The organism is Anabaena azotica FACHB-119 (genome assembly GCF_014697625.1).
Taxonomy (GTDB): Bacteria; Cyanobacteriota; Cyanobacteriia; order Cyanobacteriales; family Nostocaceae; genus Trichormus; species Trichormus azoticus_A.
In genome coordinates this window covers 1-40,628 of the sequence record NZ_JACJSG010000064.1, presented here as the reverse complement: position 1 = coordinate 40,628, position 40,628 = coordinate 1, and the positions used below count along the sequence as shown (strand labels likewise).

General features: G+C 42.8%; 30 protein-coding genes and 3 pseudogenes. 23 read left to right on the top strand and 10 right to left on the bottom strand.

Features of this window, described 5'->3' with window-relative positions; all coding sequences use genetic code 11:
• Both H6G83_RS30925 and H6G83_RS30920 read right to left on the bottom strand, forming a co-directional pair.
• Positions 1–194: pseudogene (locus tag H6G83_RS30925) on the bottom strand (hypothetical protein); the annotation flags it as partial.
• 65 nt (positions 195–259) lie between these two features.
• Positions 260–1,432 carry a DUF4336 domain-containing protein gene (locus H6G83_RS30920; RefSeq protein ID WP_190479288.1) on the bottom strand — a complete coding sequence of 391 codons (1,173 nt, stop codon included), beginning with the start codon at positions 1,430–1,432 and terminating at the stop codon, positions 260–262.
• 177 nt (positions 1,433–1,609) lie between these two features.
• Here H6G83_RS30920 and H6G83_RS30915 point away from each other — a divergent pair, with 177 nt between their 5' ends.
• The 9 genes and pseudogenes from H6G83_RS30915 (at position 1,610) to H6G83_RS30870 (ending at position 13,660) form a co-directional block, all read left to right on the top strand.
• Complete coding sequence (locus H6G83_RS30915; RefSeq protein ID WP_190479286.1) at positions 1,610–2,296, top strand: ATP-dependent Zn protease; 687 nt, start codon at positions 1,610–1,612, stop codon at positions 2,294–2,296.
• Positions 2,297–3,050: 754 nt separating this feature from the next.
• Positions 3,051–4,214, top strand: coding sequence for a GuaB3 family IMP dehydrogenase-related protein (locus H6G83_RS30910; protein WP_190479301.1), 1,164 nt, complete (start codon positions 3,051–3,053; stop codon positions 4,212–4,214).
• 702 nt (positions 4,215–4,916) lie between these two features.
• Positions 4,917–5,264, top strand: a pseudogene (gene trxA, locus H6G83_RS30905) (thioredoxin); the annotation flags it as partial.
• Between the two features lie 565 nt (positions 5,265–5,829).
• Positions 5,830–6,900, top strand: coding sequence for an LOG family protein (locus H6G83_RS30900; protein WP_190479281.1), 1,071 nt, complete (start codon positions 5,830–5,832; stop codon positions 6,898–6,900).
• 305 nt (positions 6,901–7,205) lie between these two features.
• The gene (locus tag H6G83_RS30895) at positions 7,206–8,525 is read left to right on the top strand and encodes a D-alanyl-D-alanine carboxypeptidase/D-alanyl-D-alanine-endopeptidase (RefSeq protein ID WP_190479279.1); all 1,320 of its coding nucleotides are present in this window, start codon (positions 7,206–7,208) and stop codon (positions 8,523–8,525) included.
• Positions 8,526–8,673: 148 nt separating this feature from the next.
• Entirely contained in the window at positions 8,674–10,281 is a 1,608-nt protein-coding gene (locus H6G83_RS30890; protein WP_190479277.1) for an AAA-like domain-containing protein, read from the top strand.
• 268 nt (positions 10,282–10,549) lie between these two features.
• Positions 10,550–11,182 carry a type I restriction enzyme HsdR N-terminal domain-containing protein gene (locus H6G83_RS30885; RefSeq protein WP_190479275.1) on the top strand — a complete coding sequence of 211 codons (633 nt, stop codon included), beginning with the start codon at positions 10,550–10,552 and terminating at the stop codon, positions 11,180–11,182.
• Positions 11,183–11,641: 459 nt separating this feature from the next.
• Positions 11,642–13,190, top strand: a pseudogene (locus H6G83_RS34880) (AAA-like domain-containing protein).
• Positions 13,191–13,462: 272 nt separating this feature from the next.
• Positions 13,463–13,660: a hypothetical protein gene (locus H6G83_RS30870; protein WP_190479273.1), complete on the top strand. Its 198-nt coding sequence runs from the start codon at positions 13,463–13,465 to the stop codon at positions 13,658–13,660.
• Positions 13,661–13,691: 31 nt separating this feature from the next.
• Here H6G83_RS30870 and lptC read toward each other — a convergent pair whose 3' ends face one another.
• The 3 genes from lptC to metG form a co-directional block, all read right to left on the bottom strand.
• Complete coding sequence (gene lptC, locus H6G83_RS30865; RefSeq protein WP_190479271.1) at positions 13,692–14,849, bottom strand: LPS export ABC transporter periplasmic protein LptC; 1,158 nt, start codon at positions 14,847–14,849, stop codon at positions 13,692–13,694.
• Between the two features lie 267 nt (positions 14,850–15,116).
• Entirely contained in the window at positions 15,117–15,743 is a 627-nt protein-coding gene (locus H6G83_RS30860; RefSeq protein WP_067767452.1) for a LabA-like NYN domain-containing protein, read from the bottom strand.
• Positions 15,744–15,916: 173 nt separating this feature from the next.
• A complete protein-coding gene (metG, locus tag H6G83_RS30855; protein ID WP_190479269.1) occupies positions 15,917–17,509 on the bottom strand; it encodes a methionine--tRNA ligase in 1,593 nt (530 codons plus the stop codon).
• Between the two features lie 379 nt (positions 17,510–17,888).
• Here metG and H6G83_RS30850 point away from each other — a divergent pair, with 379 nt between their 5' ends.
• The 3 genes from H6G83_RS30850 to H6G83_RS30840 all read left to right on the top strand — a co-directional run bounded on the left by H6G83_RS30850 (position 17,889) and on the right by H6G83_RS30840 (position 21,021).
• Positions 17,889–18,614, top strand: a complete 726-nt coding sequence (locus H6G83_RS30850) for a lysophospholipid acyltransferase family protein (protein ID WP_190479266.1) — start codon at positions 17,889–17,891, stop codon at positions 18,612–18,614.
• 391 nt (positions 18,615–19,005) lie between these two features.
• Positions 19,006–19,836: an alpha/beta fold hydrolase gene (locus tag H6G83_RS30845; protein ID WP_190479264.1), complete on the top strand. Its 831-nt coding sequence runs from the start codon at positions 19,006–19,008 to the stop codon at positions 19,834–19,836.
• 138 nt (positions 19,837–19,974) lie between these two features.
• Positions 19,975–21,021 carry a hypothetical protein gene (locus tag H6G83_RS30840; RefSeq protein ID WP_190479262.1) on the top strand — a complete coding sequence of 349 codons (1,047 nt, stop codon included), beginning with the start codon at positions 19,975–19,977 and terminating at the stop codon, positions 21,019–21,021.
• A gap of 21 nt (positions 21,022–21,042) precedes the next feature.
• Here H6G83_RS30840 and H6G83_RS30835 read toward each other — a convergent pair whose 3' ends face one another.
• Positions 21,043–21,741 (bottom strand): Uma2 family endonuclease, encoded by a 699-nt coding sequence (locus tag H6G83_RS30835; RefSeq protein WP_190479260.1) that lies wholly within the window; start codon positions 21,739–21,741, stop codon positions 21,043–21,045.
• A gap of 207 nt (positions 21,742–21,948) precedes the next feature.
• Here H6G83_RS30835 and H6G83_RS30830 point away from each other — a divergent pair, with 207 nt between their 5' ends.
• Positions 21,949–23,421: a leucyl aminopeptidase gene (locus H6G83_RS30830; RefSeq protein WP_190479257.1), complete on the top strand. Its 1,473-nt coding sequence runs from the start codon at positions 21,949–21,951 to the stop codon at positions 23,419–23,421.
• A gap of 241 nt (positions 23,422–23,662) precedes the next feature.
• On the opposite strand, the gene H6G83_RS30825 is transcribed toward H6G83_RS30830, so the two are convergent.
• The gene (locus tag H6G83_RS30825) at positions 23,663–23,809 is read right to left on the bottom strand and encodes a hypothetical protein (RefSeq protein ID WP_190479255.1); all 147 of its coding nucleotides are present in this window, start codon (positions 23,807–23,809) and stop codon (positions 23,663–23,665) included.
• 201 nt (positions 23,810–24,010) lie between these two features.
• Here H6G83_RS30825 and plsX point away from each other — a divergent pair, with 201 nt between their 5' ends.
• From plsX to rd, 5 genes are all read left to right on the top strand, one after another.
• Positions 24,011–25,036, top strand: coding sequence for a phosphate acyltransferase PlsX (gene plsX / locus H6G83_RS30820; RefSeq protein ID WP_190479253.1), 1,026 nt, complete (start codon positions 24,011–24,013; stop codon positions 25,034–25,036).
• An 81-nt stretch (positions 25,037–25,117) separates the two neighbouring features.
• Positions 25,118–26,110, top strand: coding sequence for a beta-ketoacyl-ACP synthase 3 (locus H6G83_RS30815; RefSeq protein WP_190479251.1), 993 nt, complete (start codon positions 25,118–25,120; stop codon positions 26,108–26,110).
• Between the two features lie 290 nt (positions 26,111–26,400).
• On the top strand, positions 26,401–27,282 hold the full coding sequence (gene fabD / locus H6G83_RS30810; protein ID WP_190479249.1) for an ACP S-malonyltransferase: 882 nt from the start codon (positions 26,401–26,403) through the stop codon (positions 27,280–27,282).
• Between the two features lie 109 nt (positions 27,283–27,391).
• A complete protein-coding gene (locus H6G83_RS30805; RefSeq protein ID WP_190479247.1) occupies positions 27,392–28,030 on the top strand; it encodes a lysophospholipid acyltransferase family protein in 639 nt (212 codons plus the stop codon).
• 489 nt (positions 28,031–28,519) lie between these two features.
• A complete protein-coding gene (rd, locus tag H6G83_RS30800; protein WP_190479245.1) occupies positions 28,520–29,233 on the top strand; it encodes a rubredoxin in 714 nt (237 codons plus the stop codon).
• Positions 29,234–29,566: 333 nt separating this feature from the next.
• Here rd and H6G83_RS30795 read toward each other — a convergent pair whose 3' ends face one another.
• Entirely contained in the window at positions 29,567–32,314 is a 2,748-nt protein-coding gene (locus H6G83_RS30795) for a cation-translocating P-type ATPase (protein ID WP_190479243.1), read from the bottom strand.
• A gap of 172 nt (positions 32,315–32,486) precedes the next feature.
• Here H6G83_RS30795 and H6G83_RS30790 point away from each other — a divergent pair, with 172 nt between their 5' ends.
• On the top strand, positions 32,487–33,569 hold the full coding sequence (locus tag H6G83_RS30790; RefSeq protein ID WP_190479241.1) for an ATP-binding protein: 1,083 nt from the start codon (positions 32,487–32,489) through the stop codon (positions 33,567–33,569).
• Positions 33,570–33,689: 120 nt separating this feature from the next.
• Here H6G83_RS30790 and nifV read toward each other — a convergent pair whose 3' ends face one another.
• Entirely contained in the window at positions 33,690–34,820 is a 1,131-nt protein-coding gene (nifV, locus tag H6G83_RS30785) for a homocitrate synthase (RefSeq protein WP_190479239.1), read from the bottom strand.
• Between the two features lie 473 nt (positions 34,821–35,293).
• A complete protein-coding gene (locus H6G83_RS30780) occupies positions 35,294–35,797 on the bottom strand; it encodes a phosphate-starvation-inducible PsiE family protein (protein WP_190479237.1) in 504 nt (167 codons plus the stop codon).
• 339 nt (positions 35,798–36,136) lie between these two features.
• On the opposite strand from H6G83_RS30780, the gene H6G83_RS30775 reads away from it, so the two are divergent.
• From H6G83_RS30775 to H6G83_RS30760, 4 genes are all read left to right on the top strand, one after another.
• Positions 36,137–37,108: a CobW family GTP-binding protein gene (locus H6G83_RS30775; protein ID WP_190479235.1), complete on the top strand. Its 972-nt coding sequence runs from the start codon at positions 36,137–36,139 to the stop codon at positions 37,106–37,108.
• A 205-nt stretch (positions 37,109–37,313) separates the two neighbouring features.
• Positions 37,314–38,348, top strand: a complete 1,035-nt coding sequence (locus tag H6G83_RS30770) for a WD40 repeat domain-containing protein (RefSeq protein WP_190479233.1) — start codon at positions 37,314–37,316, stop codon at positions 38,346–38,348.
• Between the two features lie 266 nt (positions 38,349–38,614).
• On the top strand, positions 38,615–39,589 hold the full coding sequence (locus H6G83_RS30765) for a metal ABC transporter solute-binding protein, Zn/Mn family (protein ID WP_313937497.1): 975 nt from the start codon (positions 38,615–38,617) through the stop codon (positions 39,587–39,589).
• Between the two features lie 403 nt (positions 39,590–39,992).
• The gene (locus tag H6G83_RS30760) at positions 39,993–40,493 is read left to right on the top strand and encodes an acyl-CoA thioesterase (protein ID WP_190479231.1); all 501 of its coding nucleotides are present in this window, start codon (positions 39,993–39,995) and stop codon (positions 40,491–40,493) included.
• Positions 40,494–40,628: the final 135 nt, after the last annotated feature.

Sequence of the window (40,628 nt, the reverse complement as noted above, 5' to 3'; positions counted from 1 at the left end):
TTCAAAGCTTTCACAAAAGAAAACTCATGTCTGAGAACCTTGCTAAGACGATATAAGTCTTTCTGCCCTACACCTCGGTTATCCATCCAAAAACGAATAGCTTTGTTGCGAACGAATTGACAGGTTCTCATCGCCTCATCAATGGCTGCATATTGAGTTGTTTTCCCTTTAGCTTTAAACTCTAAAACAATCATTTTATGTGGAAAACTCCTACGCAAATATTCTACCATAATCAAAGCCGTCCAAGAAGGACGGGGCTTTAGACCCAGTTTTTTGGTAAATCTGCTTCCAGTTCTTGAATAAATTTTAAATCTTCTGCTAACAGCGTTTGATGATTGTTGTTAGCATTCTCATCTAAAAAGTTGAAGGCTTGGCGGAATTGTTCGGGACTAGCGGCAAATGGTGCATCAAAGTGACAGGCGATAATCTGTTGAAAATCCCATTTCGCTACCGTATCAGCCCAGTTGCGGACTTGTGTTGGGGCTTGGGGCAGAATTAATATTTGTAAAATGGGGGCGACAAAGGGTCGTCCATTGGCGGATAAGGCAGTAAATGATTGTTGCCAATTTTCTCGCCAGCGAAAGGGGAAAAAACCAAAGTATGCTTTTGGTGAATGATCTGGGGCTTTGAGGGCTTCGCGCCACATCTGGACAAACCCAGATAATTCTATGGCGCTGGGACGAAAGTAAAGGGCAAATAGGGCAATACGTTGCCATCCTTGGCGACGGTTAGCTGGGGTATCTTCAATAGCTTGGGAGGCGTTGTCCCTGGCGTGAAATAATAGGGGATAAGGTTCTAGTTGGAGGATAGTCGGTGGTTGGGCTGATACGGATAGCACAGAATCAGTCACCAATAGAGTATGCGATCGCCTGTGTAAAAATGCTACCTCAACAAAAGCACCCCGCCCTAAATTAATATCTAACACTGCATAATCAAACTCATCAGCAAACGGAGTTTGACGGGAATCTTCTGGTAAAGTTTGAGTACGTTTTTGGGGAAAACCCAGCCAACTTAAGGGCAAGTTAAACGGAAAACTCCACTGATGAGGGGCAACAAATACCTGTGCTTGAGGAAACTTTCTGGCGAAGGGGCCGACGAATATTTTATGCTCAAGTCCAGAACTGGTAGGGAGAATTATATACTTAACTTCGCCGTACTTGGCGACTAACTCATTTACTAGTCGCACACATTCCTTAGTTGGTGCAACCGGTGCATAAACTAGTAAACCACCCGCATTCAGCCTAATTACTGACATCCTAATCGGTACTACTGTATACAGAATGCCTTGAACTTGGTCGAATGTCCAGATAGTATCTTTAACTATCTCCCGGCAAACTGTGCGCCTTCTGCCGTAAGGATAAAGCGGTAAAGCCGGCCAGAACGGCCAAGACCAATCTTGAGGATTATTTTGTGACTGTATTTGTGAATTCATCATTATTTGCCCATTTCCATCTGCTGATCAATTTCTAGCATTAGGCAGGTTGAGAGGGTCGGGCGTATTGATTAATAATTAAGGTAGGGAGATGAGGAAGTAACCCACCCCTACCCCTCCCTGGAGGGGAACAAGAAGTGGGGGAGACTAATGACTAATGACTAATAACTAACAATTATGAATCAAACTGCCTTAAATCTAGCGGCAATAGCTGTTTTTCTGATGACTTTATCGGCTCTTTTGGGGCCGTTAATTAATTTATCACCAACAATTCCGGCGATCGCTACCTTCACAATTCTGGGCATAGCAACTTTTGATAGTTTTAGCTTGCAAGGTAAGGGTGGTACTATCTTTTTGGATTGGGTATCAGGGTTTTCACCACAATACCGCGATCGCATTATTCACCACGAAGCCGGACACTTTTTGGTAGCTCACTTGTTGGGTATTCCCGTTACAGGTTACACTCTCAGCGCTTGGGAAGCTTGGCGAAAAGGTCAAGCTGGCCAAGGTAATATTTCCTTTGAGGATGGCGAATTAGCCGCTCAATTAGAACAGGGTAAAATCAGCAATCAGACATTGGAGCGCTACTGTACTATTTTGATGGCAGGAATTGCTGCGGAGACTTTAGTTTTTGAAGATGTTGAAGGTGGAACTGACGATAGAAGAAAACTAGCAAATATTTTCAAAATTTTGGGTTTTTCTGAGTCAGTTTGTCAGCAAAAACAACGGTTTCACATTCTCCAAGCAAAAACTCTCATCCAAGACAACTGGGTGAGTTATCAAGCCTTAGCCCAAGCCATACGCCAAAGGGCGGCGATCGCAGACTGCCAAAAAGCGATCGTCGATGCTCAAGCTAGGGAGTAGGGAGGGGAGGAAATGTGGTTCTCTGCGTTCACTACGGGACGCTACGCGAACGCGATAGCGTGTCGTAGACAGACGCTCCGCGAACGACTGCGCGGTAATCGAGCGTTCGCGTAGCGTAACTGGAGCGTCGTGGCGAAACACCTTTTACATCAATTAGGAAACTTTATTATTCAATATTCATACTTCTGGAGGATTGACTGACAGTACAACAGATAACTCAAAAGCAGGAAAAGTATAACGTTATTTTAGATATAAATATTTACAAGCGCATCTGGATATATCCATATGGGTAATGGGTAGCAGTTCGGCTTTGCAAAACATTGATTGGTGGGCAGTGCATCCTGACTTTTCACGTTATAGCAGGGGACAGGTGATAGGGGACTCTTGACAGGTTTAAAACCTGCTTACTATAAAGATTTTGTGATTCTTCAATGTCCTAACCTATGTGGCTACTGCTATATGTGGAAAAGTTAACAGCAGACCTAACCCCCCAGCCCCCTTCCCTTCAAGGGAAGGGGGAGAAATCAAAGCCTCTGGACTTGTAGGAGAGAGGTCTTTCAGATTCCGTGAAAAGTCAGAGTGCATCGGCCTAAAAATACTATCCCCAGTCCCCAGTCACGCCAGTTCGCTCAACGGAGGGAACCTCCGCACGCGACTGGCTCCCCAGTCCCCAATACCTACATTAAAAAAAACGCTGCAAATTGTCTCACAATTTGATACCCTAGCAAGAACAGATTTGAGAAAATTTAACAGCGTGGAAATTCAACTTGGGCGGGGGAAGACAGCTCGTAGAGCCTACGGCATTGATGAAATTGCTTTAGTCCCCGGTAACAGAACACTCGATCCGAGTTTAGCCGATACTCGGTGGAAAATTGGCAACATTGAACGCGAAATCCCCATTATCGCCAGTGCGATGGATGGCGTTGTTGATGTGAAGATGGCTGTGCGGTTATCACAGCTAGGTGCATTAGGCGTTCTCAACTTGGAAGGCATTCAAACTCGCTATGCTGACCCAGAACCGATCTTAGATCGGATTGCGTCAGTAGGGAAGGATGAATTTGTCTCCTTGATGCAGGAACTATATGCTGAACCCATCAAGCCTGAATTAATCACCAAGCGTATCCAAGAAATTAAAGAACAAGGTGGAATTGCGGCTGTTAGTGCCACGCCTCTAGGCGCAAGTAGATACGGTGAGGTAGTAGCCCAAGCTGGGGCTGATTTATTCTTCATCCAAGCTACAGTAGTTTCTACCGCCCACCTGTCACCAGAGTCAGTAACGCCGCTAGATTTGGCTGAATTTTGCCGTTCTATGCCCATCCCGGTGGTGTTGGGTAACTGTGTGACTTACGATGTCACCTTAAACTTGATGAAAGCAGGCGCAGCCGCCGTATTAGTGGGAATTGGCCCTGGTGCGGCTTGTACTTCTCGCGGGGTGTTGGGTGTAGGCGTACCCCAAGCAACGGCGATCGCAGACTGTGCCGCCGCACGCGATGATTATTATCAAGAAACTGGGAAATACGTCCCCGTTATCGCTGATGGTGGTTTAATCACAGGTGGCGACATCTGTAAATGTATCGCTTGTGGTGCTGACGGCGTAATGATTGGTTCCCCCTTCGCTAGAGCCGCCCAGGCCCCAGGAAGAGGCTACCATTGGGGTATGGCCACACCCAGCCCAGTATTACCCCGTGGAACCCGCATTCGTGTCGGGACTACAGGTACTCTCGAACAAATCTTAACAGGGCCAGCCGGGCTAGATGACGGTACTCATAACCTCTTAGGAGCGTTAAAAACTAGCATGGGTACACTGGGAGCCAAAGATATTAAAGAAATGCAGCAAGTTGAAGTGGTGATTGCTCCCTCATTGTTAACTGAAGGCAAAGTATATCAGAAAGCTCAACAATTAGGCATGGGTAAATAAACAGCTTTTTGTCAGTTGTCAGTAGCTAGTAGTCAGTCTGACTTTTCACGGGCTGAAAAACCCCACTTCCATTCCTCTCACGCCAGTTTGCTCAAGTCGGGAAACCCCTTCGGGTTCGCCAGTTGCCTGCGGTTCGCGTAAGCGTCTGTCTACGACACGCTCCGCGAACGGAGAGAGGGAAACCCTCCCGCAGCACTGGACTCACCGCCCACGCAACTGGCTCCCCTACAAGTCCAGAGGCTTTAATTGCTCCCCCTTCCCTTGTAGGGGGCTGGAGGGTTAGGTAGGAGCGTTAACTTTTCCACATGACGTGAAAAGTCAGTTAGTCAGTAGCTGGCGATATGTAAAGCTAGCTCCCAAAGACATGAGTATGAGATTGGCACAAAACAACTGTCAACTGTCAACACTTCCGTGAGCTTCAGTGCAGCGCTGTCAACTGTCAACTGTCAACTGCCAACTTTAAATTATTCAGAAATTTTTTCCAGAGTTTTTCACATCCACTGGAAAAATCCCATATGTCGCCTACAATAGATATAGCGGAGACGCATGTTTCCGTTCACTCCTCACACCACACTCCGCCCGGACTACTGTTCGGGCGGTTCCTTATATGTACATAAATTCTTCAGCTTCTTTGCAAATGTACATCCTTTGTCTTTTAGGCAGTTGTTTTTGCTATGGTAGAATTTTCACGAAAGTCAGAAATATAATTGGCAAAGGTTTTTAGGCATGTCAGCAGCCGCACAAGTTACAGATTCTACTTTTAAGCAAGAAGTAATCGACAGCGATGTACCAGTTCTGGTCGATTTTTGGGCCCCTTGGTGTGGCCCTTGCAGAATGGTCGCTCCTGTTGTCGATGAAATAGCTCAACAGTACGAAGGTAAAATCAAAGTAGTGAAAGTCAACACTGATGAGAATCCCCAAGTTGCAAGTCAGTATGGCATCCGCAGTATTCCCACTCTGATGATTTTTAAAGGTGGGCAAAAAGTCGATATGGTAGTCGGCGCAGTGCCTAAAACCACATTATCTCAGACTGTGGAAAAATACGTTTGACAATCAATCAGTTGTCAACTGTTGTTGAGGAATCTATTGTCAATAGGGTTAAGTAAATATTCATTTACTTCTTTATGAGGCGCTAGAATCTGCGCCTCGTAAAATTTTCTATCAGAGAATAATGTACTTACACGCCCCCGTCAACTGACAAAATATTCCTCCTGCAAAATTACTCCTAAGCTATATTTTGGAAATGCTGCCTTTAGATATCAGCATACATAGAAATATTGCCTAGTTTATAAAATTATTTGTAGAGTTTGGTAATGGATATTCAGGAAGCGAAAAACTAGAAATAATATAAAGATATATTTTTTATAAAAATATAATATTTTGTAAAAAATAGCTTAAATTATAGATGATAAAATCCTCATGATAGACTGTATAAGCAAATAGCATAACTAAGAAATAAAATCATGCTCATCGAAAAAAGTGAACTATCTTTAGATAGAGTTAAGAAAAATTTGTTTTTATAGTTATCTGCTCAATTTTTCGTAACTTGCCAAGCAGTTGATAAATTGGACACAAAAATTAGGTAAAATGTAATGCCATTGTGGTGGCAGTTCTCATGACCTCATCTGCGTCTTTCGACACATTCGAGTCTCTCCAAGCCGATATTGCGGAATTAATCGATCGCTTACCGACCTTAAAGAATCGGCAACTCATTTATAATGCTTTGGCAACCATCATCCGCCTAGCTGATAGTGATATTGAACGTCTCGATTGGAAAATATTGTCTGCTGCCTTAGCAGACATGGAACAAGGCTTTAAATTGTTTTATGATTACCGACACGTCCGCAAAGTAACTATCTTCGGTTCGGCGCGTCTATCACCAACAACCCCAGAGTATCAAATGGCGGCAGAATTTGGCCGTGCTGTGACCAAGCTAGGATTTATGGTCATGACAGGGGGTGGCGGTGGTATCATGCAGGCTGGTCACGAAGGTGCAGGGCGAGAAAATTCCTTTGGCTTAAACATTCAACTACCGTTTGAACAGCAGGCGAACCCAGTAATTGAAGGTGATCCTAAGCTAATTCACTTTAAATATTTCTTTACTCGGAAGCTGTTCCTCCTCAAAGAAAGCGATGCGATAGCTTTATTTCCTGGTGGGTTTGGCACTCAAGACGAGGCGTTTGAGTGCATGACCTTGAGTCAAACCGGGAAATTTGGCCCTGTACCAGTGGTGTTAATTGACCATCCAGGCGGTGATTATTGGCAGGCTTGGAGTGAATATATTAACCAGCATCTGGTAAAAACCGGGCTAGTCAGTCCTGAAGACCCCAACCTGTACACAGTCACTGATAACCTAGAAGTAGCCTGCAATGCCATTACCCGCTTTTATCAGGTGTATCACTCCTGTCGTTACGTAGGCGATAAGTTAGTAATTCGCTTAACTCAAAAATTATCAGATGCTGAGGTTGACCAACTGAATAGTCAATTCAGCAACATTCTGGTGAAAGGCAAGATTGAAAAAAGTCAATCCTTACCTCAAGAAAGCCAAGATGAAACGATTGATTTACCCCGCCTAGTTCTGTACTTCAATCAACGGGACTTGGGACGCTTATATCAAATGATTGGCGTGATTAATCAAATGGGTGTTAGTTCGACCAAAGAACAGGTACATCCAGAGAGGAAGTAGTCATTGGTAATTGGTAATTGGTAATTGGTAATTGGTAATTGGTAATTGGTAATTGGTAATTGGTAATTGGTAATTGGTCAAAAGTCCATAGTCTCTATTTCTCCCTGATCTCCCCCTACTCCCTCATCTCCCCCATCTCCCCCTACTCCCCAGTCCCCAGTCCCCAGTCCCTAGTCCCCAGTAAACAATTTCCTACTCCCCAATGAGAAAAACACCAGTTATGATTACTCCATGCTGATAATCAGCAGGAAGGGCGTATATTAGCACAGGAAACAATATATTAAAGTGTAACTGGGGAGTGAGTCATGCTGGAATTGTTGAGTTCGGGTTTAGTTTCTATCTGGCTGGAAATGGCTGGGGTAAAAATCAAACCGACAGATGCTTTAGATGTGGTAACTTGGCAAAGTAGCCCTGGCTTGGTTATTGCAAATGACCCCAATCCAGCAGGAGTTAATACAGTTAAGGAATATCTCCAAGGATTAATCACAACCAAATTAATAGCCCAGAATCTGGGGGAAAGCCAAGGCGTTTGGTTACAGTCGGGGCCGATGCTAATGGCTAATCATCAAGGGACTACGCCTCTGCCGGCGGCTTCTCTGACGAAAATTGCGACTTCACTGGCAGCTTTTACTACTCTGGGGCCAGATTATCAATTTGAAACTACTGTGGCGACTAATGGTTCAGTGGTTAATGGTGTAGTACAAGGTGATTTAATTATTAATGGCGACGGCGATCCGATGTTTGTTTGGGAAGAGGCGATCGCTCTAGGTAATACACTCAATAAAATGGGGATTAAGCAAGTTAAGGGAAATCTGGTCATTACAGGCAACTTTGCCATGAATTTCCAACGCCATCCCCAATTAGCTGGGCAAATGGTTAAACAAGCATTAAATTCTAAAATTTGGACTCGTCCGCCAATTTATATTCATTCCATTATGCCAAAGGGAACAGCCAAGCCCCAAGTAGCTATTAATGGTACAATTAAATACTCAGCCCAACCCATCGCTAAACAAACTCTGTTGATCCGGCATCGTTCTATACCCTTGAAGCAGATCATCAAGGAAATGAACGTTTACAGCAATAATGAAATCGCCCAAATGTTGGCAGATGATATAGGTGGACACTTGGTAGTGCAAGACAAAGCTGCCAAATTAGCGCGAGTCCCACATTCAGAAATTCAGTTAATCAATGGTTCTGGACTTGGCCCGGAAAATCGGATTTCTCCCAGGGCGGTTTGTGCGATGTTGATGGCTTTGCAACAAGAAGCCGCCGCCCATCAACTCAACTTGGCTGACTTGTTCCCCATGTCTGGGTTTGACCATAGAGGAACAATGCACTTTCGGCATTTACCCTTAGCGACTGTGATGAAAACTGGCACATTGCGCGATGTGAGTGCTTTAGCTGGTGTTTTCCCGACACGCGATCGCGGTTTGGTTTGGTTTGCTATCATCAACCGTGGCCCTCAAATTGGCGCTTTCCGTCAACAACAAGACAAACTTATACAACGTCTTGTACAGTTGTTACAAATTGCTCCCAATACACCTACAGCCCTCACTCCCCATTCACCGAATTCTTTACCCGACCTGGGTAATACTAAGCGTAGTGAAATTGTTTATGGGGGTTAGTCATTAGTCCATAGTCCATAGTCCATAGTCCAGAGTTATTTTCCCCTCCCTCCTGCCTCCTGCCTTCTGCTGACAGTATTTTTTCGGTTGCTGGCTGTTGTAGACTACATCTAAGTAATCTACGTGCATCTTCTTAATTTTTAGCCCAGTGAAAACCATTCTGATTTTGTCAGCTCATCCCATTGACTGTGAACCTCTGCGTTTAGATCAAGAAGTACGGGACATTGAAGCGGGTTTAGAACGTGCTAGAAACCGAGATCAGTTTCGAGTGATTTCTAAATGGGCGGTGCGTACTCAAGATTTACGGCGGGCGCTGTTAGATAATGCGCCTGAAATTGTCCATTTTTCTGGGCATGGTGCAGGTAAGGCAGGTTTAGTTTTAGAAGATGAAGCTGGGAAAGGTCAGCTAGTGAATACAAAAGCACTAGCCAAGCTATTTGAGTTGTGTAAAAACTCAATTCAATGTGTATTTTTAAATTCCTGCTACAGTGAGGTACAAGCAGAGGAAATTCATCAACATATTGATTGTGTTGTGGAGATGAATGACGAAATTGGGGATGTAGCAGCTAGAGAATTTGCGATCGCATTTTATGATGCACTAGGCGCTAATCGGTCATACGAGGATGCTTACGAGTTTGGCTGTAATGCACTCGACTTACAAAGCATACCAGAGTCGGCAATTCCTGTGCTGAAAACTAGAAGAATTAACAATAAGCTAACCCAGGCAATTCAGCCCTTATCTTTAGAAAATCCCGAAGGGCAAGTTTCCCTAAATTCAGCTTTATATGTTAACCGTCCGCCAATTGAAAGCGACTGTTTTGAAGCAACTCTCACAGCCGGAGCGTTAATTCGCATCAAAGCTCCCCGGCAGATGGGTAAAAGCTCATTAATGTCAAGAATTTTGCATCATGCACAGCAACAAAATTATCGCACTGCTTATTTGAATTTTGAGGAAGCGCATGCAGAATTTTTAGGTAGTTTGGATCTATTTTTGCAGTGGTTCTGCGGCAGTATTAACGATAATTTGAATTTGCCAAATCAGCTAGAAGATTACTGGAAAGGAATTTTGGGAAGTAAAAGCAAAGCTAGTAATTACTTCCAAAAATATTTATTAAAGCAAATTGATACGCCAATTGTTTTAGGTTTAGATGAGGTGGATGAAATCTTTAAACACCCAACAATTGCCAGTGATTTTTTTGGGTTATTGCGTGCTTGGCATGAACGGGCGAAAAATGACCCAATTTGGCAAAAACTCAGGCTGGTGATAGTTCATTCTAAGGAAGTGTACATTCCTTTAAATATTAATCAGTCCCCCTTTAATGTGGGTTTACCTGTGGAATTACCAGAGTTGAACCAAAGCCAGGTAAAAGATTTAGTGCAGCGTCATGGGTTGAATTGGTCGAACTCCCAGATAGAAAAGTTGATGCTGTGGTTGGATGGACATCCTTACTTGCTCAGGGTGGCATTGTATAACATTGCAAGGGGGAGGATGACGTTAGAAGAGTTAGAACAAGTTGCACCCACGGAAGCAGGTTGTTATAGCGACCACTTGCGCCGCCATTTGTTGAATTTACAAGCTGATCCTGAATTGTTGGCGGCTATTAAAAAAGTAGTGAAAGCGGAAGATCCCGTGGATGTGGGAACGGTAGAAGCGTTTAAACTCCGCAGTATGGGGATAGTGAAATTTCAGGGGAATAAAGTTATGCCATTGTGTAAATTGTATCGGCAATATTTTGGCGATCGCTTGAAGGTATGAAGGACTGGGGACTGGGGACTGGGGACTGGGGTAATGCACAATATGATGGTTTTGGAGGCCAATGCCTACTGGCGTGTCTAGACTAAACTTGTACATTAGCCAACAATCTAACATCTTAATCATCTGCGTTCATCTGCGTACCCTGCGGTAAGGCTGCGCCAACATCTGCGTTCAATTTATTTCCAATATATTGCCACATTTTAGCCTAGACACGCTACTACTATGGGTAATAACAAGAGAAATAATTATAGCTAAAAGGTAGAGGCAAATGGTGCAAATTATTCAGGGAAAAGATGTCACTCTAGCTGGACTAATTGAGCAATTTGGATTACAAATTGCAGACGATGAAGGCTTTTTTTCGGAGTGGGAACAAAATTTACCTGAGTTAAGTGAGTTAGAAAAGCAATCCCTTAACCAAGTAAAAGCAGAATATTTACATTTATCGCTTTATCCGGTTTTGGAACCCGTAGTCAAGATGGTGGTGCTATCTCCCCTATTACGTTTAGCAGGTTTTTATCAACCACCTTTTTACATTGCTTCAGCACAAGAAGTAGAAATTTCTTCAGAAGATGAAGGCACAGTCATTAGAGGACGCATCGACATTTTAGTTTTTCACCCTCCATTTTGGGTGCTTGTGATTGAAGCTAAAAGAGCGCAATATTCTTTAGAAGTAGCGATTCCTCAAGTATTAGCTTATATGCTAGCAAGACCCGACAATGCAAAACCTCAATATGGTTTTGTAACCAACGGTCGAGAATTTCAATTTATTAAACTGATGCAGCAAGATACACCAAAATATTCATTATCTTACACACTGTCACTAAATCGTGGTGATGATTTGCATACTGTTGTGAAAGTTTTAAAACACCTAGCTAATCTAATTAGTCAAAAAGTACAATGATGACCCCTCTCCAAACCTCTCCCCTAAAAGGAGAGAGGCTTTAAAACCCCCATTCCCTACAAGGGAAGGGGGCAGGGGGGTTAAGTCTTTATGATTTTAATGTCAGCAATAAGTAGAAGGACTTAATAAAATATAAGTTCGTAGTAAGGGCTTTAGCCCTTCAGAACCTTGTAAGAGAGCGATAAATCGCTTACTACAAACAAAAGCCTATTTTATATTTAATTATGTCTAACTACTTAATACTTTTCAAACAACCTCTAAGTCTCAAATTTTTTCATAGCCGTAACACACCCTATTTAAGATTTACTTTATAAATGGTTTCTAAGTATTTGTAGAGTGGGCATTGCCCACCGTATTATATCTTTGGTGGGCAATGCCCACCCTACGTATATTTCAAAAATCTCGTTCTCTTTAATTTTGAATTTTGAATTTTGAATTGATTCCTCCCCAGTCCCCAATATGACTAAATATCAATATCAAGTCGGGGGTAGTCTTCCCGCAGATGCGCCGACTTATGTAAAACGAAAAGCTGATGATGATTTGTATGCAGGCTTGACGGCTGGCGAATTTTGTTATGTTCTCAATTCGCGGCAAATGGGTAAATCTAGCTTGCGGGTGCAGGTGATGCGGCGGTTGCAAGAAGAGGGGTTTGCCTGTGCGGCTGTGGATATTACAGCGATTGGGACGGCTGATATTACCCCTGAACAATGGTATGCCGGGGTGATTGATATTTTGGTGGGAGATTTTGATTTATATAGTGATTTTGATTTGGAAACTTGGTGGTATGAAAACAATTTACTTTCGCCAGTGCAGCGTTTGAGTAAGTTTATTGAACAGGTTTTATTGTCAAGAATGAGTGAGAAAATTGTCATTTTTATTGATGAAATTGATAGTGTTCTCAGTCTTGGTTTTAATCTGGATGACTTTTTTGCCGTGATTCGGGATTGTTATAACCGACGGGCGGATAATCCTGAGTATGAGCGGATTACATTTGCTTTGATTGGGGTGTCTACTCCTTCAGATTTGATTCAAGATAAACGCCGCACACCTTTTAATATTGGGCGAGCGATCGATTTAACGGGTTTTCAACTCGATGAGGCGGAACCTCTGGCGCGGGGTTTGGCTGTGGTGGGAAATCCTCAAGAGGTTATGGCGGCGGTGTTGGCTTGGACGGGGGGACAGCCGTTTTTGACGCAGAAGGTTTGTAGTTTGGGGATTGGGGAGGAATCAATTCAAAATTCAAAATTCAAAATTCAAAATTGAAGACAACGAGTGATGGAGATGGGGGAGATGGGGGAGAATCCAAAATCCAAAATCTAGAATCCCAAATTGAGGAGGTTGTGCGGAGGCGGATTATTGAGAATTGGGAGGGACAGGATGAGCCGGAGCATTTATTGAGGGATTGCTGTTAGCAGTGCAGAGTGGGGAAAAACTCAAAACTTTAGTCAAGGATAAAAAATCTTTAGCAGATTATCCGGCTTATAGTCCTTTGTTTAGTTTGCAGAGTATTCTACTTAATATTCGGGAAATAAATCGCCTAGAAGGTCATAGCGAATCGGTCATTAGTGTGGTGTTCAGCCCCGATGGCAAAACATTGGCATCCGCCAGTCGTGACCAGACGATCAAACTGTGGAATCGGCAGACAGGTAAACTCATCTCCACCCTTCCTTCGGAACGCTACGCGAAAGAAGGTCATAGCGATAGGGTCTGGAGTGTAGTGTTCAGCCCCGATGGTAAAACATTGGCATCCGCCAGTGGTGACAAGACCATCAAACTGTGGAATCGGGACACTGGTAAACTCATCTCCACTCTAGAAGGTCATAGCGAATTGGTCTGGAGTGTGGTGTTCAGCCCCGATGGCAAAACATTAGCATCCGCCAGTGGTGACAAGACCATCAAACTGTGGAATTTGGATCTGGATAATTTACTGGCGCAGGGTTGCAGTTGGCTGAAGGGTTATTTGATTAGTCATCCTAATGCACCAAGAGTATGTGCGAATAGGGAGTAGGGAGTGGAGGAAATGAGGGGATGGGGTTTTTGGTGAAGAGGCGATCGCCTGCCAGAAAACTCATGATAAATGTGGTGTAGAAGGCAATCATTGAAGAAATTAACAACATTGTTCAAGTTCAAATCTTGAACGTTCTCGTTTCCACCCTGACGTTTCTCGTTGAAAACTAAAACGTTCTCGTTTCCACCCTGACGTTTCTCGTTTTTAGCTTCAATGCTCCGTTTTAATAGCGATCGCCCTATAGTAAAAAGTAATTATTCTGTGCATAACCTATGAAAGCTGAAGAATATCCATTTGTTCAAGAATTAATTACCGATAAACAAGGTCAAGTCCTCAAAGTAGTCCTAGACTTTGAGGAATATCAGCGTTTATTAGATGCTATTGAAGATGAAGGACTTTATCGAGCCATGCAGGCAGTTAAGGACGAAACACCTTTAAGCTTAAATGAGGCGCTAGTATTTTTTACCTAAATGAGATCGCCTCTGGTCGCAGACCATCACTCTAATTTCTCGCACTTGGTTCTTCGGGGATAATTTCTGTGACTACGCGATCGCCAGAATTCCCGCCTGTGACTACTATATTTTCTGTATCCAAATTCCCGACGGCTGTCTCACCATTAAATGTGAGCGCTGGTTTAACTTGTTTGTATACCACATTCCCCTGGGCTTCTACTAATTGCCGATCAAGATACCATGTCAGTTTTTGCGAATTTAGGGTTTGACGACGTTGACCCACAGCATTCACATTACCTGTAAGATATGCTGTCTTTTGTGGTATTTTCATTTCTCCCTGGTTGGCAGTTACTGTTAATTGTTCCACACGTTGGAATATGCGGAGGGGAGATTTTGTTGTCACTGTTTCTGTGTTCATATTCCAGTTCAGGAATTTACCAGTTATATCTACTGGTGGGTCTAGTAAATAGATTTGAGCATTTTGATTAACTGTAGCTACCTTGGTTTTTAAGTTAACTTCCGCCGAGTCACCCCGACCGCGATCTGTGATTTGATTGTTTTTGTAACGGTCAAATTGCATCGGGCGATCGCCGATTAATTTTTCTTCTTTAATTTGCCAAATTAAATGTTCAGTCCGCATTTGCATCTGGGGATCAAGAGAGTTAGCCACTACCCCACCAGAAAATTCCATCTTTTGTTCACGGGTTTTTACCTTAGCTTCCTGTGCGGTGGCTTGTAGCTGTTTATGAGTACCATTAATTTGGTTACGAACAATTAATAAACCCTCGTTTGGTCGCCATTCTAATTCATTACCTTGTAAGACTACACCATTTTTTGGGTCGGTAGCTAATATTTTTCCTTTGAGAAATAGCTGTTTACCATCTTGTACAATATCGGCTTTTTCCCCTCTAACTTGGTAAACTATTTGCCCTTCTTGGTATAATTCTCCGTAGGGACTTATCGCTTCACCTATTTCTTTTTCCTTGGTATATTGCGCTTGTTTGGCTTTAACTCTCCAAACGGGTCGCCCTACTTCATCTGCTTGTTCTAAGGTGACATCGAAGAAGGTTAAATTACTATCTTTTCTACCTGTACCAGCATTATTTTGTTGATTATTTGTAGGTAATTTACCGACACAAGCTGTTAAGCCGATGATTAAAAGAGTAGTTAGAAATAGATTATACCACTTGATTTTCTTTAATCTCATATTTATAGTTAAGTAAAATAGAATCTTCTATTGATTTTGGTAGGGTTAGATGGGAATTGCCCACAGTATCATGGTTTTGGTGGGCTGAAAACTGACACCCAATACAAATAAAAGTGGGGGGACGTTGTGGTAATTCCCCCCTGTTGAGTTAAATTGATGATTTTCTGCTACCTTTTATATATAGCAGTTGCTAGATGAATGATGATATGTAGTCAACAGCTTTTCAAACTGTCCCCTGTACCCTGTCACCTGTCACCTAACAATCAATCAAGAATCTTGGATTTCTAGGTGTCCGTCGCTGGGGTCATCCAAAAATCCCATAGCGGATAATGGACGATAGGGGTAGCTTTGGCGCGGGGTTTTTTGGATGTCTTCTTTGATGGCTTCTAAATCAATGTAGCGATCGCTCACATTAATTAAGCTATCACTTGTCATTGACCTTAAACTCACAACTTCCACCCGCACGCCACGATAACTGACAGAATTAACAGCATAAGCCAAATCCCCATCACCACTGACCAGAACAGCAGTATCATAAGAATCGACTAAAGCCATCATATCCACAGCTATTTCTACATCTAGGTTGGCTTTTTTTGAGCCATCTGGCAACTGTACCAAGTCTTTGGCGATGACGCGATAACCGTTACGCCGCATCCACAACAAAAACCCCTGTTGCTTCTCATTGGTTCTATCTACACCAGTGTAGAAAAAAGCCCGCAACAACCGAGAACCGCCAGTCAAACGACATAGCAATTTTGTGTAATCTATTTCAATTCCTAATTGCAAAGCAGCGTAGAATAGATTTGACCCATCAATAAAAATGGCAACCCGTCCGCGATTTTCTAAAACCTGTTCTGGCGTAAATATCGAATCATTTTCTAGATTATTCAACATTGATGTCATACCTCGATTTTATCCTTGTTATTTTTGATATTTATTAATCAATTTTGGTTGGCAAAATCAGCTTATGTTAATGTTTCGGGGCTAATATAAGGTTCAGCCCCGTTAATTTTTGGAAGAAAGAATTAAGATGAACTGAATTGACTTTAATCAAAAATTAAAAACAGTTAAACTTTTTTTGTTGCTTCTATGCGTTTAAAAATGGGTTGGGGTTGACCCAATTTTTGTTGATGAGATAGCAAGCCCCATTGTGAGTGCATCTCAAAAGGAGCAATATCTGTTTGTGCGTTGAAGTCAATTCCAAAGCCCAGTTGCTGATAAATACTGCTACTGATATTGGGAATTACTGGCGAAAGTAGATAAGCTGCGAGTCTCACAGATTCTAAAACGGTGTATAGTACCGTTTCCACCTCCTGCTGTCGCCCTTGTTTATATAATGTCCAAGGCGCTTGTTCATCAATAAACTTATTGCTGGCTTGCACTAAGGACAGTACAAGTTCGCAAGCTTGATTAAAAGCTAACACTTCATAAGCTTGTTTGACTTTTTCTCCTAAATTTAAACCTAGTGTTTTCAAACTGTTTTCCGCCGGAATATCCTCATTGGTAATTGATAGCGCGTAATCAGCGCAGTATTTTTTCACCATGTTTAAGGTGCGGTTAAGCAAATTACCCAAATCATTCGCTAAATCTGCATTTAGTACATTGATGAATCTAACTTCATTAAAATCGCCATCTTTGCCAAACTCGATTTCCTTAAGGAAGTAATAACGAACTGCATCACTTCCATACTGCTGAACTAAACCTACGGGATCTACTGTATTACCCAGACTTTTGCCCATTTTTTGCCCATCTTTGGTTAAAAAGCCATGTCCAAAAACGCGATCAGGTAAAGGTAAACCAGCAGATAACAGCATTGCAGGCCAATATACCGCATGAAAGCGTAATATGTCCTTACCAATGAGGTGTAAGTTCATCGGCCACCATTTCGCCAGTGCATTTTCTAGGGTGGGTTCATCTTGGGGGTCTAATAATGCTGTGACATAACCCAGCAAGGCATCGAACCATACATATATGGTATGTTTGGGGTCGGTGGGTATGGGAAAACCCCAATCTAAATTCACCCGCGAAATCGAAAAGTCTTGCAAACCTTGGCTGACAAAGCTCAGAACTTCATTGCGGCGGCTTTCTGGCTGGATAAAGTCGGGGTGAGACTGGTAAAACTCCTCTAATTGGGTTTGATATTTGGAGAGACGGAAAAAGTAGTTTTGTTCGTCTCGCCATTCCACTTCCTTATTGACATGAATAGGGCAACGATTTCCTTCTAGGAGTTCCCGTTCTTCCTTAAACTCTTCACAAGATACACAATACCACCCTTTCTGCTGCCCTTGGTAGATGTCGCCACCTTCCCATACCCGCGCGAAAAATTCGTTGACAATGGCGTGGTGACGGACAGCTGAGGTGCGACTAAAGCGATCGTAGCGAATATTCAGTAATTCCCATAAACTCATGAAGCTAGGGACAACACTATCACAAAACTCTTGTGGCGCTTTCCCTAAACTCTCGGCTGAACGCTGAATTTTTTGCCCATGTTCATCTGTACCTGTGATCAGCAGTACCTCACGCCCTAGTAGCTTCTGAAATCGAGCTACTGCGTCTGCTGCTATTGTTGTGTAAGCGCTACCAATGTGAGGAACATCGTTTACATAATACAGAGGTGTGGTTAGAGCAAATGTCTTTTTTACTTGATTCACTAGAGTCATGCAAAATAAAAAGTTTACTTATAAAAACGTTTTATATCTTAACTTCTGTTAGCAAAGCGACGCAATTATATAACATTACCCCCATTTTTTCCCAGAACCCTTTAATAGTAGCAAATTTCCTACCCCAAGAATTATTTCGTAATATCTATAATTCCACCTAATGTTGAATGAAAGGCTGAAATCAACTGTTAATATTCTCGGAGAATGGCTTCATGAAGCTTATCGTGACAGAGAATACAAATCCGGCAAATTGAGTAATTTGATGGCTTTTGTAAATAAGACATTTCTACCTTAAGGCGGTCATGACATTGGTAAAGAAATGTAAAAATTAAATCAAGATCAGCTGCGATATTTTCCCAAAAAAACATATTAATCAGATATGAGTGTAAATAACTCCTTAGATATTTCTCGGACATTCCTAACAGCACTCTCTACTAGAACTTTTCGCTATTACGAGGATCGCATCCCCCAAGATGCTAGTTTGTTAATAGTGAGCAATCATCGCAGTTTTATGGATGCACTGGTGTTAATGGCGGCTTTATCAAGCCCAATTCGCTTTGCTTGCCATCACTATATGGGACAAGTGCCAATATTGCGAGAGTTTGTTACAGGACAATTGGGTTGCTTTCCTTTGGAAGAAAATCAAAACCGCCAGCAAAGCTTTTTTACCCAGTCACAAAGGCTACTACAATCAAAGCAGATGGTAGGAGTATTTCCAGAGGGGGCTGATCCGATGGTAAAATATACACCAGCCAATAGGGTAGGTGAATTTCGTCGCGGCTTCGCTCATCTAGCGCTACGTTCTCAGGTGCAAGATTTGGCAGTTTTACCAGTGGCGATCGCATCCTTAGAAGAAAGTAACACTGCGGCATTTCCCCTAAAATTGTTGAGTCTGTTTGATCCTTCCGAACCATTATTTAATCAATACGGTTGGCATCCATTGGTAGTCTATCATCGGGTGGCTATCTTAATCGGTCGTCCTTACTGGATTACACCCCATCATCACCACCAATATCACGGCAAACAGGCGAAAAATGTTGTGGCTGAACTAACCACACACTGTCATGATGAAATTTCTAAGTTATTATACCAGGGGTGTTATTGAGGTGATAGGGGACTGGGGACTGGGGAATTTTGAATAGCTGTTATGTAATCTACGTAAAGAACAAATTTGATTATTTATATATTTATTTTTGGGATACTCATCAATAATTCAAAAAATACTTATTATTAAGTGGCATTAATCAAAGTATCTTTAAATAAAATTTATACCGCCAAGCTATGATTTTAACTGAACTATAAGCATCGTAATTTACTTTTGCCAAGACTCAGGATACCGATATTTCTCCTCTCACCTGTAACCTGTAACCTGTAACCTGTCCCCTAACAGTGCATTCAGAACCAAGCTTGATGCTGGGATTGTCCCAGTTAGACAAAGTATACTCTGTTGATAGAGTAAAGTTTATAAAAACGTTAGATAAAATCTAAATTTAAAAATGCCAGAAGTTGAATTAAAACCCTGTTTCCTGACTCCGAGACGCATACAACCAGAGTATCCGTTGTTCGTCTATTTACCAGGAATGGATGGGACTGGTCAATTATTGCGATCGCAAACTGCGGGGTTAGAAAGAGGGTTTGATGTCCGTTGTTTAGCGATCCCCCGCCAAGACCTCACAGGCTGGGATACCTTAACAAATAACGTTTTAGACTTAATTCATACAGAATTGGAAAAAAGCTCCCAGAGAGTAGTTTACTTGTGTGGTGAGTCCTTTGGCGGTTGCTTGGCGATGAAAGTCGCCATAAAAGCACCAAAATTATTTAAACGTCTGATTTTAATTAATCCCGCTTCCGCCTTTAAACTGCGTCCTTGGTTAGATTGGCTGTCTCAACTGGTAGAATTAGTGCCAGAATGCTTATATGATGTAGGCGCACTAGGATTATTACCCTTTTTAGCATCTTTGCAACGAATATCCGACAATATTCGCCACGAATTGTTAAAAACCATGCGTTATGTCCCAGCAGAGACAGTAGTATGGCGCTTATCTTTATTGCGAGAATTTGATATTGAAGATGAGCAATTACGCTCTTTAACGCAATTAACATTATTAATAGCAGGTGGAAGCGATCGCCTACTACCATCGGTAAACGAAATTACCCGCCTAGCAAATATCATTCCCAATTCCCAACCAGTAATTCTACCCGATAGTGGACACGCCTGCTTACTAGAGGAAGATGTCAACCTCTACGAAATTATGCAGCTTAATAACTTCTTAGAAGTTAAAAGTCCCAAAATACCTCATCTCAAAATCCCTCAGCAACATCTGTAAATTTCTTCTCTGTGTCTCTGTGTCTCTGTGGTAAAAATATTAAACCCAGAGGTACAGAGAACTGTCCTAATTGGCAGATGTCGAAGCTTTCACAGATTAGCTACAACCAAAAGGAAGCGCTGATCAGGAAGAGAACCTATGTCAGATAAATTACCAGCAAAAACAGAAAATATTAATATACCCTCTTTATTTGATGCTTTTGCTCAATTTGGGCAAGCTACAGTTAAACAAACACAAAATTTATTTGAGCAAGGAACACAAATTACTGGTCAATTTATCAATGGTTTGGGTGACAATTGGCTAATTAGAAAAGTATCAGGTGTTTTAAATCTTAACTGGCTAATTGGTGCAAGTGATAACGTAGATATAGAAAAAGTAGCCGCATCAGTTAACAAACTCAAGCAACAATATCCCCAAGAATCACCCAGCCAAATTGCTCACCGCATCATGGTGGATAAAGCTACGAAATCCGGTGGGGTAGGGTTTGCCAGTAGTATTTTACCAGGAGTAGCCGCAGCTTTGTTGGCAGTTGACGTAGCCGCCACAATGAAATTGCAGACAGAAATGCTGTATGAAATTGCGGCTGTGTATGGGATGGACTTAAAAGACCCCGCCAGGAAAGGGGAACTGTTGACAATTTTTGGTCTAGGCTTGGGTGGAAATAACCTCCTGAAAGCAGCAGGATTAGCTTTTTTGCGAAATATACCCTTTGCGGGTGCAGCGATCGCCGCTAGTTCCAATGCCACAATGTGTTATTCATTAGGATATGCAGCTTGTCGGTTTTATGAAGCCAAGTTAGACGATGCAACTGAGATTGATTCTCCAGAAACATTGGCAAACCTCAAAGCCGAGAGTGAGAAATATATGGAAAAAGCGATCGCCCAACAAGCGATCATGGATCAAATACTCGTTCACATGATCCTCGCCAGCCATCCCGAAAAAACCTGGGAACAAATTTTACCAGACTTACAAGCCGCGAACCTCAGCCCCGCATCCTTAGAAGCCATCAAGGAAAATATTAAATCACCCCAACCATTAGACCAACTGCTGAACCAATTAAACCGTGATTTTGCCATCCCCCTACTAGCCCAATGTCGCAAAATCGCCCAACTTGACAAACAGAGTACACCAGTTGAACAAGAGATTATTAGTGCGATCGCCAAGAAATTTAATATTAGTCAATAGTCAATAGTCAATAGTCAACAGTTAACTATTCTCCTCTGGATCGACACCGAGCGATCGCAGTCGTTCTTTCAACTGTTCTACCTGTTGTTCTGCTTGCTGTCTAGCTAAAGCTTCTGCATCAACCCTTTGCTGTGCTTCCCGGAGTGCTTGCGCCTGTTCTGTGGGATTTAGTAGCTTTTCCCCCGTATCTTCCCGGTAAAAAGCGATTAATTCCCCTTCCACTTGCAAGCGCAGCCCCAAGGGTTCACTGCGATGATCTGTAATGGGTTCATATATATTATTCCGCAACCGATAACCCTGCAACTGTCCTTGCACCCATTCACCTCTGGGATCAAATAGCCAGTATTCTTTTACACCAAGTTGCTCATATAGGGTTTTCTTAAATTCCTGGTCATGGTTTCTCGTCCCTGCTGAAGTCATCTCAAAAATGACAGCAGGAACCTCGCCCTCTTCCCAAACCTTATAGTGATCCCGTCCCCCAGGTGCGACATTAAAAATTACCATCACATCAGGTGCAACCCGCAACCGGGGAAAACCCTCAGAGTAGTAAAGAAACTGATTAGCGAGGACTGTAGCTTGTTGTCCTTGCAAATACTGGCGCAAAATTTCCAACGTCGCCAGCAAAACACACAAATGAGCATAGCTTTCCGCCACAGGTTCGCCATCAGAACTCGGATAGAATACTTCTGCCCGTTGGTTTGGGGATAAGGCTGAAGTCATAAGTTACGCCATACAGAAGGATAATTTTAATTATATGGTCATTAGTCATTAGTCCATAGTCAACAGTCCATAGTTATTTTCCCTCACTTCTAAAATTCTTTTATTTTGAATTTTGAATTTTGAATTTTGAATTGATTGCCCCCTATCCTGAAACAAAAATTTTGAGCAATACTGGTACAAGAAGGCATATATAGGCAAAATTCCAACATGGCAATTCAATTAAGTGATAAGCCTCTGCTAGAATGGGCGGGCGATAGTTTGGCGATCGCATTATTTGAAGATGCAGTCGAGTTAACTGGTGAACTGGCGAGTTTAGATGAGAGATTTGCCGGCATTTTAAAAGAAATCATTGCCGAAGAAGAATTTACAGGCAAAGCCAACACCACAGTCTTTACCCGCGTCGGTACTGGTAATTCATTAAAAAAAATCATTTTGGTAGGTTTAGGTAAAACTGAAGCCTTCAAAACCGAAAGCTTACGACGGGCGGCGGCGGCTGTAGGTAGGGTAGCTAAAAAACAAAAAAGCAAAGTTCTGGGCTTGAGTTTTCCCTTGTGGAACAATGATCCCACAACCTCAGCCCAAGCCATTGCTGAAGGTGTACAACTAGCCCTATATCAAGATAATCGTTTTAAATCAGACCCAGAAGATAAAGATTCTACAGTTGAAACTGTCGAACTACTGGGTTTTACCGGACAAGAAGCAGTCATCAACCGCGCCAACCAAATCGTATCAGGGGTAATTTTGGCTCGGCAATTAGTAGCCGCACCCGCCAACAGCGTCACCCCAATTACTATGGCAGAAACTGCTCAACAAATTGCCACTGACCACGGTTTGCAACTGCAAATATTAGAGCGGGAAGAATGTGAAAAGCTAGGTATGGGGGCATTTTTAGGAGTTGCTTTAGCCTCAGATTTGCCGCCTAAATTCATTCACATCACCTACAAACCAGAAGGCGCACCCAAGCGCAGAGTCGCCATCATTGGTAAAGGTTTAACTTTCGATTCCGGTGGACTGAATATTAAAGGTGCAGGTAGCGGTATTGAAACCATGAAAACGGATATGGGTGGGGCCGCCGCCACATTAGGCGCAGCCAAAGCCATTGCCCAAATCAAGCCAGATGTAGAAGTTCACTTCATCTCTGCCGTCACCGAAAACATGATTAGCGGTAAGGCTATGCACCCTGGAGACATCCTCACCGCCTCAAATGGCAAAACAATCGAAGTCAACAACACCGACGCTGAAGGGCGTTTAACCCTGGCTGATGCGTTAGTATATGCCGATAAATTGGGTTTAGATGCGATCGTTGATGTAGCCACCCTCACCGGTGCTAACATCACTGCCTTGGGTGAAGATATTGCTGGTTTATATACTCCCGATGATGCTTTAGCCACGCAACTAGAGCAAGCTTCTAGCGAGTCTGGCGAAAAGCTGTGGCGGATGCCAATGGAAGAAAAATATTTTGAAGGGCTAAAATCTGGCATTGCCGATATGAAGAACACCGGGCCACGTGCTGGCGGTGCGATCACAGCCGCCTTGTTCCTCAAGGAATTTGTCAAAGATACCCAGTGGGCGCACTTAGACATTGCTGGCCCAGTCTGGTCAGACAAAGAAAACGGTTACAACGGCCCAGGCGCAACCGGCTACGGCGTGAGGTTGTTGGTTAATTGGGTATTGAGTTAATCAGTTATCAGTTATCAATTAGTGTTCACTGATAACTGGTAACTGTTCACTGTTCACTGAACTCCCCAGTCCCCAGCATTTCATGCTATCCTTAGCTTGCCGGAGAAAATTGTTGCAATAGTCACAACAACTATGCGGTAGTTATTGACACTCCCCGAAATAGAATTTCGGGGATTCTTGCCTCACAGGGAGATCCAAAATGCCCCAAGGAATAATCCACAAAGCAACATCTCAGATTACTTTACCCTCCGCAAGCATACACCGGCTGCCCGACGGCGAAAAACACTGTGCCACCCATTTCGAGACAGGTTCCTCCCTTTCGGTGAGACTCTGCCTGTGTTGTGGATAATTCGATTCTACCACCATCACGACCGAATAAATGAGCCACTGCGCTCTTGCGCTCTGCCGACTTGTAGCAAGTGGCGTTCGGTCATTCGCGCTTTACCCCCACCTCAAGGACGTATGAGACACAAAACTTATTGGTTGTGTGCCTCATACTTGGGGGCTTTACGCATCACGACTCGTAAAGTTAAGATTTTTCAGCCAAGCCATCTGGTAAAATTTGTAAGGTTTCTAGAAGCTCTGAGCAATGGGATCGACTGGTGTACGGATAGCAATTGACGCAATGGGAGGGGATCACGCACCCAACGAAATCGTAGCTGGCGCAGTCAGAGCTAGCGAAGAATTGGGTGTAAAAGTCCTGTTGGTGGGTGATCCCCAACAAATTGCCTCAGCCTTGCCACCAAAAACTAATTTGGAGCGGGTGGAGATCGTTCCTACCGAGGAAGCGATCGCAATGGATGAGGAGCCTTTGAATGCGGTAAGACGCAAGCGCAAGGCTTCGATTAATGTGGCGATGGATTTAGTCAAGCAGCAACAGGCGGATGCAGTATTTTCTGCTGGTCATTCTGGTGCAGCTATGGCATCAGCTTTGCTTCGCTTGGGACGATTACCAGGAGTTGACCGTCCAGCAATTGGGACAGTTTTTCCAACAGTCAAAGCTGGTAAACCTGTATTGATACTCGATGTTGGTGCTAATGTAGACTGCCGTCCCAAGTTTTTAGAACAGTTTGCTGTTGTAGGATCTACATACAGTAAGTACGTATTAGGCACAGACGAACCTAAAGTGGGTTTGTTAAATATTGGTGAAGAAGACACCAAAGGCAATGAATTAGCCCTACGTACTCATGAACTGTTACGGGCAAATCCCCATATCCAATTTATTGGTAACGCCGAAGGTAGAGATGTACTCTCCGGTGAATTTGATGTGATTGTCTGCGATGGCTTTGTCGGCAACATTTTACTAAAATTTGCTGAAGCGGTCGGCGGTGTAATTCTGCAAATACTACGGGAAGAATTACCCCAAGGACTACACGGTCAAATCGGGACAGCCATCTTAAAACCTAACCTGAAGCGAATTAAGCAGCGTATGGATCACGCCGAACACGGTGGTGCTTTACTGTTAGGGGTATCAGGTGTTTGTCTCATCGGACACGGTAGCTCTCAAGCACCTTCAGTATTCAACGCCATCCGCATGGCTAAAGAAGCTGTAGACAATCAGGTGATGCAACAACTGCAATCCCAATACGAAATTTTACACAACAGCAGTGATTAGTCATTAGCTCTACCTGTTATTAGTCTCATGACTAATGACTAATAACTAATGACTAATAACTCATAGCTTGGGAGACTAGGAGTGCAAAATTTAGGCATCGCAATTACAGGAAGTGGTTCAGCAGTACCAAAAACTTCCCTTCACAACCAGGAATTAACCCAACTGGTTGAGACATCAGACGAGTGGATTAGCACAAGAACGGGGATTCGTCAACGGCGGTTAGCCCAACCAACTGAATCCTTAACTGAACTGGCGGCGGCGGCGAGTAGAGGGGCGATCTCGGCGGCGGGGATCAGTGCAACTGACATAGATTTGATTTTACTGGCAACATCCACCCCAGACGACTTGTTTGGTACTGCCTGTAAAGTTCAAGCCGCGATAGAAGCTACCCAAGCTGTTGCCTTTGACTTAACAGCCGCTTGTTCTGGCTTCGTATTCGGTCTAGTCACAGCAGCCCAATATATAAAAACTGGTGTATATCAGAATGTACTGTTGATTGGGGGTGATATCCTCTCTCGCTGGGTAGATTGGCAAGACAGACGCACTTGTGTGTTATTTGGTGATGGTGCAGGAGCCGTGGTATTGCAAGCCAACGAAAGCGATCGCCTATTAGGTTTTGCTCTCAAAAGTGATGGTACACAAAACCATCATCTTAACCTCACCTATCAAGGTAATTCCCAAGAAATTATCCCCAACGTCAACGTAGCTCAAGGCACTTATCAACCTATAACCATGAATGGCAAAGAAGTTTACCGCTTCGCAGCCCAAAAAGTTCCAGAAATCATTGATAAAGCCTTATTTCAAGCTCAAATAACTGTTGATCAAATCGATTGGTTAATACTGCATCAAGCAAATCAACGCATTATCGATGCGGTAGCCGAACGCCTAAATATTCCTGACCACAAAGTAATCAGCAACCTCGCTAATTACGGTAATACCTCCGCCGCTTCCATTCCCATAGCCTTAGACGAAGCCGTGCGACAAGGCAAAATTAAACCTAACGATATCATTGCTACATCTGGCTTTGGCGCTGGTTTGAGTTGGGGTGCAGCCATCTTTCAATGGGGAAAGTAGGAACTGTTAAGGACTTGCAACTAAAAAAATATAAAATCACTTTGGTGAGCAGGGGAGGAAGAATATAATCAGTTTCTCAGCCTTCAGTCATTGAATAATTTAATTTCTGGAAGTCCCTAACCGTTGACTGTCCATTCTTACGGCTACAAGCCACTCCCCCTTTACGTTCGCGTAGTGTTGCAAACAGACGCTACACCCACAGGACAGAGGAGAATAACTATGGACTATTGACTATGGACTATGGACTATGAACTAATGACTAATGACTAATGACTAATGACTAATGACCAATGACAAAAACTGCATGGGTATTTCCCGGACAAGGTTCTCAAACCCTGGGAATGGGAAAAGACTTATTAGATATACCAAGTGTTCAGGAAAAATTTGCTCAAGCTGAGGCCATCTTAGGATGGTCTGTTAGTGAAATTTGCCAAAACGAAGAAGCAAAATTATCACAGACACTCTACACTCAGCCTTGTCTTTACGTAGTCGAGAGTATCCTAGCAGACTTGATACGGGAACGAGGACAACAACCAGATTTAGTGGCGGGTCATAGTTTGGGAGAATATGTTGCCCTTTACGTTGCTGGTGTATTTGAATGGTCGGTTGGTTTAGAACTGGTGAAGCGTCGCGCTGAACTCATGGATAGTGCCGCAGGTGGACTGATGGCGGCTATGATCAATTTTGACCGCGAAAAGTTAGAAGCAATAATTGCCCAGACCCCTGATGTAGTCTTGGCAAATGATAATAGTCCAGTACAGGTTGTCATTTCCGGTACACCCGAAGCAGTACAAACTGTGATGACGCAAGTAAAAGCCAAGCGTGCTTTACCCTTAAAAGTTTCTGGCGCATTTCATTCACACCTAATGGCGGCGGCGGCGGCAGAGTTCCAAGATATATTGGAAAGTATAGAATTTCAAACAGCGACTGTACCTGTATTATCCAACGTCGAACCAGAACCGGCAGTTGATGCCCAAATTTTAAAACAACGACTCACTCAGCAAATGACTGGTTCAGTACGCTGGCGAGAAATTTCTTTAGCATTACCAGCACAAGGTATTGAGAAAGTAGTAGAAATCGGCCCAGGTAACGTACTCACTGGTTTAATTAAACGTACCATTGCTGATTTAATTTTAACAAACGTCCGTAACGCTGCGGAATTGCCAAATTAGGGACTGGGGAGCAGGGGGAGCAGGGGGAGCAGGGGGAGAATTTATATCTCCCTCATCTCCCTCATCTCCCTCATCTCCCCAATCCCCAGTACCCAATCCCCAATCCCCTATGTCTCGAACCCGTGAACCTTTAATTAGTCTGGCACTTTACCATGCCTTTAAGTGGTCGATTGTTAGTCCAATGCTGCACGGTTACTTCCGGGGTCGAATTTATGGTGTGGAAAATGTCCCCCCAACTGGCCCGTTAGTAGTTGTGAGTAATCATGCTAGCTATTTTGACCCGCCAATTGTCTCCAACTGTGTACGTCGTCCAGTCGCATACATGGCCAAGCAAGAATTATTTGAAGTTCCTGTTTTGGCACAGGCGATTAAATTATATGGTGCATATCCAGTCAGCCGGGGAAGCGCCGATCGCAATGCCATCCGTTCAGCTCTAGAATATCTAGAAAATGGCTGGGCTGTGGGTGTATTCTTAGAAGGTACTCGCACCCCAGATGGACGCATTCATGACCCCAAAAGAGGCGCAGCACTGTTAGCCGCTAAGGCAAAAGCACCCATATTGCCCGTGTGTTTGTGGGGATCGGAGAAGATTTTACAAAAAGGCTCGTCTTTACCCCGTGCAGTTCCTCTGACGGTGAGAATTGGCAATTTAATTGATACGCCTACTTCTACAAATAAGGAAGAGCTAGAAGTTATAACACAAAAATGTACTACCGTAATTAACCAAATGCACGATTTAGGACGGTAATTAGATTTAAGAGTAGTGGCGTGACCGGGCTAAAATGTTGCAAAAAATTTTCTTGTGGTGTAGGCATCTTGCCTGCACTGGACGGGCAAGATGCCCATCCCACAAGAGTTTGCTAATGCACAAATTTAGTCTAGACAGTCCAGTAGTGGCGTGACCGGACTAAAATGTGGTAATAGATTTGGGAAAAATTGAACGCAGATGAACGCAGATGTTGGCGCAGCCTTCCCGCAGGGTACGCAGATGAACAAGATGATAGATTGTTAGCTAATGCACAAAATTAGTCCGGTCACGCTAGTAGAAATACTACAATAAAGTGGCAATCTATCTGTTTTAACTGCATAATTGTCCTGTTTTCGCTAGCAAAGCAGGTAAATAAAAAGTATTTGCCCATAAAAGTAACAGGGGACAAGGTACAGGCGCTGAAGCTGTCACCTGTCCCCTATCACCTGTAACCTGCTATGTAACACCATATCACTGCATCCAAAAATTATGGATTTATCGAACTTTACCACACTGCAAAACTTAGAAGCTGCCTTTGGTGGCGAATCGATGGCTAATCGCAAGTATCTGTTTTTTGCTGATGTAGCGCGTAAGCTGGGATTTACAGATTTAGCGAAACTATTCCGCGAAACCGCAGAACAAGAAACAGAACACGCTTTTGCCCATTTTGAATTACTACACCCAGAACTGGTTGTCAAAGATGCGGCTGCTTTGACGGACGAACAAAAGCGAGAAATTGTCTCTCGTTGCTTGTCTTTGGCAATTGAGGGCGAGACTTACGAGTATACTACAATGTATCCTGAGTTCGCCGCAGCTGCTCAGAGCGATCGCGATCATCCGGCGGCTGAGGAATTCCTCAAACAAGCGCAAGAATCTAGCGAACACGCCAACATCTTCCGCGACGCAGCACACCGCTTTGGTTTATTAAAATTTATCGAAAATTACCACGCCGATCGCTACGCTGAAGCTTTAGAAGTATTAAATGGTGGACAACCTGTTACCAGAGTAGCAGGTACAGACCCCAGCACCCGCAAATGGATTTGTAAACTATGCAGTATGATTTACGATCCTGTAGCTGGTGATCCCGATTCTGGTATTGCACCCGGTACACCATTTGAAGATATTCCTGATGATTGGTATTGTCCAATTTGTGGTGCTACTAAAAAGACTTTTAAACCACTTGAGGAAAAAATCGCTGCTTAGAGGATGTTTGAAAAGTATTATTACTGACATCAAAATGTTAATGACCTAACCCCCCAGCCCCCCTTCCCTACAAGGGAATGGGGGTTTTAAAGCCTCTCTCCTTTTAGGGGAGAGGTTTGGAGAGGGGTCATTAGTATACTTTTCGACTTTCCAAACATCCTCTTAGAGTCAAAGGACTTACACACTAAGGTTGTCTGTTGAGACTGAGTGTAGGGGGGTAAGGGTTTTGAACACATACACCCCTATACCCCTGCACCCTTACCAATTACCTATTACCCATTACCCATTACCCACTAAATCAAGCATATCGTAAGTAATTAGCCGGACTTGATATTAATTGGGCGGATCTAAACGGTTGACAACTGTAGCCCATAAAATCATCGGTGAACCTACACCTAAACAGAATAACCACTGCTGTAAAGTCAAGGGCGCTGTTTCAAAGACTTCATTAATTAATGGCACATGAGCAAAGGCAATTTGTAAGAGAATTGCCCCAAGAATGCCAAAACCAATGGCGGGAATATCCACGTTTTCTTTCAAGGTTCCATCCATTTTGGCGATGAGATTGGGGATTAATTGGCTAATACTTAATAGGTAAAATATTCTGCCAGCAATTAAAGAGTTAATTGCCATTGTTCTGGCTAAATCTAGATTACCTGTGGTTTGACGGATGTATTCAAATACCCCAAATATCACAATCCAGTTAAATAGAGAAATTGCTAAAATGCGTTGAATACGACTCCCTGATAGTAAGGGTTCGTTGGGATGACGGGGTGCTTGTTCCATGACGTTTTGCGCCTTCGGTTCAAATGCCAAAGGTACTGTCATGGTGATGGAGTTCAACATATTTAGCCAGAGGACTTGTAAGGATAAAATCGGTAAGTCTCTCGCCAATAATGTACTAATTAAGATTGTCATTGATTCCCCACCATTGACAGGGAGAATAAAACAAATTGCTTTAATTAGGTTCTTATATACAGAACGTCCTTCTTCTACCGCCGCTTCAATGGAGGCGAAATTGTCATCGGTAAGTAGCATATCTGCGGCTTCTTTGGCTACTTCTGTACCTGCGCCACCCATTGCAATCCCGATATCTGCTTGTTTTAAGGCGGGTGCATCGTTGACACCATCCCCAGTCATGGCGACAACTTCGCCTTTCGATTGTAAGGCTTCGACTAGGCGCAGTTTTTGTTCTGGCGCAACACGGGCAAAAACTACCCCTTCCTCAGCAACTTGGGCGAGTTCGGCTTGATCCATTTTGGCTAGTTCTGCACCTGTGAAAGCCAGAACTGAGCCATTTTTGTTGATTCCCATCCTCCGTGCGATCGCCTGCGCTGTCACAGCATGATCTCCGGTGATCATCTTCACCTGAATCCCGGCTGTTTGACAAGCTTGCACCGCTTTAATCGCACTCTCACGGGGTGGATCAATCATCCCCTGCAAGCCTAAGAAAATTAACCCATCAGCTATATCTAGATGATCTACCGCATCTTGTTCATTACTAACTGGTTTTTTGGCTAAGGCTAACACCCGTAAGCCTTGACGCGCCATAATATTCACTTCTCGTTCGATGGAACTTTGTTTTAAGGTTTCCACACAATCCAAAGGACGAGGCTGACCATCGGTATTTAATATCAGGTTGCAGCGTTGGAGAATAGCCTCTACAGAACCTTTCACATAGATAGTTTTACCTGTGGGTGTCTGATGCAAGGTAGCCATATATTGATAGTCAGATTCAAAGGGAATTCCATCTAGTCTAGGCATTTGTTTAGCTAACGTCGGCTGGCTAAAATTGGCTTTATTCGCCGATGCAATTAACGCTCCCTCGGTGGGATCTCCCATGACTACCCACTTACCTTGCTTTTTCTCTAGGTGCGAATCGTTACAAAGTAAGCCGGCTATCAGACATTCTTGCAATCCCTTGTCACTGTTTAAATTTACGGGTTTCTCATCTCTGAGAATTTCCCCATCGGGTGCATAACCCACACCAGTTACTGTATATTGATGTCCTCCCGCATAGATGGCTTGTACTGTCATCTGATTTTCTGTCAATGTCCCGGTTTTATCGGAACAAATCACAGTCGCACTACCCAAGGTTTCCACAGCCGGGAGTTTGCGAATAATCGCATTTCGTTTTGCCATGCGGGAAACACCAATAGCTAAGGTAACAGTTACTACTGCTGGCAAGCCTTCGGGAATGGCACTTACGGTTAAAGCTACTGCTGCTTCTAAAGCTTCGTTAAACCCTCTAAAACCTAACCCTACAGTAAAACATAGGGCGGCTAACCCAAGTACCATATATAGCCAATTGTGGCTAAATTTATCAAATTTCCTGGTTAATGGTGTGGAAATATCTGTATGCTGCTCCATTAACTGGGATATTTTCCCAGTTTCTGTATTATTGCCTGTAGCTACGACAACACCAATCCCTTGTCCGAAGGTGACGAAGCCTCCCGCATAAGCCATGTTAAGGCGTTCTGCTAATCCTGTATCTGGTTGCAAGATGGATGTATTTTTTTCTACTGCTACAGATTCACCAGTCAAAGCCGATTCATCGATTTGCAAGTTCCGCACTTGAATCAGGCGTAAATCGGCGGGGACTTTATCGCCGGAAGTCAATAGCACGATATCACCGGGAACTAAGTCTCGTGAGGGGATGCGGATTTTTTGTCCGTCGCGGATGATGGTGGCTTCTGTGGTGATGGCTTTGGCTAAAGCGGCGATCGCACCTTCGGCTTTGGCTTCTTGCACAAATCCGATAATGGCGTTGGTGGTTGTCACACCCCAAATCACCCCAGCATTGACAAAACTACCCGTTACTGCTTTTACCAACCCAGCACATAACAAGATAATTAATAGCGGTTGATTGAATTGCAGGAGAAACTTCAACCACCAAGGCTTACTTTTCTTTCCTGTCAGTTCATTTGCACCGACTTTATTGAATAACTGTATGACTTGGGGGCTACTTAACCCGGTTTCTGCATCAGTGTGCAAACGAGCGATCGCTTCGTCTATCTCTAAGGCGTGCCAAATTGTCGGCTGTTTCTCTCCTGGTGCAACGGTAGCTACAGCTTTAACCATAATTATTAAATTCTTGTAAAGAGTGTTACTAATAATTTAACACTATAAATTAGTGTTGTATAAGATTTAGAACCAATAAAATCTAATGATTATCATTACTTAAGCTAATGGGTGGCGAAAAATTGACCTTGCTTTCCCTTAAACTAGGGATGAAACCGAAAGCGAAAAACTTGTGAGTCTGGATTTATCTACCCCATTACAACTGATAGGGCGTTCTGTAGAGTTTCAGCGCATTGTAGAAACGCTAGCCCAGGATGGTAACTTATTAATTACCGGAGTACCTGGTAGTGGTAGGCGTACCCTAGTGCGGTGGGGTGTGGTGGAAGTGGGTGCGATCGCGCTAGATATAGACTGCATCCGCGCCACAGATGGAGAGCGATTTTTACAGCTACTAGCCGAAGCGATTAGCCAAAACTGGGAAGCAGAGAAAATTCAGGATTGGGTGGCGGAAAAGAAGAGTGAGTTTTTCGTCTTTGATGCAGAAACTAAACTCAAATTGATACGTTCTCTCAACCAAAAGCAACTATGGCAAGCCTTTGAATTGTTGTTGCAATTACCACAAATCATGGCTGTTGATGTAGATAAGCGGGTGGTGGTAATTTTACAGAGTTTCCCACATATTCGTTCTTGGGATCGTCACAATTTATGGGAAATGGCATTCAGGAATAAAATCAACCAAGATACCCATGTTAATTATGTCTTAGTCGCCACTATCGCCGAGACAGGCAATTATTCCCCAGATGAGCAGAATCATTTAGAAACTATACAATTACCACCCCTCAGCCGTGATGTATTAGCAGTCTGGGCAAGGGAAATATTACATACAGCCCAACTCACCTTTGATTCTCGTTCCCAAGCATTGCAATTATTTTCAGATGCAGTACAAGGACACATTGGTGATGCGATGGCGCTAATTCGCCGCCTGAAAACATCCTGTAATCCTGATAGCTTAATTACTGAAGCTGACGTAAAGCAAGCAATTGAAGGACTACTCAAAGATTTATCGATGACTTATGAATCTTTATTGATGTTACTACCAGCAAATCAGGTACATCTGTTGGAATGTTTAGCGGTAGACCCTACAGAAAAACCCCAAAGCAGAGATTATATTCAAAAACATGGACTTTCCAGAGGCGGAAGTCTCCAAGGTGCGCTCACAGGATTGCATCACAAGGGATTAATTTATGGTGCAGAGCAAGGTTATAAATTGGCAATGCCGTTATTGGCTTTGTGGTTACGACAAAGGTTAAGTTGAAGGGGCTGGTAATGGGTAATGGGTAATTGGTAATGGGTATTTTAGAAAACAATTACCCATTCGCTATTACCTATTACCAACCTTAGCAACTATATCGTCAGCAATTAGCAGAACTTGATATCAACTAGCCCAAGAATGTTGTCGTGTTTGGACTAAATGCAGCAGTTCTTGAGGGGTGAGGCTGCGTTTCTTTTCTACAGATTCTTGTCTAACTGCATCTAGAACGGATTGAGTTTCTTCTTGATTAAGAACAATGCCATGTTGCTCCAAGATACTAGATAATAAATGCCTACCAGAATGTTTACCAACAACTAAACGGCGCTCTCTACCAACTTCTTCTGGTGCATAGGGTTCGTAGGTATGGGGATTTTGTAGTACACCATGAGCATGAATCCCTGATTCGTGAGCAAAGGTATTTTCACCCACAATTGCTTTCCAAGGTGGTACAGGATAACCTGATGCTGATGCTACTAATTGAGAGATTTCCAATAAACGTTTTGTATCAATTCCTAAATCATATTGATATAAATGCTTGAGAGCCATAACCACTTCTTCCAAAGCAGCATTACCAGCTCTTTCTCCTAAACCATTAACTGTAGTATTTACTGATAAAGCACCTGCTTTAATCCCGGCGAGGGCGTTGGCTGTGGCTAAACCAAAATCGTTGTGAGTGTGCATCTCTACAGGTATTGTTAAAGATGTCACCAATTGTCTAACCTTGTTGTAAGTTGTGAAAGGGTCGAGAATACCTACTGTGTCACAAAAGCGAAATCTTGATGCGCCCCATTCTTGAGCCACCTGGACTAAATCAAGTAGAAAGCTTTCTTCGGCTCTGGATGAGTCTTCGCCACCGATGGAAACAAATAAACCATGATCAACGGCAAAGCTAATACTATCATGGAGTTTCTGCAAAACGACTGAAGAGCGTCCTTGGAATTTAGCTTTGATTTGAATTGCCGAAACGGGAACAGAGATATGTACTCGCTGCAAACCGCAGGCTATGGAAGCTTGGATATCGGCAATAACAGCGCGGTTCCAACCTAGTAGATGTGCTTGCAAATCTAAGTTAACAATATTGGCGATCGCTTGTTGTTCGGCTTTACCCATTGCGGGTATTCCTACTTCAATTTCATGCACACCGATAGCATCAAGAATAAGCGCGATCGCTATTTTTTCTTCTACGCTAAAAGCAACCCCAGCCGCTTGCTCTCCATCACGTAGTGTAGTGTCATTAATTAGCACTTTATTCATTTGCAAAATGTCTCCGAGGAAACAGAGGTAGATTATTCACCTGATGGCTAATTGCCAAGGGAATCTGACAAAGGATACAATAAAAGTAAACGAATTGCTCACCCAAGTTGAGTAAATCTCATTACCAATGCAAAACACTTAAATTAATTAAGGTGCAGAATTTGGTACGACAAATTAGCCAATCTTTTCAACCAATTCTTATTTTTTTGACTAGATGTAAGTCTTAACATAACACCTTCATAAGTTTATGCACACTGTGGACATAATTATTTAATTGGTGATTTTTGCTAGCTGGAAAAGAGGAGTTAGAGGTTAGAGACTAGAGGCTTGACAAAAAATATTTCTTTACATCCTTGTCTGCTGACCCACAGGGGGATTTATCTTGAAATATAAGCTAGAATTAAGCTGCCGAAAATACTCTGGATGAATTACCTGCTGTACTTATGGCGATCGCCTAACAATCTGCTTAATTTTTAATTCCCATGAATCGATTCACGAGATAATATTTCTTTGCTATCTTCATGGCTTTCATATTCAGTAATTCTCACATGATCAAAAAATTTGGATATCCAAGGTAACGCTATCAGAATACCCGACAAAACTAAGAGAAATATAGAAATACCTATAATTTGGTCACGGGGTATTTCTAATACTCCACGGATAATTACTTCTCGCAATGCCGAAACTATGGTAATTTCTGCGGCGGCTCCTACTGATATCTTTTGTGTCTGTAAATAATCAATTAATAAGCGAAATAGCTCTACTAAAATCAAAATAAACAAAATATCAGATGTTACTTCCCGCAAATCAAGCGGATGTAAAAAAGATAAGAACATATCCGCCAAACGCAGGAGCATTATCCAAAACAAGCCCAAACATAGCGAGATAATAATAATATCCTGAAAAAATTCTAGATTGCTGACAATTTTATCCCTCTTAAACCAGGTGTTTATATGTCTAATTATTTCTTTAGGCATACAATCAGTAATAATTATGAATTAACTAAATTCATCATAAGCAACCTCAAAAATTAATTTTATAAACAAAAAGACAATTTTCTTAATTAAGAATATTTTATCAAGAAAATAAAATTAATGTAATTAAAGATACTAATATATTTTACATTCTCTATAGGATTCATACTTGATTTTTGAAAGATATGTAGGGTGGACAGTGCAGCGCCGTATCATTGTCTTGGTGGGCATTGCAGCGCCCTACAGTAAATTTAAAAATCGTTATGTTAGCACAAAAATATAAAACAGACTATTATAGGTGATAATGATTATCCATTTGGTAAGATAAGAGGCTTTGATAGTATGGTAGCTGACGTAGTTGCAGATTCAGTTCCCGTTACTGTTCTGACTGGCTATTTAGGAGCAGGTAAAACAACTCTACTCAATCACATTCTCACTTACGAGCATGGTAAAAAAGTTGCCGTGATTGTCAATGAATTTGGGGAAGTAGGCATTGATAACCAATTAGTTATCGATGCAGATGAAGAAATTTTTGAGATGAACAACGGCTGTATCTGTTGTACGGTTCGCGGTGACTTAATCCGCATCATCGGTAATTTAATGAAGCGCCGTGATAAGTTTGACCATTTAGTAATTGAAACTACAGGATTGGCTGATCCTGCGCCAGTGATTCAGACATTCTTTGTAGATGAAGATATGCAAAGTCAACTAGCTTTAGATGCAGTAGTGACAGTAGTAGATGCCAAGCATATCTGGCAACACTGGGACGCAGACGAAGCCCAAGAACAAATTGCCTTTGCTGATGTAATTTTACTTAATAAAACTGATTTAGTTACCCCAACAGAATTAGATGAATTAGAAAAGCGGATTCGGTCAATGAATGCAATGGCAAAAATCTACCGCACCCGTAATTCCGAATTAGGAATGGACGCTTTGCTGGGTGTGAAAGCCTTTGATTTAGACCGTGCTTTGGAAATAGATCCAAATTTCTTAGGCGAAGATGCCCACGAACATGATGATACAGTTTTTTCTGTGGCTTTAGTCCAAGAAGGGGAACTCGACGGCGAAAAATTAAACGCTTGGCTATCTGAATTATTGCGTACCCAAGGCCCGGATATCTTCCGGATGAAAGGTATATTAAATATTGCTGGTGAAGATAATAGATTTGTCTTCCAAGGGGTACATATGATATTTGATGGTAGACCCGATCGCCCGTGGAAACCAACCGAAAAACGCAAAAACGAACTAGTCTTCATCGGTCGCAATTTAAACGAAGCCCAACTTAAGCAGGATTTTCTTGCTTGTTTAGTTTAGGGGCTGGGGAGCAGGGGAGCAGGGGAGCAGGGGAGCAGGGGAGCAGGGGAGCAGAGGCGCAGGGGAGCAGGGGAGCAGGGGAGCAGAGGAGAAAATAATTACTCCCCCTTTCCCCTTTCCCCCTTCCCCTTTCCCCTTTCCCCTTTCCCCTTTCCCCTTCCCCCTTCCCCCTTACCCCTTTCCCCTTCCCCCAATCCCCGACACTATGAAACCAACAATCAGCAATACTAAGGAATTTGAAGAACATTTTTCTGGGACACTGGCAGAATATGTAACTGCGATCGCTTGGTGTCCCCAAGGAGATACCTTAGCCGCAGCTTCGGCGGCTGGGGAGGTGGTAATTTGGCAGGATGGTGTTTTGACAACGCTGCAAACTGGTAATGGTCAATCTGTCGATTGTCTGGCTTTCTCCCGTGATGGCAAATTTTTGGCTATTGGTGGACAAGATGGCCGGGTGAAGATTTGGCGGGAACAGGAATTAGTCGCCACTTTAGAAAATGCGCCTGCATGGGTGGACAAGTTAGCTTGGAGTTATGCTAATAACCATTTGGCTTTTAGTTTAGGGCGCTATGTACAGGTTTGGGATGCTGAGGCGGGTGAGGTTGTCACTACCCTAAATTTTGCTGACTCATCGGCGTTGAGTATTGATTGGCGCATTGATGGAAAATATTTAGCGATCGCTGGTAACAAGGGTGTGAAAATCTGGCAAGCTGAAGATTGGGACGAAGAACCTTATATTTTAGATATGCCTACTGTGAGTGTGACTATGGCATGGTCGCCTGATGGTAGATTCTTAGCATCTGGAAATATGGATCGTAGTGTCACCGTATTGGAATGGAATAATCCCGACCCTTGGGTGATGCGTGGTTTCCCTGGGAAAATTCGTCAACTAGCATGGTCAGAACTCACCAACAAAGTAGGTGCGCCTATACTAGCCTCTTCTAGTGTGGAAGGTATTGTAGTTTGGGAAAAACTAGAGGATGAAAACTTGGGATGGGAAGCACAAGTTTTGACTAATCATGTGGGTGTGATTAATGCAATCGCCTTTGCACCTCAAAGCTTTACACTCGCCTCAGCCGCAACTGATGGCTGGTTGTGTCTATGGAAAGGAGCCAAGCAAGTATCGCAAATTCTCACAGGCGTTGCTGATGGTTTCTCTACCCTAGCCTGGCATCCCCAAGGTAAACTATTAGCCGCAGGTGGTGAAAAAGGGGAATTGCTTATTTGGTCAAAAGGGTAATTAATTTACAAACAATTCACATCTCTGGTAATAGGTAATAGGTAATTGTTTTGGCTCTTAACAATTACCTTTGTCGGATGATTTTCTATAGGTTAGGCATTGTCTACCCCGGTCTTTTCTAAATCAATTACAAATACTATATAATTCTCTTAATCAATATTATTATTTTTATCCAGTTAGCACCAGTGAATAATGCCATAAAATTCATTAGCCAAGCATTCCTTAAAAGCAAACACACAGGCAGCGCATCACCCGCAATCAAAGGAATAACATCCAGTCACCCGTTATTATTAAAGCTTCTCCTAGTCATCTTCGTCAGTGGATTTTTTGGGTGTAGAAATCAAACTACAAACACATCCATCACTCAGGCTACTAATGTAGTTGATCAAAATCTTCCCAAAGTTGTCGCAACTACAACTGTACTGTGTGATTTAACTAGACAAATTGCCGAAAATACAATTAACCTCATCTGCTTAATTCCCCCTAACCAATTCCCCCAGACTTACCAAGCAAATGCAGAAGATAGTAGCGCTATTGAACAAGCTAATCTTATATTATATAATGGTTATAATTTGGAACCACAATTAATCAAACAAATCAAGGCTACAAAAAACTCCGCATCTAAAATTGCTGTGAGTCAAATTGCAGTTCCTAAGCCACAACAATTTATAGCAAACGGTCGTAGAGTCAATAATCCTTATATTTGGCATAATCCCAAGAATGCTAGCAAAATGCTGGAAGTCATCAATAGTAACTTGAATAAGTTAGAACCCAGCAATACCAACATTTATAATGAAAATACAAAAAGAATTAAAAGTGAACTTACCCAGTTGGATAAGTGGATTAAATTAAAAGTTGCTACTATTCCTAAAGAAAAGCGTAGATTAATCACAACTAGTAATGCTATAGATTATTACACAAAAGCTTATGGTATTCCTTCAGTTACTCTAGGTAGCGAAGCACAAGCAACAGAACAACGAGTTAAAAATTTGGTTAAGTTTGTGCAGAAAAGTAACGTGCCGACTATTTTTGCAGATATGTTAGATACATCCAAGGTGATGGAATCTGTCGCTACAGAGGCGCAAGTCAATTTATCACAACGGCAATTATATACTCAAGGACTGGGAGAACCAACCAGTGATGGTGACACCTATCAGAATATGATGGTTGCTAACACAAGGACAATTGTTGAAGGGTTAGGCGGAACATATTTAATATTTCAACCCAAAGCCCGAAATTAGTCGGGGTTAGTTTCAAGAAACACAGGTGACAGGTGACAGGTGATAGGTGACAACTTAATACTCTAGATTATTAAGCTCACCCAAAGACGCATTCGCGTAGCGTCTCCTAGAGAAGGTACAAAGGAACAACATTTTATTAAGTGCATCATTACAGAGAATTGGTATTAGCAATACTGACATCTTGCACCTTCTCAATAAACTAGTGGTGGGCGATGCCCACCCTACGAAATCATAAGGGTTTCGGGCTGCGATTTTCGCAATAACAGAGTGGTGCAAGATATGAGAATAGATAAATCATAAAATCCTTCTACCAAAGGGCTTTTAAAGCTGTCACCTGTCCCCTGTCCCCTGTCCCCTGCTATATTCCAGATGTGGAAAAACTTAACTGCCGAGTAACTAAAATATGTCTGAAGAACAATCTAATCAAGCACAATTGCCACCTACTGATGCGATTGAAGTTGCATCACTACGTCAGTTCGAGAGTTGGTTTGAGTATCCTGTAAAAGTTCATCCCCACCACACTGACTATGCAGGTATTGTTTGGCATGGCAGTTATATAACTTGGATGGAAGAAGCCAGAGTAGAATGTTTACGTTCTATCGGGATCGAGTTTGCTGATTTAGTTGCTTTGGGCTGTGACTTACCTGTGGTAGAACTTACTGTACGCTACCATCGAGCGATCGCATTAGGTATGGCTGTAGTGGTTAAAACCCGCATGGTTGATGTGACAGGTGTCCGCATCAACTGGGATTATGCAATTGTTTCCACAGATGGACAGCAGCTATTCGCTACTGCCAAGGTGACACTAGTCGCGTTAGATAAAGAGAGAGGCAAAATTATGCGCCAGTTACCCACAAGCGTTAAGGATGCCCTAGCAAAGATTTCTGCTCTACACAATAATTGATGAGAGACTGGGGACTGGGGACCTTTCAAGGGCAGGTTTTTTGTTTAAGCAGAAGAGAAAGCGGTGGGGCTTCTCCAAGATTCAGGGAAGAAGCTACCAACAGGCAAAGGTTGACCAAGTAACAAGGCGACAATG

Coding starts and splice junctions, on each gene's coding strand:
- H6G83_RS30805 (WP_190479247.1), top strand. CDS start 27,392: ATGTCTCGAACCCGTGAACCTTTAATTAGTCTGGCACTTTACCATGCC.
- H6G83_RS30760 (WP_190479231.1), top strand. CDS start 39,993: ATGTCTGAAGAACAATCTAATCAAGCACAATTGCCACCTACTGATGCG.
- metG (WP_190479269.1), bottom strand. CDS start 17,509: ATGACTCTAGTGAATCAAGTAAAAAAGACATTTGCTCTAACCACACCT.
- H6G83_RS30915 (WP_190479286.1), top strand. CDS start 1,610: ATGAATCAAACTGCCTTAAATCTAGCGGCAATAGCTGTTTTTCTGATG.
- H6G83_RS30795 (WP_190479243.1), bottom strand. CDS start 32,314: ATGGTTAAAGCTGTAGCTACCGTTGCACCAGGAGAGAAACAGCCGACA.
- H6G83_RS30770 (WP_190479233.1), top strand. CDS start 37,314: ATGAAACCAACAATCAGCAATACTAAGGAATTTGAAGAACATTTTTCT.
- H6G83_RS30900 (WP_190479281.1), top strand. CDS start 5,830: ATGACCTCATCTGCGTCTTTCGACACATTCGAGTCTCTCCAAGCCGAT.
- rd (WP_190479245.1), top strand. CDS start 28,520: ATGGATTTATCGAACTTTACCACACTGCAAAACTTAGAAGCTGCCTTT.
- H6G83_RS30895 (WP_190479279.1), top strand. CDS start 7,206: ATGCTGGAATTGTTGAGTTCGGGTTTAGTTTCTATCTGGCTGGAAATG.
- H6G83_RS30835 (WP_190479260.1), bottom strand. CDS start 21,741: ATGACTTCAGCCTTATCCCCAAACCAACGGGCAGAAGTATTCTATCCG.
- H6G83_RS30775 (WP_190479235.1), top strand. CDS start 36,137: ATGGTAGCTGACGTAGTTGCAGATTCAGTTCCCGTTACTGTTCTGACT.
- H6G83_RS30830 (WP_190479257.1), top strand. CDS start 21,949: ATGGCAATTCAATTAAGTGATAAGCCTCTGCTAGAATGGGCGGGCGAT.
- H6G83_RS30870 (WP_190479273.1), top strand. CDS start 13,463: ATGAAAGCTGAAGAATATCCATTTGTTCAAGAATTAATTACCGATAAA.
- H6G83_RS30845 (WP_190479264.1), top strand. CDS start 19,006: ATGCCAGAAGTTGAATTAAAACCCTGTTTCCTGACTCCGAGACGCATA.
- H6G83_RS30920 (WP_190479288.1), bottom strand. CDS start 1,432: ATGAATTCACAAATACAGTCACAAAATAATCCTCAAGATTGGTCTTGG.
- nifV (WP_190479239.1), bottom strand. CDS start 34,820: ATGAATAAAGTGCTAATTAATGACACTACACTACGTGATGGAGAGCAA.
- H6G83_RS30860 (WP_067767452.1), bottom strand. CDS start 15,743: ATGTTGAATAATCTAGAAAATGATTCGATATTTACGCCAGAACAGGTT.
- H6G83_RS30840 (WP_190479262.1), top strand. CDS start 19,975: ATGTCAGATAAATTACCAGCAAAAACAGAAAATATTAATATACCCTCT.
- H6G83_RS30780 (WP_190479237.1), bottom strand. CDS start 35,797: ATGCCTAAAGAAATAATTAGACATATAAACACCTGGTTTAAGAGGGAT.
- H6G83_RS30885 (WP_190479275.1), top strand. CDS start 10,550: ATGGTGCAAATTATTCAGGGAAAAGATGTCACTCTAGCTGGACTAATT.
- lptC (WP_190479271.1), bottom strand. CDS start 14,849: ATGAGATTAAAGAAAATCAAGTGGTATAATCTATTTCTAACTACTCTT.
- H6G83_RS30850 (WP_190479266.1), top strand. CDS start 17,889: ATGAGTGTAAATAACTCCTTAGATATTTCTCGGACATTCCTAACAGCA.
- fabD (WP_190479249.1), top strand. CDS start 26,401: ATGACAAAAACTGCATGGGTATTTCCCGGACAAGGTTCTCAAACCCTG.
- plsX (WP_190479253.1), top strand. CDS start 24,011: ATGGGATCGACTGGTGTACGGATAGCAATTGACGCAATGGGAGGGGAT.